The sequence below is a fragment of the Streptosporangium album genome (assembly GCF_014203795.1).
Lineage (GTDB): Bacteria > Actinomycetota > Actinomycetes > Streptosporangiales > Streptosporangiaceae > Streptosporangium > Streptosporangium album.
This window is the reverse complement of record NZ_JACHJU010000002.1, coordinates 228,890-279,103: the sequence shown is the minus strand read 5'-3', so window position 1 is coordinate 279,103 and position 50,214 is coordinate 228,890. Positions and strand designations below refer to the sequence as shown.

78 protein-coding genes (2 of these 78 only partly in view) are annotated in these 50,214 nt (G+C 67.9%); 5 read left to right on the top strand and 73 right to left on the bottom strand.

Annotated elements, in window-relative coordinates; translation table 11 throughout:
• Nucleotides 1-622, bottom strand: partial view of a UDP-N-acetylglucosamine 1-carboxyvinyltransferase gene (locus FHR32_RS24905; protein WP_184756935.1) — the 5' portion only. 689 nt of this gene lie to the left of the window's left edge; the window shows 622 of its 1,311 coding nt (coding positions 1-622); its start codon is at nucleotides 620-622; its stop codon lies beyond the left edge, outside the window.
• Nucleotides 623-627: 5 nt separating this feature from the next.
• Nucleotides 628-1,359 (bottom strand): GlgC family sugar phosphate nucleotidyltransferase, encoded by a 732-nt coding sequence (locus FHR32_RS24900; protein WP_184756934.1) that lies wholly within the window; start codon nucleotides 1,357-1,359, stop codon nucleotides 628-630.
• Between the two features lie 206 nt (nucleotides 1,360-1,565).
• Between FHR32_RS24900 and FHR32_RS24895 the strand changes: the two genes are divergently transcribed.
• Nucleotides 1,566-2,948 carry a helix-turn-helix domain-containing protein gene (locus FHR32_RS24895; protein WP_184756933.1) on the top strand — a complete coding sequence of 461 codons (1,383 nt, stop codon included), beginning with the start codon at nucleotides 1,566-1,568 and terminating at the stop codon, nucleotides 2,946-2,948.
• Between the two features lie 107 nt (nucleotides 2,949-3,055).
• On the opposite strand, the gene FHR32_RS24890 is transcribed toward FHR32_RS24895, so the two are convergent.
• The gene (locus tag FHR32_RS24890; RefSeq protein ID WP_184756932.1) at nucleotides 3,056-3,334 is read right to left on the bottom strand and encodes a DUF8825 domain-containing protein; all 279 of its coding nucleotides are present in this window, start codon (nucleotides 3,332-3,334) and stop codon (nucleotides 3,056-3,058) included.
• A 140-nt stretch (nucleotides 3,335-3,474) separates the two neighbouring features.
• Between FHR32_RS24890 and FHR32_RS24885 the strand changes: the two genes are divergently transcribed.
• Entirely contained in the window at nucleotides 3,475-4,161 is a 687-nt protein-coding gene (locus FHR32_RS24885) for a type II toxin-antitoxin system Phd/YefM family antitoxin (protein ID WP_184756931.1), read from the top strand.
• 104 nt (nucleotides 4,162-4,265) lie between these two features.
• On the opposite strand, the gene FHR32_RS24880 is transcribed toward FHR32_RS24885, so the two are convergent.
• The 6 genes from FHR32_RS24880 to FHR32_RS24860 form a co-directional block, all read right to left on the bottom strand.
• Nucleotides 4,266-4,454 carry a hypothetical protein gene (locus FHR32_RS24880; protein ID WP_184756930.1) on the bottom strand — a complete coding sequence of 63 codons (189 nt, stop codon included), beginning with the start codon at nucleotides 4,452-4,454 and terminating at the stop codon, nucleotides 4,266-4,268.
• 204 nt (nucleotides 4,455-4,658) lie between these two features.
• On the bottom strand, nucleotides 4,659-5,357 hold the full coding sequence (locus FHR32_RS24875) for a CHAP domain-containing protein (protein WP_184756929.1): 699 nt from the start codon (nucleotides 5,355-5,357) through the stop codon (nucleotides 4,659-4,661).
• Nucleotides 5,350-5,478 (bottom strand): hypothetical protein, encoded by a 129-nt coding sequence (locus tag FHR32_RS46105; protein ID WP_281391046.1) that lies wholly within the window; start codon nucleotides 5,476-5,478, stop codon nucleotides 5,350-5,352. Before FHR32_RS46105 ends, FHR32_RS24875 begins: the two co-directional genes overlap by 8 nt.
• Nucleotides 5,475-5,813 (bottom strand): putative phage holin, encoded by a 339-nt coding sequence (locus FHR32_RS24870; RefSeq protein ID WP_184756928.1) that lies wholly within the window; start codon nucleotides 5,811-5,813, stop codon nucleotides 5,475-5,477. The genes FHR32_RS46105 and FHR32_RS24870 overlap by 4 nt, the downstream gene beginning before the upstream one ends.
• The gene (locus FHR32_RS24865) at nucleotides 5,810-6,037 is read right to left on the bottom strand and encodes a DUF7620 family protein (protein WP_184756927.1); all 228 of its coding nucleotides are present in this window, start codon (nucleotides 6,035-6,037) and stop codon (nucleotides 5,810-5,812) included. Before FHR32_RS24865 ends, FHR32_RS24870 begins: the two co-directional genes overlap by 4 nt.
• Nucleotides 6,021-6,341: a hypothetical protein gene (locus FHR32_RS24860; RefSeq protein ID WP_184756926.1), complete on the bottom strand. Its 321-nt coding sequence runs from the start codon at nucleotides 6,339-6,341 to the stop codon at nucleotides 6,021-6,023. The genes FHR32_RS24865 and FHR32_RS24860 overlap by 17 nt, the downstream gene beginning before the upstream one ends.
• Nucleotides 6,342-6,505: 164 nt before the next feature.
• Between FHR32_RS24860 and FHR32_RS24855 the strand changes: the two genes are divergently transcribed.
• Nucleotides 6,506-6,691, top strand: coding sequence for a hypothetical protein (locus FHR32_RS24855; protein WP_184756925.1), 186 nt, complete (start codon nucleotides 6,506-6,508; stop codon nucleotides 6,689-6,691).
• Between the two features lie 122 nt (nucleotides 6,692-6,813).
• On the opposite strand, the gene FHR32_RS24850 is transcribed toward FHR32_RS24855, so the two are convergent.
• The 24 genes from FHR32_RS24850 to FHR32_RS47345 all read right to left on the bottom strand — a co-directional run bounded on the left by FHR32_RS24850 (nucleotide 6,814) and on the right by FHR32_RS47345 (nucleotide 27,810).
• The gene (locus tag FHR32_RS24850) at nucleotides 6,814-7,449 is read right to left on the bottom strand and encodes a hypothetical protein (RefSeq protein WP_184756924.1); all 636 of its coding nucleotides are present in this window, start codon (nucleotides 7,447-7,449) and stop codon (nucleotides 6,814-6,816) included.
• A 9-nt stretch (nucleotides 7,450-7,458) separates the two neighbouring features.
• Nucleotides 7,459-8,652: a hypothetical protein gene (locus FHR32_RS24845; protein ID WP_184756923.1), complete on the bottom strand. Its 1,194-nt coding sequence runs from the start codon at nucleotides 8,650-8,652 to the stop codon at nucleotides 7,459-7,461.
• A complete protein-coding gene (locus tag FHR32_RS24840) occupies nucleotides 8,649-12,713 on the bottom strand; it encodes a phage tail tape measure protein (protein ID WP_246467544.1) in 4,065 nt (1,354 codons plus the stop codon). The genes FHR32_RS24845 and FHR32_RS24840 overlap by 4 nt, the downstream gene beginning before the upstream one ends.
• A 459-nt stretch (nucleotides 12,714-13,172) precedes the next feature.
• Entirely contained in the window at nucleotides 13,173-13,673 is a 501-nt protein-coding gene (locus FHR32_RS24835; RefSeq protein ID WP_184756921.1) for a hypothetical protein, read from the bottom strand.
• Entirely contained in the window at nucleotides 13,670-14,152 is a 483-nt protein-coding gene (locus tag FHR32_RS24830; RefSeq protein ID WP_184756920.1) for a phage tail tube protein, read from the bottom strand. Before FHR32_RS24830 ends, FHR32_RS24835 begins: the two co-directional genes overlap by 4 nt.
• On the bottom strand, nucleotides 14,152-14,406 hold the full coding sequence (locus tag FHR32_RS24825; protein ID WP_184756919.1) for a hypothetical protein: 255 nt from the start codon (nucleotides 14,404-14,406) through the stop codon (nucleotides 14,152-14,154). The genes FHR32_RS24830 and FHR32_RS24825 overlap by 1 nt, the downstream gene beginning before the upstream one ends.
• Nucleotides 14,407-14,415: 9 nt before the next feature.
• Nucleotides 14,416-14,919: a hypothetical protein gene (locus FHR32_RS24820; RefSeq protein WP_184756918.1), complete on the bottom strand. Its 504-nt coding sequence runs from the start codon at nucleotides 14,917-14,919 to the stop codon at nucleotides 14,416-14,418.
• 15 nt (nucleotides 14,920-14,934) lie between these two features.
• Entirely contained in the window at nucleotides 14,935-15,366 is a 432-nt protein-coding gene (locus FHR32_RS24815) for an HK97 gp10 family phage protein (protein ID WP_184756917.1), read from the bottom strand.
• A complete protein-coding gene (locus FHR32_RS24810) occupies nucleotides 15,367-15,828 on the bottom strand; it encodes a hypothetical protein (RefSeq protein ID WP_184756916.1) in 462 nt (153 codons plus the stop codon).
• A 23-nt stretch (nucleotides 15,829-15,851) separates the two neighbouring features.
• Complete coding sequence (locus FHR32_RS24805; protein ID WP_184756915.1) at nucleotides 15,852-16,691, bottom strand: head-tail connector protein; 840 nt, start codon at nucleotides 16,689-16,691, stop codon at nucleotides 15,852-15,854.
• On the bottom strand, nucleotides 16,691-18,298 hold the full coding sequence (locus tag FHR32_RS24800; RefSeq protein ID WP_184756914.1) for a hypothetical protein: 1,608 nt from the start codon (nucleotides 18,296-18,298) through the stop codon (nucleotides 16,691-16,693). Before FHR32_RS24800 ends, FHR32_RS24805 begins: the two co-directional genes overlap by 1 nt.
• A gap of 41 nt (nucleotides 18,299-18,339) precedes the next feature.
• Nucleotides 18,340-18,990 carry a hypothetical protein gene (locus FHR32_RS24795; RefSeq protein ID WP_184756913.1) on the bottom strand — a complete coding sequence of 217 codons (651 nt, stop codon included), beginning with the start codon at nucleotides 18,988-18,990 and terminating at the stop codon, nucleotides 18,340-18,342.
• Nucleotides 18,991-19,048: 58 nt separating this feature from the next.
• On the bottom strand, nucleotides 19,049-19,333 hold the full coding sequence (locus FHR32_RS24790; RefSeq protein WP_184756912.1) for a hypothetical protein: 285 nt from the start codon (nucleotides 19,331-19,333) through the stop codon (nucleotides 19,049-19,051).
• 76 nt (nucleotides 19,334-19,409) lie between these two features.
• Nucleotides 19,410-19,670, bottom strand: coding sequence for a hypothetical protein (locus FHR32_RS24785; RefSeq protein WP_184756911.1), 261 nt, complete (start codon nucleotides 19,668-19,670; stop codon nucleotides 19,410-19,412).
• 10 nt (nucleotides 19,671-19,680) lie between these two features.
• Entirely contained in the window at nucleotides 19,681-20,022 is a 342-nt protein-coding gene (locus FHR32_RS24780; protein WP_184756910.1) for a hypothetical protein, read from the bottom strand.
• A gap of 147 nt (nucleotides 20,023-20,169) precedes the next feature.
• Nucleotides 20,170-20,784: an endonuclease VII domain-containing protein gene (locus FHR32_RS24775; RefSeq protein ID WP_184756909.1), complete on the bottom strand. Its 615-nt coding sequence runs from the start codon at nucleotides 20,782-20,784 to the stop codon at nucleotides 20,170-20,172.
• Between the two features lie 42 nt (nucleotides 20,785-20,826).
• Complete coding sequence (locus FHR32_RS24770; RefSeq protein ID WP_221466191.1) at nucleotides 20,827-22,089, bottom strand: phage major capsid protein; 1,263 nt, start codon at nucleotides 22,087-22,089, stop codon at nucleotides 20,827-20,829.
• Between the two features lie 11 nt (nucleotides 22,090-22,100).
• Nucleotides 22,101-23,195 carry an HK97 family phage prohead protease gene (locus FHR32_RS24765; RefSeq protein ID WP_184756908.1) on the bottom strand — a complete coding sequence of 365 codons (1,095 nt, stop codon included), beginning with the start codon at nucleotides 23,193-23,195 and terminating at the stop codon, nucleotides 22,101-22,103.
• Entirely contained in the window at nucleotides 23,195-24,568 is a 1,374-nt protein-coding gene (locus FHR32_RS24760; protein WP_312882686.1) for a phage portal protein, read from the bottom strand. The genes FHR32_RS24765 and FHR32_RS24760 overlap by 1 nt, the downstream gene beginning before the upstream one ends.
• Before the next feature lie 3 nt (nucleotides 24,569-24,571).
• Nucleotides 24,572-24,808: a hypothetical protein gene (locus FHR32_RS24755; RefSeq protein ID WP_184756907.1), complete on the bottom strand. Its 237-nt coding sequence runs from the start codon at nucleotides 24,806-24,808 to the stop codon at nucleotides 24,572-24,574.
• A complete protein-coding gene (locus tag FHR32_RS24750; RefSeq protein WP_184756906.1) occupies nucleotides 24,801-25,034 on the bottom strand; it encodes a hypothetical protein in 234 nt (77 codons plus the stop codon). The genes FHR32_RS24755 and FHR32_RS24750 overlap by 8 nt, the downstream gene beginning before the upstream one ends.
• Before the next feature lie 11 nt (nucleotides 25,035-25,045).
• Entirely contained in the window at nucleotides 25,046-26,683 is a 1,638-nt protein-coding gene (locus tag FHR32_RS24745; RefSeq protein ID WP_184756905.1) for a terminase TerL endonuclease subunit, read from the bottom strand.
• Nucleotides 26,613-27,128: a hypothetical protein gene (locus FHR32_RS24740; protein ID WP_184756904.1), complete on the bottom strand. Its 516-nt coding sequence runs from the start codon at nucleotides 27,126-27,128 to the stop codon at nucleotides 26,613-26,615. Before FHR32_RS24740 ends, FHR32_RS24745 begins: the two co-directional genes overlap by 71 nt.
• Nucleotides 27,129-27,468: 340 nt before the next feature.
• Nucleotides 27,469-27,810 (bottom strand): HNH endonuclease signature motif containing protein, encoded by a 342-nt coding sequence (locus tag FHR32_RS47345; protein ID WP_376773403.1) that lies wholly within the window; start codon nucleotides 27,808-27,810, stop codon nucleotides 27,469-27,471.
• Between the two features lie 263 nt (nucleotides 27,811-28,073).
• Here FHR32_RS47345 and FHR32_RS24730 point away from each other — a divergent pair, with 263 nt between their 5' ends.
• On the top strand, nucleotides 28,074-28,448 hold the full coding sequence (locus FHR32_RS24730) for a DUF732 domain-containing protein (RefSeq protein WP_184756902.1): 375 nt from the start codon (nucleotides 28,074-28,076) through the stop codon (nucleotides 28,446-28,448).
• A 346-nt stretch (nucleotides 28,449-28,794) separates the two neighbouring features.
• Here the strand turns inward: FHR32_RS24730 and FHR32_RS24725 are convergent, their stop codons facing one another.
• The 22 genes from FHR32_RS24725 to FHR32_RS24620 form a co-directional block, all read right to left on the bottom strand.
• Entirely contained in the window at nucleotides 28,795-29,160 is a 366-nt protein-coding gene (locus tag FHR32_RS24725; RefSeq protein ID WP_184756901.1) for a hypothetical protein, read from the bottom strand.
• Nucleotides 29,157-30,044, bottom strand: a complete 888-nt coding sequence (locus FHR32_RS24720) for a BRO family protein (RefSeq protein ID WP_184756900.1) — start codon at nucleotides 30,042-30,044, stop codon at nucleotides 29,157-29,159. The genes FHR32_RS24725 and FHR32_RS24720 overlap by 4 nt, the downstream gene beginning before the upstream one ends.
• Before the next feature lie 313 nt (nucleotides 30,045-30,357).
• Nucleotides 30,358-30,549: a hypothetical protein gene (locus FHR32_RS24715; protein WP_184756899.1), complete on the bottom strand. Its 192-nt coding sequence runs from the start codon at nucleotides 30,547-30,549 to the stop codon at nucleotides 30,358-30,360.
• 126 nt (nucleotides 30,550-30,675) lie between these two features.
• Nucleotides 30,676-30,981: a helix-turn-helix domain-containing protein gene (locus tag FHR32_RS24710; RefSeq protein ID WP_184756898.1), complete on the bottom strand. Its 306-nt coding sequence runs from the start codon at nucleotides 30,979-30,981 to the stop codon at nucleotides 30,676-30,678.
• 107 nt (nucleotides 30,982-31,088) lie between these two features.
• Nucleotides 31,089-31,865: a hypothetical protein gene (locus tag FHR32_RS24705; RefSeq protein WP_184756897.1), complete on the bottom strand. Its 777-nt coding sequence runs from the start codon at nucleotides 31,863-31,865 to the stop codon at nucleotides 31,089-31,091.
• A gap of 130 nt (nucleotides 31,866-31,995) precedes the next feature.
• A complete protein-coding gene (locus tag FHR32_RS24700) occupies nucleotides 31,996-32,340 on the bottom strand; it encodes a hypothetical protein (protein WP_184756896.1) in 345 nt (114 codons plus the stop codon).
• Nucleotides 32,341-32,433: 93 nt separating this feature from the next.
• Nucleotides 32,434-32,850 carry a hypothetical protein gene (locus FHR32_RS24695; protein ID WP_184756895.1) on the bottom strand — a complete coding sequence of 139 codons (417 nt, stop codon included), beginning with the start codon at nucleotides 32,848-32,850 and terminating at the stop codon, nucleotides 32,434-32,436.
• Nucleotides 32,847-33,041, bottom strand: coding sequence for a BldC family transcriptional regulator (locus tag FHR32_RS24690; protein WP_184756894.1), 195 nt, complete (start codon nucleotides 33,039-33,041; stop codon nucleotides 32,847-32,849). The genes FHR32_RS24695 and FHR32_RS24690 overlap by 4 nt, the downstream gene beginning before the upstream one ends.
• A 26-nt stretch (nucleotides 33,042-33,067) precedes the next feature.
• Entirely contained in the window at nucleotides 33,068-33,304 is a 237-nt protein-coding gene (locus FHR32_RS24685; RefSeq protein ID WP_184756893.1) for a hypothetical protein, read from the bottom strand.
• A complete protein-coding gene (locus FHR32_RS24680; protein ID WP_184756892.1) occupies nucleotides 33,297-34,214 on the bottom strand; it encodes a hypothetical protein in 918 nt (305 codons plus the stop codon). Before FHR32_RS24680 ends, FHR32_RS24685 begins: the two co-directional genes overlap by 8 nt.
• Nucleotides 34,207-34,545: a hypothetical protein gene (locus tag FHR32_RS24675; RefSeq protein ID WP_184756891.1), complete on the bottom strand. Its 339-nt coding sequence runs from the start codon at nucleotides 34,543-34,545 to the stop codon at nucleotides 34,207-34,209. The genes FHR32_RS24680 and FHR32_RS24675 overlap by 8 nt, the downstream gene beginning before the upstream one ends.
• Nucleotides 34,545-34,862 (bottom strand): hypothetical protein, encoded by a 318-nt coding sequence (locus tag FHR32_RS24670; RefSeq protein WP_184756890.1) that lies wholly within the window; start codon nucleotides 34,860-34,862, stop codon nucleotides 34,545-34,547. The genes FHR32_RS24675 and FHR32_RS24670 overlap by 1 nt, the downstream gene beginning before the upstream one ends.
• Before the next feature lie 68 nt (nucleotides 34,863-34,930).
• Entirely contained in the window at nucleotides 34,931-35,197 is a 267-nt protein-coding gene (locus FHR32_RS24665) for a hypothetical protein (RefSeq protein WP_184756889.1), read from the bottom strand.
• A gap of 32 nt (nucleotides 35,198-35,229) precedes the next feature.
• Nucleotides 35,230-35,463, bottom strand: coding sequence for a DUF6354 family protein (locus FHR32_RS24660; RefSeq protein WP_184756888.1), 234 nt, complete (start codon nucleotides 35,461-35,463; stop codon nucleotides 35,230-35,232).
• Nucleotides 35,464-35,537: 74 nt separating this feature from the next.
• Nucleotides 35,538-36,215 (bottom strand): beta clamp domain-containing protein, encoded by a 678-nt coding sequence (locus tag FHR32_RS24655; protein ID WP_184756887.1) that lies wholly within the window; start codon nucleotides 36,213-36,215, stop codon nucleotides 35,538-35,540.
• A gap of 139 nt (nucleotides 36,216-36,354) precedes the next feature.
• On the bottom strand, nucleotides 36,355-36,738 hold the full coding sequence (locus FHR32_RS24650; protein WP_184756886.1) for a hypothetical protein: 384 nt from the start codon (nucleotides 36,736-36,738) through the stop codon (nucleotides 36,355-36,357).
• Nucleotides 36,739-36,787: 49 nt separating this feature from the next.
• Complete coding sequence (locus FHR32_RS24645; protein WP_184756885.1) at nucleotides 36,788-37,135, bottom strand: hypothetical protein; 348 nt, start codon at nucleotides 37,133-37,135, stop codon at nucleotides 36,788-36,790.
• A gap of 36 nt (nucleotides 37,136-37,171) precedes the next feature.
• Nucleotides 37,172-37,810, bottom strand: a complete 639-nt coding sequence (locus FHR32_RS24640; RefSeq protein ID WP_184756884.1) for a hypothetical protein — start codon at nucleotides 37,808-37,810, stop codon at nucleotides 37,172-37,174.
• 58 nt (nucleotides 37,811-37,868) lie between these two features.
• Nucleotides 37,869-38,294, bottom strand: coding sequence for a hypothetical protein (locus tag FHR32_RS24635; protein WP_184756883.1), 426 nt, complete (start codon nucleotides 38,292-38,294; stop codon nucleotides 37,869-37,871).
• Nucleotides 38,291-38,491, bottom strand: coding sequence for a hypothetical protein (locus FHR32_RS24630; protein ID WP_184756882.1), 201 nt, complete (start codon nucleotides 38,489-38,491; stop codon nucleotides 38,291-38,293). Before FHR32_RS24630 ends, FHR32_RS24635 begins: the two co-directional genes overlap by 4 nt.
• On the bottom strand, nucleotides 38,488-39,741 hold the full coding sequence (locus FHR32_RS24625; RefSeq protein WP_184756881.1) for a DnaB-like helicase N-terminal domain-containing protein: 1,254 nt from the start codon (nucleotides 39,739-39,741) through the stop codon (nucleotides 38,488-38,490). The genes FHR32_RS24630 and FHR32_RS24625 overlap by 4 nt, the downstream gene beginning before the upstream one ends.
• Nucleotides 39,741-40,547 carry an LvrA C-terminal domain-related protein gene (locus FHR32_RS24620; RefSeq protein ID WP_184756880.1) on the bottom strand — a complete coding sequence of 269 codons (807 nt, stop codon included), beginning with the start codon at nucleotides 40,545-40,547 and terminating at the stop codon, nucleotides 39,741-39,743. Before FHR32_RS24620 ends, FHR32_RS24625 begins: the two co-directional genes overlap by 1 nt.
• Nucleotides 40,548-40,719: 172 nt before the next feature.
• On the opposite strand from FHR32_RS24620, the gene FHR32_RS24615 reads away from it, so the two are divergent.
• A complete protein-coding gene (locus tag FHR32_RS24615; RefSeq protein WP_184756879.1) occupies nucleotides 40,720-40,986 on the top strand; it encodes a hypothetical protein in 267 nt (88 codons plus the stop codon).
• A gap of 86 nt (nucleotides 40,987-41,072) precedes the next feature.
• On the opposite strand, the gene FHR32_RS24610 is transcribed toward FHR32_RS24615, so the two are convergent.
• The 18 genes from FHR32_RS24610 to FHR32_RS24525 all read right to left on the bottom strand — a co-directional run.
• Nucleotides 41,073-41,498, bottom strand: a complete 426-nt coding sequence (locus tag FHR32_RS24610; RefSeq protein WP_184756878.1) for a helix-turn-helix domain-containing protein — start codon at nucleotides 41,496-41,498, stop codon at nucleotides 41,073-41,075.
• Complete coding sequence (locus FHR32_RS24605; protein ID WP_184756877.1) at nucleotides 41,495-41,917, bottom strand: WhiB family transcriptional regulator; 423 nt, start codon at nucleotides 41,915-41,917, stop codon at nucleotides 41,495-41,497. Before FHR32_RS24605 ends, FHR32_RS24610 begins: the two co-directional genes overlap by 4 nt.
• Nucleotides 41,914-42,165: a hypothetical protein gene (locus FHR32_RS24600; protein ID WP_184756876.1), complete on the bottom strand. Its 252-nt coding sequence runs from the start codon at nucleotides 42,163-42,165 to the stop codon at nucleotides 41,914-41,916. Before FHR32_RS24600 ends, FHR32_RS24605 begins: the two co-directional genes overlap by 4 nt.
• Complete coding sequence (locus tag FHR32_RS24595; RefSeq protein ID WP_184756875.1) at nucleotides 42,162-42,491, bottom strand: hypothetical protein; 330 nt, start codon at nucleotides 42,489-42,491, stop codon at nucleotides 42,162-42,164. The genes FHR32_RS24600 and FHR32_RS24595 overlap by 4 nt, the downstream gene beginning before the upstream one ends.
• The gene (locus tag FHR32_RS24590) at nucleotides 42,488-43,534 is read right to left on the bottom strand and encodes a DNA cytosine methyltransferase (RefSeq protein WP_184756874.1); all 1,047 of its coding nucleotides are present in this window, start codon (nucleotides 43,532-43,534) and stop codon (nucleotides 42,488-42,490) included. The genes FHR32_RS24595 and FHR32_RS24590 overlap by 4 nt, the downstream gene beginning before the upstream one ends.
• Before the next feature lie 100 nt (nucleotides 43,535-43,634).
• On the bottom strand, nucleotides 43,635-43,952 hold the full coding sequence (locus FHR32_RS24585; protein ID WP_184756873.1) for a hypothetical protein: 318 nt from the start codon (nucleotides 43,950-43,952) through the stop codon (nucleotides 43,635-43,637).
• Complete coding sequence (locus FHR32_RS24580; protein ID WP_184756872.1) at nucleotides 43,949-44,485, bottom strand: HAD domain-containing protein; 537 nt, start codon at nucleotides 44,483-44,485, stop codon at nucleotides 43,949-43,951. The genes FHR32_RS24585 and FHR32_RS24580 overlap by 4 nt, the downstream gene beginning before the upstream one ends.
• Entirely contained in the window at nucleotides 44,482-44,760 is a 279-nt protein-coding gene (locus tag FHR32_RS24575) for a hypothetical protein (RefSeq protein WP_184756871.1), read from the bottom strand. The genes FHR32_RS24580 and FHR32_RS24575 overlap by 4 nt, the downstream gene beginning before the upstream one ends.
• A 166-nt stretch (nucleotides 44,761-44,926) precedes the next feature.
• Complete coding sequence (locus tag FHR32_RS24570; RefSeq protein WP_184756870.1) at nucleotides 44,927-45,373, bottom strand: hypothetical protein; 447 nt, start codon at nucleotides 45,371-45,373, stop codon at nucleotides 44,927-44,929.
• Nucleotides 45,374-45,490: 117 nt separating this feature from the next.
• Nucleotides 45,491-46,573 carry an RNA ligase gene (locus FHR32_RS24565; RefSeq protein WP_221466190.1) on the bottom strand — a complete coding sequence of 361 codons (1,083 nt, stop codon included), beginning with the start codon at nucleotides 46,571-46,573 and terminating at the stop codon, nucleotides 45,491-45,493.
• A gap of 69 nt (nucleotides 46,574-46,642) precedes the next feature.
• Nucleotides 46,643-46,882: a hypothetical protein gene (locus tag FHR32_RS24560; protein WP_184756869.1), complete on the bottom strand. Its 240-nt coding sequence runs from the start codon at nucleotides 46,880-46,882 to the stop codon at nucleotides 46,643-46,645.
• Nucleotides 46,879-47,295, bottom strand: coding sequence for an ASCH domain-containing protein (locus FHR32_RS24555; protein WP_184756868.1), 417 nt, complete (start codon nucleotides 47,293-47,295; stop codon nucleotides 46,879-46,881). The genes FHR32_RS24560 and FHR32_RS24555 overlap by 4 nt, the downstream gene beginning before the upstream one ends.
• A complete protein-coding gene (locus FHR32_RS24550) occupies nucleotides 47,292-47,804 on the bottom strand; it encodes an HNH endonuclease (protein ID WP_184756867.1) in 513 nt (170 codons plus the stop codon). The genes FHR32_RS24555 and FHR32_RS24550 overlap by 4 nt, the downstream gene beginning before the upstream one ends.
• Nucleotides 47,801-48,298 (bottom strand): hypothetical protein, encoded by a 498-nt coding sequence (locus FHR32_RS24545; RefSeq protein WP_184756866.1) that lies wholly within the window; start codon nucleotides 48,296-48,298, stop codon nucleotides 47,801-47,803. Before FHR32_RS24545 ends, FHR32_RS24550 begins: the two co-directional genes overlap by 4 nt.
• Nucleotides 48,295-49,317 (bottom strand): AAA family ATPase, encoded by a 1,023-nt coding sequence (locus FHR32_RS24540; protein WP_221466189.1) that lies wholly within the window; start codon nucleotides 49,315-49,317, stop codon nucleotides 48,295-48,297. Before FHR32_RS24540 ends, FHR32_RS24545 begins: the two co-directional genes overlap by 4 nt.
• Entirely contained in the window at nucleotides 49,317-49,679 is a 363-nt protein-coding gene (locus tag FHR32_RS24535; RefSeq protein ID WP_184756865.1) for a hypothetical protein, read from the bottom strand. The genes FHR32_RS24540 and FHR32_RS24535 overlap by 1 nt, the downstream gene beginning before the upstream one ends.
• The gene (locus tag FHR32_RS24530; protein WP_184756864.1) at nucleotides 49,676-49,984 is read right to left on the bottom strand and encodes a hypothetical protein; all 309 of its coding nucleotides are present in this window, start codon (nucleotides 49,982-49,984) and stop codon (nucleotides 49,676-49,678) included. The genes FHR32_RS24535 and FHR32_RS24530 overlap by 4 nt, the downstream gene beginning before the upstream one ends.
• Nucleotides 49,981-50,214 carry the 3' portion of a hypothetical protein gene (locus FHR32_RS24525; protein WP_184756863.1) on the bottom strand. 423 nt of this gene lie beyond the right edge of the window, so only the last 234 of its 657 coding nucleotides appear in the window; the start codon falls outside the window, past its right edge; it ends in the stop codon at nucleotides 49,981-49,983. Before FHR32_RS24525 ends, FHR32_RS24530 begins: the two co-directional genes overlap by 4 nt.

The following is a 50,214-nucleotide window of genomic DNA, read 5'->3' as shown; positions in this document are numbered from 1 at the left end:
TGACCTCCGGCTCGATCGACGGGTGCGTGATCAGGCTGGTGCCCGGGGCGCGGGCGGCCAGCAGCATGGCGGTCACCGTCGCCCCCAGGCTCGGCCCGTACGGGGTGTCCACGTCCACGGTGAATGCCCGCACACCGTGCGGTCCGCACCGCGCGCTGATGGTGGTGGCGTCGGCGAGGACTTCGGCGCCGGCCGCCTGCATCGCCGCGAGGTGCCGGTCGATCAGGCGGGGACAGAAGGCGTCGCCACCGGGGTAAGGGAAGGTGACTTGCCCGGTGCGGGCCAGCACCGCGGCGGCCAGGACGACGGTCGTACGTACTCGACGGCCGAGTTCCGGATGGATGACGGGGCAGGGGGCCGCGGCTGGGGTCACAGCGAACCGGCCGCCGTCGACGGCGACGTGGGCCCCGGTGTAGGTCAGGATCTGCGCGCATACTCCGGTGTCGATGATGTCCGGAGCCGCGGCAAGGACGACCGGGGCATCTGCCAGGAGCGTGGCCGCATACAGGTGCAGGGCGATGTTCTTGCTGCCCTGCACTGGGATGCGGCCGCTCAGAGGCCGCCCACCGGCGACCCTCACGACGGTGGCCTCGAAAGCGGCCCGGGCGGGGGTGATGGTCATGGCCGTCACCGCACCCGGGAGCCGGCGGGCAGGAAGCCGCCGATGTGGTCGCGCGGGTAGACCACCGTGCCGGGGCCGATCAGCGTGCCCGGCGACAGCACGGTCCCGGCCGGCAGAGCCACCTCATCGCCGATGACGGCGCCGAACTTCGTTTGTCCCGTGCCGATCCGCTGCCCGTCGAGGTTGACGGTGATTTCCTCGATCGCCGGTTCGGCAACCGGCCCGCGGTCGCATCGGAGCCCGGTCGTGGAGCAGAAGGAGCCGATGTTGACGCGCCGCCCGATCACCGAGTCGCCGATGAAGCAAGGGTGTTTCACGAAGACATGCCCGGCCAGCAGGCTACGGGTGATCTCCGCGCCGAAGCCGATCCGACAGCCGGGGCCGATCACGCTGTGGTCGCGGACCAGGGCGCCGGCGGCTACGATCGCGCCGGCGCAGATCAGCACCGGCCCGATGACCTGGGCGCCTGCCTCGATGCGGGCACCGGCCTGGACGATGACCTCGCCCCGAAGCAGAGCGCCGTCCTCTACGACGCCGCGGGGCGCGTCGTAAAGGCCTGCGGCGGCAGGGTCGTCGAGGTCTGCGGTCATGGCGGGCTTGATGTCGAAGACCGTCCGGCAGTTCCTCAGCACCTGCGTGATGTAGGAGTCGAGGCCGTCGGGATGGAAGTAGTAGTCGGGAGCGAGGCGGGCGTCTACAGCATGTGCCGTGGACGGGCCGAGGACCGAGGGCTGCATCAGGACCTCCTGAGTGGTGGGACCAGATGGCGGCCTGCCGAGTGCGGGCCGTTCGCCCTTAAGGTCAGCGCATCCGGCCCGGCGGCGGGAGGGGCGCTGTCTTGGGCTGCAAAGGTGTTTGCGCCTGATGCAAAGTCCCTGTCCAGGGCGCCGGGATGCGGCTACGGTGAGGGCGGCGCAGTCTCAGCTACGAGCAGGGACAGGGTATGGATGCGATCGGCAGGGCAGGCACAACTCCCGAGGCAATCCCGGCTCCCGGGAAGCTCATACGTCAGATACGGCAGGCACAACGGCTGACGCTGACCCAGCTCGGCAAGCTGACCGGATACTCCGCGGCCCAGGTCTCCCGCTACGAGCGGGGCATCTCCTCGATGACCGACGTCGCCGTGCTGCGGTGCTTCGCCGAGGCCCTCGGCATTCCGCCTCAGGCTTTCGGCCTTGCCTCGCCCCGGCCGAAGGTCCGACACGGTCAACCGACGGTACCAACTACCGCATATCCCAGCCTGCCCGCTCGTAAAGTGGACAGGACTCAACGGGAGGACGGTGAAGATCCGGTGCGGCGAAGGAATTTGCTGGCGAACCTGGCGGTCACGGCCGCCGCAGCCGCAAGCTCCCGATTTCTTGGAGGCGGCGCCGCACAGGCGGACGAGGCTCTACTCGGTGAGGTGCTCGTCGCCGGCCTCCGGGATGCGATGCTCGGTTTGGGCAGCAACCTCGGTGACCTGCCGCCCGAGCAACTGCCCGCGGAACTCTCCCGCGCGCTCACCGACTTCCACACCTGCCGCTACGGCAGCCTCGCCGTGCGCCTGCCCCGGCTGATCCGCACAGGACATGCGCTCAACGGCGGGAGGGATCACGCGTTTCTCGCGCAAAGCTACGTTCTGGCGACCCGGATGCTCGTCAAGCTCGATGAGCAGCAGCTCGGTTGGATGGCTGCCGACCGGGCACGCCAACTGGCCGAGGCCGGCGACGATGCGCTCACGGTGGCGGAGGCCGCGCGGAACCTCGCTGTGCTGGCCCGAAAGGCCGGCTGGAACGACCAGGCGATGTCGATCGCGCTGGCCGCCGCTGACGACCCCGGTCTGCGCAGCGCTGGACGGGCCGGTGCCGCTGAACGCGGCCTGCTGATCCAGTCCGCGGCCTACACCGCTGCCCGCAGCGGTGACCGTAAAGGAATGCGACAACTCACCGACGAGGCAGCCGCCATCGCCACCGAACTCGGCGGTAGCACCATGCTGCGCGACCACGGCGGCGGTTTCAGCCCGATCACCGTCCAACTGCATCTCATCTCGGCGGAGAACTCCGCCGGAGATCCCGCCGCTGCCTTGAGCGCCGCCCGTGCGATCGCGCCGCAGAGCCTACCCAGCGTGGAGCGCCGATCCCGCTACTACACCGACATCGCCGCGGCCTTCGGGCAGCTGGGCCGCCGTGAGGAATGCGTACGTGCGCTCCTGACGGCCGAGCACCATGCCCCCGAGGAAACTCATGCACGCCCGGCGGTGAAGTCCCTCATCTCCGGTCTGCTGGTGTCCGGACGCACTGCGCCCGAACTGCGCGGTCTCGCCGCTCGCAGCGGCGTCCTTGCCTGACCTCGAACGCACAGAAACGGCCCCGCCCTCCGAAGAGGGCGGGGCCGCTCTGTCATGGGCGACGGACGTTCATGGTGCACCCGCAGGCGATGATCTGGCTACAGCCGTCAGGCCTTGACCGTCTCCTGCAGCGCGGCCCGCGCCTTGGCCGGGTTGTCCACGGTCGCCCACCACGGGTGGTCGGCATACAGGACGGAGACCCAGCGGAGCCGTTCCGCACGGGCCGCGGCGAGCTCCTCCCGCTGCTCCTCGCTCACCTCTGCCTCTCCGGCCAGGGTCGCCATCGATGACGGCAGCGCATCTGTCACCTCCTGGACGCGGGCATGAGCGGCGACGTAGGCGCGCTGGGCGTCCAGCAGGTCAGGCGGAAATTCGTACTCGGCCATGTCTCCCCCGGGTGGTGCGATACCCGGGCGATCCTATGAGGGGCGGGAATCGATCTTGGAGACGCCCCGCCATGGCTGGAGCGCCAACCCTTTTCCAAGAACCCTAGACAGAGAACCTTAAGGACCTTAAGGTTCTATTCATGAGCAGCAAGGAAGTGGGCATCGAAGACGGGCGCAAGAAGTTCGGCGACCTCGTCATTGCCGCCCAGACCCATGGCAAGACCACCATCGTCACCCGCTACGGAAGGCCCGCTGCGATGATCACCCCGGTTCCTCTGCACATCGCCCTCCGCGACATCACCGTCGAAGCCATCGACCAGGGCAACTGGCGCGACCAGGCCGTCGAGGACTGGATCGAGGCCGCTGCCGAGCAGGGATACGGCTTCACCATCCTGGCCGTCTACGACACCGGCGACGTGCTCGCGGTCCTTGCTAAGAACGAGTGGGTTGGGGACCAGATCGTGGCGGGCGAGCGCTTCACCCTCCGGATCGACCGGCCCGGCCTGGTGGAGGAGGGCGACGGCAAGATCCTCGGCATCGAGCCCGGCGCCTACGACCCTGCGCAGCACCCCGTCCAGCCCAGCCCGTACGACCCCCCGAAGTCCGCCACGGTCACTACCTACACCCGCAGCCGCGACGAGGACCCTGACGGCTGGGGCGACGACGTCATCACTATGATCCAGCGCGACAACGAGGTGTCCGAACAGGCCCACGTGGACGGCATCGACAGCACCGATACCAGCGGGTTCAGTGGCGACGACGAGGCCGCCGAGCACATCCGCAGCCGGGGCATCGACCTGGAGGCCGACGGCTACACCCGCGCCTGACCCCGGACATGCAGAAGCGGCCCCGCCCTCCGAAGAGGACGGGGCCGCAACTGTTGCAGGCGATGCCCGAGCATGTGTCCGCACGCCCGGGGCCTGCGTTCAGCCTATCGCTGGGACAGGTCCGACTGCTTGGCGTTCGGGACCACCCAGACGCCCAGGGCGGTCAGCACCGCCAGAACGGTGTCGATCACCTCGGCCGGGTTGTACACGCCATCGGTGACCGCCGACTTGGCGACGACAACCGCAGCGAACAGCGCGGCCACGATGGTCTTGGCGTACTTGCCTACGTTCACGAGCCCCTCCTTGGGGACAGGCCCGCCAGGGGCGGCGGGGGGAATGGGTGAGCAGCGCACGACATGGAGGTGTGCGCCACTTCGGTCAGTTGCTCTCATCGATGAGCCCAGGGAGACGAGACTCGTCCTCGGGCTCGTCGTCCGCCGGCCGCAGGCACGCCAGGCGCGACAGCAGCAGCGGCCAGGAGTCGATGGGCTCCACGGCTACGGCAGGACCAGGGCGGCCCAGGACTTCTCGCCGACCTCGCCGTCCACGAGGAGCTTCTTCGCCTTCTGGAACTCGCGGACCTTCTTGTCCATCGGGTCGCCGAACGTCATGTCGTCCACGTTGGACGGAAGCGGGAAGCCTCGCGCGTCCAGCAGCTTGAACAGGGTCTTGATGTGCGGCTTGTTGGCGGCCTTCTTCTCGGCGCCCTTCTTCAGCAGCGGCAGCTTGTCCACGATCTCCTCCATCCAGTCCTTGGCAGCGGCGTAGTCGGGGTAGCCGTAGCCCGCGATGTTCGAGCGGCGCACCAGGCGCTTGACGGCGTTGCCGACGTTGCCGCCGATCGTGACGATGGAACCGTCCGCGCGGACCGCTTCGACGATCTCGACGTGGTCGACGAAGTCGCCGCCGGGGAAGTTGTAGTAGACCAGCGCGCCCACGCGGGGCTTGGTCCCCCACCGGCCGCGGTCCTTGAACCACTGCACCGCGTACGGCGTGTATGCCAATCGCGGGAACGCCTCCTCCGACAGGCCCGCTTCGTTGGCACACCAGCCCGTGAACATCTGACACCAGGCACCGGTGGCGAACCCCGGGGCAGGCTTCATCCGCTCATACCAGGAGCCGTACTTAGACGACCCGTCCGAGTACTCGCGGGTGCCGAGCTGGGAGCGTGCGACCGACAGGACCCGGTCACGCATCGCCGTCATCATCCACCTCGCTCTCGTATGCCGCCCCGGGGTCCTGGGAGACGTTCTGCTCGCCGTCCTCGGGGGTGACGCCAGCCCGGTTGAACGGGTACGGCGGAAGAGGTTCAGTCATCGGGGGTCCTCCTTGGTCCGCTTGCGGCGCATGTCGCGCCAGGCCTGGGTGATGATGAGAAGCCGCCAGCCGAGGACCCACGTGACCGCCCCGAACGCGACAAGGCGGATCCATGGCCAGCCGCCGGCGCCGGAGTCGGTGAGTTGGCCGGTGACGATCAGCCGCCCGGCCCACAGGCCGAGGACGCTGCCGATGACCGCCATGTAGGCGAACAGGTGACGGCCGTCTGAGTGCTCCCACCAGGGGAAGCGCGTGCCGTACAGCAGTGCCGACGTGACGCCGAACACCGCTGACACGATGACGAGCACGCCACCAATGAGGCCGATCAGGATCACGCCTCTCCTTCCTTCAGCAGGGCACGCTCGAACATGGCGCGGAACCCGTTGCGTTCCCGGTGCGCGCGCAGCGACGACGTGACCTCCCGCACCTCTGGCCAGCGTTCGCATACCTCTTGCAGCCCTTGCTCGGATGTCTCGCGCGCCTCGCGGGCCTCAGCGAGCGCGTCCTGCGCTTCTGGCGACGGGGCGGGTGTCGGGGGTCGTCTACGGCGCCAGCGCATCGCGGCTCCCTCGGCGTCCTAGCGCTCGGATGACCTGGTCGGTGGTGCGGGCGTACTCCAGCAGCTCCGAGAGCTGCCCGTCCTGCTCGCGTCGCGCGGCCTCGGCCGCCTGCCAGGCGACCTTGTAGTTCTCGACCTCGACGGCTTTCTCGGTGATGCGTAGCTCCAGCACCGCCACGAACGAGTCGTGTGTCCGCTGCGGGACGAGAAGGCCCTTGAACACCAGCCAGCAGGCCGAGGCGATTACCGCCAGCGCGAGCGTGACGAGGGAGCCCTGCACCCAGGGGATCGCAGCGAACTCCATCAGCCGCCTTTCAGGGTTGGTACGGCTCGCGCCGTGGTGGTTTGGGGTGCCGTCTGCCACAGGGAGGGAGCAGACGGCACGATCAGGGGTGGCCGGATCCGGCCACAGGTAACCCGGGTGGGCATCACAGGTGCCTCACACACACCCAGAAAAACGGAGGAATCGTGAGCTACCCGCCCAACCCCGGCCAGCCGCAGCAACCAGTGCAGGTTCAGCAGGTCGGCATGTCCGTGACCAAACCGGTGTGGACGTGCGGGGAGATCGCGCTCATGGTGTGCACGTGCGGCATGGCCTACCCGATCACCTGGGTGCGTCGGCGCTCCAAGACCACGGCGACCCGGCACAAGTGACGTCGCGCTGGAGCCCTGTCCTGACGGGCGTTTCTCAGCTTGCAGCCGTCAGATATGTGCCGAATATCTGAAACTCTGGACCCGAGCTGGAAAGAATGGGCGCAATCCCATGGTCACAATGCTTACGCCAGTCTCCGCAAGATCATGTATGACGTTGCTTTGACGAAAAGAGTGGTCGTCGATGATGTTGCCTGCGCCCAACGGAACGTAACGGCTCCCGACGTTCCACCCACAATAAGCAATCCCTGCATAACGATGGATGCTGTTGCCGGGGTTGTATTCATTCCGAGGAGCCTGTCTCCTCCCGGGAATGAATGGTTGTATATCGACGCCTCATTACCCGAAACCACCGTACTCATGCTGGTTACCGCAAGATCTATGCTTGCACCACTGGGCAATGTCCAGTTGTAGCTGAAGTCTCCATTGGAGCCGCCTTCGAGCTTCAGCCGTAGCAGGACGTCGTAAACCCTGTTTGCCCCTACGGTAACCGTCAGGTCGTTATCATCTTGCACGGTGGTGCTATTGACAACGGATTCATCGGCGGTCTTTCGCTTGAATAGAGTCTCAACTCCCTCCTGCACCCACGTGGAACCGTTATACACGAGGAACTGATTAGTGTCCGTCTCGTATATATGCCATCCCTGAGCGGGCAAAGTAGGCCGAGTGGAAGATGTGCAGCGGATAATGACCTGACTCATCAGGTACAGGTCGACGTCGGCTGACGTCAGGATCTCCGTGGTGAAGTCCTTGAACGGCACTTCGCCTCCTTAATACGCGAGCGCGTTCTGGTCGAGCATGCCGAGCACCGGATGATCCAGCACCAGGAACGAGCCGTATTTGGTCGCGGACTGCAACGCCCATGTCGTGATCCAGGTGGCTTGGGTCACCTCGTGGGAGATGCCGCGGATGAACACCTCACGGATGATCGGCGCCCCGCCGCCGGGAGGCCGGCGAACGATCTTGATGCGGTCGCCGATCTCCCGCCCCAGCACGTGCGGGAACATGGTGGCGGGGTCGGCGTGAGCGTGGATCTCAATGGCGTCGAAACGCACCTCGGGGTCCTTGGACACGTACAGGATCCAGCCCGCGTAGTTGCCCACGATGCTGTCGTCTTCCAGCAACAGGTTGGATGCCTGGTAGGTGCGGGTCAGGAACTCGTCCTGGCTGGCCGTATCGCCCACCAGTTGCTCGACGCCGCCGGTGCGCTGCACTCGGATCTCGTTCCACAAGGTGGCGTCGTCGGTGTTGATCCGCGCGGTGAAGGGAGCGACAGCCGTGGGTGGGTCGCCGAACGTGGCCTGCACGGTGTTGCTGCGCGCGTCCAACAGCAGGGCGTGCCGGTTGCGGAACACCACCCGGCCGGCGCCGTCCACGTACAGCTCGCCGATCTCTGATTCGGCGGCGGCCTGCAGTTCGCTGAGCGCATCCCCTTCCAAGGTGGTGGCCTGCAGGGTGCTGTTGCCGGTGGCGATCACCCGGTTGGTGGCCGACCAGCCGGCCGAGTCCAGGATCCGGGTGATCCGTGCCCCGGTGTTCTCCCCGGCGCCGACTGCGGTGACGGCGGGGCGTTTCTTGTTGGCCAGCACCTTGAACCCGTCGGTGAGCTGCACCGTGGTCACCGAGTAGAAGGGGTCATACCAGGCGACGTCCCACATGTCGGCGAACCCACTGAACACGTCGTAGGTGACCGAGTTCCAGGTGGCGCGGATCCTCACCGGCCGCATCGGCATCACCTGCGACCGGCCGGCCGACACGTACGGCCCGGCCAGGTTCGTCGGGTCGAAGCGGCGGTCGCCGTTCTTCAGCCGGACCGTCGCCGTGCCCGCCTGGTAGCGGACGATCGGCGACTGCACCCGGTTGGACCCGCGGGACGTCGACAGCGGGACCGTCAGGTAGGGCGACACATCCGTCCACACCCCGGCGGTGAACTGCACCTCGGCGCTACGGGTCGGCATGGTCATGTGCGCCGCCACCCCGCGCCGGAGCGCCGCTCGAACTCCTGGATCGCATCCACTGTCACCGCCCCCAACTGCGCCATGTTCGCGTTCGGCGGCACCTGCAGCGTGATGTTGTAAGTGTTGCTGCCCTGCCCGACCGCCATCGCGGACCCACCGCCTGTCCCCGGGGTCGCTGCGCCGAGCGGTTTGAGGAACACTCCGCCGAAGTCACCGGCCACCTGTGACAGCAGCGATTCCGCCCGGGGACGGTAGGCCTGGTCGTAGGGGATGAACGCCTCATCGTCGCGGCCCTCCCCGAACAGGACCGTCGGCCGGTTGGCGATCATCGGGCCTACGGGGCGTATCCCGCCGGCGGCGTACCGGTCGATACCGCCGCTCTCCCGGGCGGTACGGGGCGGCGCGTTCTCGGTGTTGTACACCAGCGTCAGCGTCAGGACGCGCGGGCGGTCCACCTCCAGGCCGCTGTCGATTTCCACGCCCAGTCGCCGGGCCGCCTCGAACACACTGGTCCGGCCGCCGTCCATGCCCTCGCGGACCTTGTCGGCCACATCCTGACCGCGGGTGCGGGCGATCTCCCGCAGCACCGGCCCCGCGGCCGCGAGGTTCTCGGCGAACACGTCGCCGGCTTCCTTGCCGGATCGGCCGTGCAAGGCGATGAATTTCTTGAGCTCCGCATCCGACATCTCAGAGGCCAACGCGACGACCTTCGCCCCGCCCGGCCCGAGCTCGGCCAGCTCTTTGAGCATCTCGTCCGGAACCCGCCCGGCCAGGCTGATCAGGTTGTCGGCCCATTTCTCCTGGTCCTTGACCTGCTTTTCCAGCTCTTTGAGGTACTGCTCGGTGGTGACGGCCACCGTGCCGCCCAGCTCCACCCAGGAGTCGCGCACGTCGGCGTTGGCTTTCTTCTGGTCACGCGCCGATTCCTGGCGGGCCTTCCGTACGGCCTCCTCGGCGTCGGCGACGTCCCGGGCCGCGTCCTTCGTCGCCTTGGCCGCGTCCTTCTCAGCATCGGCGACGTCTTTCTTGGCCTTCAGCACATCCTTGGCGCTGTCGATGCGGGTTTGGTCCAGCTCGGCCTCGGCCTGGGCCGCATCCTTCTGCGCGTCCGTGATGTCGCGTTGCGCCTTCGCGACGTCCTTGGCGCTGTCGATGCGCGCCTGGTTGGCGTCCGCCTCGGCCTTGGCGACGGCCGCCGCCGCGTCCTCCTGCTCGCGGGACGCATCCCGGCGGGCATCGGCCAACGCCTGCTCGGCCGCGGCGACAGAACGCGCTGCTTCTTCACGAGCCTTGGCCAGGGCAGCCTCGGCCTCTTGCTCGGCCTGCTGCGCCGCGGCGATGCGCTCCTTGGCCGCGACAACCTCGGTGCTGCCTTCGATCCCGGCCCGGTTCGCGTCGTCGATCTCCTGCTGCAGGTCGGTGTTACGCCGCCGGATCTCCTCCAGCCGCTGCACCGCGCGACGAAACGCCAGGTCCGCTTCCTGCCGATCCAGGGCCGATGACGCCGGGTCGGCGTTGACCTCATCGAGGCGTTGGCGGGCCCGCTCGATCGCGATCTGCGCGCCTTCCTCATCCAGCGCGCCGGACGCCGATGAGCGAGCGAGGTCCTCCAGCCGCTCCGCCGCGCGCTCACGGGCGGCGGTCAGGTCCTCAACCGCCTGGGCGGTGCGGGCGTGGCTGTCCTGCAGTCGCTGCTCGGCGTCGAGCTCACGCTGAGCCGCGTCGACCTGGGCGTCACTCACCCGCTGAACAGCGGACTCGATCTTGCGCCCGGAGTCCTCGGCCACGTCGGCAGCCCGCTGCCGTGCGTCCGCCACCTTCTGCGTGGCGTCCGCCTCACGCTGAGCCGCCCTCTCCACCACGGTGGCGAGCGCGTCCTGGCTATCGGCTACCCGCTGCCGGGCGTCGGCCACCCCTTGGACGGCGTCCGCCTCACGCTGAGCCGCCTCCTCAACCGCTGATGCCAGCGACTCTTGGGCGGCCTTGATCCGCTCTTGCGACTGCACCGCCTGGTCAGCGGCTTGTTCGTGGGCGTCGGCCAGATCACGCTGCGCCCGCTTGATCTTCTCGGCGCTGGTGCGCTGCACCTCGGCCAGCCGCTCAACGGCGGCCGCCTGCCGGTCAGCACCCGAGGTGCTCGACCCGCTCAGAGACGACTCGATCTCCGAGAGCGCCCCTGTCATGTTGCCGAATGAGCTGAACGCCTGACTCCAGGAGTCGATCATCTTCTGGGCGGCCTTGACCGCGTCATCGCCGACCAGCCCGTAGGTGTTGGCCAGGCCCTGCATGATCCCGGTCAGGTCGCCCACCACGTTGCCCTGACCAGTCGCAGTCGCAGACATGCCCTTCATCGCCGACTCCAGGTCGGTGACCTTGACCTCGGCCTTTCCGGTGACGTCGGCCTGGTCTTGGACCTTGGCCTTGGCATCATCCAGTTGGCGGCCGTACTCGCCCAGGGCGTACTGCAGGCGGGCGATCGCGTCCGTCTCATTCTTGATCTTCCTGCCCTCTTCGTCCCAGGGCATCGCGAACGCCGGGGCCTGATCCATCCGCTTTTTGAGCATCTCGTCCAGCTGCTTGTTCAGCAGCGCGGCCTGGTCCTTGTTGCCGGAGAAAGCCGCTGTCACCGTGTCCAGGTTCAACCCGAGGGTTTTGGCCGACTCGATCAGACCGTCATCGACCAGCAGGTGAGCGATTTTCTCCTTCGTCAGTTCTGCGATGGCGCCGTGGTCGGCGATGATCGCGTCGGTGAGGTCTTGCACCCGGCCGGCGGTCTGCGCTTGGGCGTCGGCGAACAGCACCGTCACCGCCGCGGCGGCCGCCAGAGCAACACCCCACGGCCCGGTCAGGAATGCGCCGAGGCTGGACAGCCGAGACGCCATTGCCGCGCCGCGGGGGCCCATGTCCGCCAACGTCTTGGTGAACTCGACCATCTTCGGCACGGCGATCATCGCCGCGCCGCCTGCCAGTGCCACGGTCCCCGCCATGGCGCCCACCACACCACCGGCGGTCTTCACCGGTGCGGGCAGATCCTGCAGCATCGTGATCCAGCCCGAGGTGTGCTCGGCGGCAGCGCCGAGCACAGGCAAGAACGTCTCACCGATCGTGATGCCCAGGTCGGTGATGTTGTTCTCGGCGACCTGCATTTTCGACGCGGTCGTCTCGTAACGTTTAGCCGCTTCCTCGACCAGCGCCGAGTTATCCGCCCAGGCCTGTTCGCCGAGGCGCAGACTGTCGGTCAGCAGCGACCCGGCGTTCGCGGTACGCAGCAGCGCGTCCCGGACCTCGATCTCGCTGAACCCGAGCTGCTGCAGCGTCGAAAACAGGCTCCCGCCGGAGGCCTCGACCCGGCCCAGCCCCTCGATGAACGCGGCCAGAGCGCCGCCCGCGTCGTCCTTGAAAGCGGTGGAGAACTCAGCGGCCGACATGCCCGCGACCTTGGCAAACTTCTCCACCGACGCGCCGCCAGTGTCGACGGCCTGCGCGATAGTGATCATCACACGGGAGATCGACGAACCGCCCGCCTCCGCGTTGATGCCGACACTCGACAGGGCGTTCGCGAAACCGAGGACCTGCCCCTCTGACAGGCCGATCACCTTGCCCGCGCCGGCGATGCGCAGCGCCATTTCCACGATCTCGGCCTCGGTCGACGCGCCGGCGTTGCCGAGCGCCACCAGGGACGCGCCCAGCTTGCCGATCTCCTGCTGCGGGGTGCCCATGATGTTGGACAACCGGGCCATGGCGGTGGCGGCCTGCTCGGCCGACAGGTTCGTCGTCTCACCAAGCGCGACCATGGTCGTCGTGAACGACACGATGGACTCGCGCTTGATACCCAACTGCCCGGCCGCTTCGGCGACCCCGGCGATCTCCTTATGGGTAGCGGGCAGTTCCCTGGCCAGACCGCGCAACGCTCCTTCCAGGGCGGCCATCTGGGCCGGGGTGCCCTCAACGGTCTTGGTCACCCCGGTCCACGCCGACTCCCACTCGACGGCCGCTTTGACGGCCACGCCGATCCCGGCCACCGCGACCGCGCCGAAGGTGGCCAGCGCCTGACCTGAGCTCTCCATCGCATCCCGGGCCTTGGCCGCGGCCCGCTCCATCCGCTCCAGCTCACGCTGGGAGCGCTTGGCGGCCTCCTCGGTCTTCTTCAGCCCCTCCTCGGCGGCCTTGGAGCCCCGCTCGTCGAACCGGCTCTTGATGTCGATGATCAGGTCACGGATGGCCATGGGTCACCTCCTTCAGGGGTCGAGTGAGAACGATGCGGACACCGCGGCCCTCATCGCCGGTCAGGCTGTCCTGGGCTGCTTCTTTCAGCTCACATCCCCGGCACCGCTCGGGCTCGGCAACGTAGGCGTTGCGGTCGCCGCCGCGTGTTTCGTCCCACTCCTGCGGGCGGGTCCCGCACGACCCGCACGCCTGCCTCACCCGGATGTGCTGCCAGATCGCCTTGTCCCGATCCTCATCCGACCAGGCCAGGAACTCGGAGTGGCGGATACGGTAGTGGTGGCAGACCGCCAGCTCGACCGTCAGGCCGGAGTCTGCGTCCAGCCTTTTGGGAGCGTCGAGTCCGGCACCCGCACATTCACCCGGATCGCCGCATTGCACAGCTCGACCCGCTCACCGTTGGACAAGACCTCCCGCCAGACCTGGTCCCACTCGGCCTCCGTCAGGTCGGACTCGATGCACTCCCACAAGACCGCCCGCGGGAAGGTGTCCAGGTTCCACACCTTGTCCTCGCTGTCGGGGCGCGGCTTGTGCTCACCGATCAGCGCCTCGAACGCGTCCGGCGGCATCGCCCGCAAGACGACCGGTTCGTAGCAGGCCGCCATCGCGGTCTCGGCCGCCGCGAGGTCCGCCTTGGCCGCGCGCACCGCCGACTCATCGGCTGCCTCGCCCTGAAGCTGCAGCAGCCGACCCAGCATCCGGACCCGCTCCAGCTCTTTACGGATCTCGGTGTCGTCATCGATCCGCAGCGGGTAGGTGTCCGCCGGTCGCGGCCGGTGGAGCAGGCGGTCGCGCAGGCTCACGGAATCGTCACATCCTCGGCCGGCTCGGACGTCACGGCGTACTGGACCGCCAGTCGCGCCGCCTCCGCGCCCATGCTGCGCTGCTTGCCGACGCTGAGCACGCGCACCGGGAACACATCCATCTTCCGGCCGGCGACGTCGCCACCGTCCATCCAGACGATGAAACCGGCGGTGTCGCGCGGCATCAGGCTGCGCACGTCCAGGCCGTTGTCAGACGCGTAGAACGTGATGCCCGACTCGCCCGCGTTGGTGAGACCGGGGATGTTGCTCACGAATCTGCTGTTCAAGTCCGGGGTGTCGATCTTCTGCCCGGAGACCATCCAACCGGCGATGTCGGCGATGTCCTTGGACAGGTCCGCGCCGGCGTTCAGCTCCAGCCGGGTCGGGGCGGTCTTGTTGCTGATGGACACGACCCAGTACGCCTTGGTCGTACCGGGCCTAAAGAACCTGCTTGCCGGAGTGATCGGCGTGGCGGCCATTACTCATCCCCTCTGGTGGTGGTGCGCCGACGGCTCGGCGAGGCGTCCTGCAAAGCAGAAGCCCCGGCGTCTGCCGGGGCTTCTGAGGTCTGATCAGTCGTGTTGTCGTCCGGGCCGGGGTCCGGCTCCGGGAGCGGCGGCGGGGGCGGCGCTTCGGTCTGCTCCCAGCCGGCGCGCTGGTGCTGCGCCAGCGCGGAGGCGGGCACCTCGACCTTGCCGTCGAGATGGGGGTGTGAGATCCACACGGTCTCCATGCGTGCCTCCTACGAGCTCGCGCCGACGATGTGGATGTCGTAGGTGACCGACGTGCCGGCACCCGAGTTGACGATGTTGAGCAGGTCGCCGGTGGCGGCCGTGACGGCCACCCCAGCCGCGGACGGATCGAACCAGACGAACGCACCACCGGGCTTGACCGCGATGCCGTCGCCGGCCGCCAGGAACAACGGCACGCCGTTGCTGCCCGGCATCGTCACGTTGACGTTGTTGGTGTTGCCCGGGGCCGCGAGCACGACGACCATCTTGATTCGGGCGAACGTCAGCGTGCCGCCGAACGGTCCGCTCAGTGAACCGGCCAGGTCCAGCGCGTCGGTGGCCGACGCGGCGACCGTCCGCTGGTCCGACCACACCATGTCGGCCTGGCCGGCGCCGGAGCCCTGCGCCAGGTTCAATTGCCGGGCGATGCTGATCAGGTTCGTCGGCGTGCTCAGGTCCAGAGGCGAGGTCACCTCCGCCTCAAGCTCGAAAAACGACTGCAGCCTGAAAGCCATTACTCATCCCTTCGATCATCGGAAGCCTGCTTCTCGTGCCACCTGGTCCACGGTCTGTGCCGCCGCATCGAGCACGTCATCGGTGCCGGCCGCCGCAGCTGGCGCGAGATACGGCTGGGTCGCCTGGGTCACCCACCGGTCGCGGTGGCCGAATACCGGGTGCTTGAAGGAGGTCGCGCCGGTGATGCCCTCCCACGGCCGCCCGTGCGGCGCCTTTGTTTGCCGCACCCGGATGGACACGCCCGGATTGCGTTTACTCAGCCGCACCGACAGGGTGATCGCGCCGGGGATGCGCCCCGACCACGACGCCCGTCCCCGGGCGTCGGCGACGATCGGCTCGGCCGCCCCCTTCAGCGCCGGCCGCAGTGCCTTGCGAAGCTCGGGCGGGATCTTCCCCAGGTCGTTGATCAGCTTGCGGATCTCCTCGGCCGGATCCCCCGTCGCCATCTACGCCTCCGTGAACGCGTCGACGTGCACCACGAACCGGATGGTGCACACCGGGCCGGCGTTGGTCTGGTCGGCGACCATGTCAAGGGTGGACAGGCGGGCCATCATCACGACCCCGCCCAGCCGTGAATCCTCCGCCAGCTCGCGACGAATCCCGGCCAGCAGCTCAAACGCCCGCAGCCGGGTCGTGCGCGCGTCCGGCTTACCGTCACGGCGCGCATCACCCCGCCACGCCGAGGCCATACACAGGACGTCGTAGCGCTCCAGGTCCGGCTGCAAGTCCAGTTGCTCAGACGTCAGCGTGTTACGGACGTCCGACTCGGCCGCGTTCCCGCTGTAGCCGATCGCGATCACATCGTCGCTGACCTCTGTCGTTGGCCCGCCGTCGAGGACCTGCACATCCGGCCAGGCCCGCTCGGCAGCCGCCACCAGCGCATCGAGCGCTGCGGGGATCGTGGACATTCAAGCCTCCAGGGGAACGGGGGTCATCCGACCAGCGGCTCGTCGCGTTCCTGGTCCTTTTTCAACCCGAGCAACTCCATCACCCGGTACGGCATCGAAAACGCGTGGACGCTCGCAGACACCGCGTCCGTCTCTCCCAGCGCCGGGCGGCCGCCCGCCTGGTTGTGCTGCGAGCCCCGCCACAGATGCGCGACCAACTCCAGCGCGGCCAACCGGAAGTTGGACGGCAGCGGGTTGCGGCCAGCCCGGTAAGTGACGCGGACCCGGCCGGCGAAACGGGAGGTGAATCTCAGCACGCCCTCAGAGCCGTCCAGGTACCAACCCGCCACCCCAGCACTCCCATCGGCCGGGGGGATCAGGTCGGCGCTTGGGAGCCGCTGCACGGAGGTGACAGCGATGACCGGCCGTCTCGGCAACACGATCGTGTCACCGCGCTGGGTGACGTCGTGGGTGGCGGCGGCCGGTGACACCTGCCCCATTCGGTCGGCGATCATCTGGCAGGCGGCGGAGATGAAGAACCGCAGCTGCCCATCGTCGCCTGTGCCGCTCTTTTGCAGGTGGTCCTTGGCGTCGGCCAGGGAGATGAAGTCCCCGTCGTCCGCGGACTGCACGTCGAACGCATCGGTGAACGCGGACGCGTTGGCCCCGGTAGCGACCCAGCGAACATGGTGCCGCCCGGCCTGCACAGTCAGATAGTCGTGGTCGTAAACGCCAGTCGTAGTCGGCGTGATCGGCCCCACGGCCGAGGTCGTGCCGTCTGGCAGGGTGATGGTGAGGTTCACCTGTCCGGCGTTGGCTGGATTGCCGTCGCTGTCGGCTACCGTCACCGACAACGGCACCAGGTCGCCCAAGTCGTGTGACATCAGCCGCCTCCCATCGTGGCGCCAGCGCGCCGTCGCGGACTCATCTCTGATCCAGCGCGGTTGCCGGTCGTCATCTCAGGCCCTACACGGCCGCCGGTAGACATCTGCCCTCGGGTAGGTATCACGGCGCCCATCGTCAGGGTTCCGGCGCGAGCCAGGACTCGGATCGTGCCAGCCACCCCGATGAGGATGGGCCGCTGCGTAGCGGCGATCAGCCCTGAGGCGGCACGGAGGCGTACAGCGGCTGCGCGGCCAACCAGGAGAACGCCATCGCCGAGATCGACCGCAGTGACGGTGTCCGCGGCCACGCGGACCCGTACGGTTCCAGGTCTGCCGGGGAGCGTTGCATGCTGGGCGACAACGACCTGGCCGGTGCTTGGGCGGACGCGGATCGTTGCGGCAGCACCGGTCAGGGTCTGCTGCTGGACCGTGGTCACGACCGGCTGGGCGGCCCGGACGCGGATGCTGCCCGCAGTCCCGGTGAGCGTGACGGACACGCCCCCGGAGACGGTGGACACCTGGCCGGAGCCCGCCCGGATGACGACCCGACCCGGGCCGCCTGGCAGGGGCGCGTGCTGAACAGTGGTGGTCTGTGCTGCGCTCCCGCGGACCCGCACGACGCCAGCCGCTCCGGAGACGGTGACGCTGGCACCGGAGGTAAGAGCCCCTGCCCCGGCACGGACACGGACACGGCCTGCGGCCCCGGTGACGGTCGCAGTCTGGACGGCGGTGACCGCTCCGACCCCAGCGCGGATGCGCAGTGCGCCTGGCCTACCGGCTACGGTCACGACTTGAGTCGCCGTGGTGATTCCTGATCCGGCGCGGAGCCGTACAGCCCCCGCGGTCCCGGTGAGTGGAGCGTGGCGGACCGCGGTGACCGTTCCAGCGGCCGCCCGGATCCTGATGCTGCCGGCGGCACCGGACTGCGGGGCTGCGGCGACGGCTTGGACCCGACCGGATCCCGCCCTCGCGCGGATCGCCCCAGCGGTCCCGGCCTGAGGTGCGGCGCGGACGGCGGCGAGGAGACCGGAGGCGGCGCGGACACGGACAGCCCCCGCGGCTCCGGAGACGGTGACGGTGGCCGAGTCGGTCAGCGTTGAGGCACTGTTGCCAGCCGTACCGTCCCAGGTCGCGCCGGAGGTGTCGCCGTCGAAGTACGTGTCGAGGACCGCGGTCTGCTCAATGAGCACCGCGGTCGCATCAACAACGTTGACGGACGCATTGATGCCGTCGAACACCACGCGGGCGCTCGCGGTGTTGGTCGGTGCGACGGCGGTGGCACTGACCCTGGTGACCACACCAGCGGTCAGGGTGAAAGCCGCCTGGTTGAAGCCGATGCTGCCGCCGCCGGAGTTGAGCCACTCCAGGTACACCAGGCCCGAGCCGACGTTGAACGAGGTGGTCCGCAGGTAGATGGAGCCGGTGTACTGCTGGCCGGCGGTTGCTGCGCCCTTCTCAGTGAGGAAGAACGTTCCGGTTGTCCATCGGGCGCCCCACGATCGGATGAAGCCCGTAACCGAGGTTCTGGTGGGTGTCGAGGCACCGCCCCAGCCGGTGACGTTGTTGCCGCAGGCGGGGTTGGCGCAGACGTTACGACGCGTCGCCACGACACCCCCTCAGCGCAGCCGTACCGGACCCTGAGAGGTTCTTAGCTGGTGAACATGGTCAGGAGGCCCTCGGTGCTGTCCAGGGTGGCGGTGAATGCACCGCCGTTGGATGCGGTCTGGGTTCCGCCCAGGTCCCAGTAGAGGATCACGGGACTGGTCGAGGCCGTGCCGGTGTCCTTGTAGAACACAATGTACGCCCCGGCGAGGGTGCCCGGGTTGCTGGTGGTCCACGACGGGTCAGCGGCGTCCACAACGAGGACGCCGGATCCTTCGGCCACCCAGGTCACGCCGCCATCGGTGAAGTCGTCACCCACAACCGTGGTGTACGTGGGGACGCTGCCACCGGTCGTGCCGGCGACGACGCACCGGTACACCAGGCCGTTTCCAGTAGCAGGACGAACAACGTCGCCCACCGTGTAGGCCGTGCTGTTGGCGCGCTGTACCGACCAGGAGTTCGCTGCGGTGTACGTGACGGTCTTGCTCGCGAGGGTGGCGCCGCCGGCGGTGTAGCCGGAGCCGGTCGCCTCGGTGCCGGCGGCGGTCACCGTGTTGAGGAACTGGGCGCCGTCCAGCGTGGTGCCGACGGTGTAGGTCGACAGCAGCATGGCCTTGATCGTGTCCGTGGTGAAGTTGATCAACCCGGACATCAGTGACTTGTTGAGCTGTCCGTAAACGAAGGCAGTTACGGCCATGACGGGGCCCTCCCTGGGCGTGAAAGTGGTGGACGCCCAGGTGGGCGAAGGTCAGGAGTTAGCTGCCGTTCTGGATCGGCGGCAATGTGGATGCGGTGTAGGTGACAGGCGTCGTGATGTAGTCGCCGTTCTCATCGACGGTCCTCCCGCCGAGCTCGTCCAGCACATACACGTCGAGGACTGCGCGGATCGGATCCTCGTTCCACACGGTGACGAGCTTGCCGGTCTCCTCGGGAATGTCATTGTCCGCACACCAGGCCATGAACGCCTGGTAGGGCGGGCTCTGCTGCAGGTCGACGTCGTCGCGGACGCCGTAGGTGAGGTACGGCTTGGGGTCGGGCATGCGGGCTCCAGGGCTAGGTGACACAGATGCGGGTTTTGCCGAGGGGCTGCCCCGCGCCGGGACAGCCCGCTGGCGATCACTTGTTGGCGGTTCGGCCGCGCGCCTTGTTCGCTGGCTGCTGCGCCTGCTTCGCCTCGGCCTCAGATTCGGCCTCGGCGAGCAGGCCGTACCGCTCGGCATTCGCACGCGAGATCGGCGCACCCGGCGTGCAGAACAGCCACCGGGCATCCGGGTCCGTATCCGGCACGAGCCTGCTGCGGTCCTCCGTGAGACACAGTCGAGCCGTGGCGATCACGTGGCCGCTCTGATCCGGCTCGGTCACAAACTGCAAACCCATCTCAGCTCACCTACCTGTAGGTGACGACGACGCGGAACTTGCCCGCGGTCACCGCAGCAACCGCCACGGTGATCGCCAGATTTCTCCGAACGGTCGTCTTGACCGACGTGGCGACCGTGCCCACCGGGGTGATCGCCTTACGGCCAGTCGCCGACCACGGAGCGCCCGAAGTGACCGCAGCGGTCAGCAGGTCCCCAGCGCCCTCGCTGTTGACCGCAATCGTCCCGGTATTGCCGGACGCCGACGTGACCAGCGTGTCGACCTCGATGTAGCCGCCCGTGATGATGCTCCCGGCCGGAATGTCGTTGCCGTTGGAATCGCCGGGTGCGGACCGAAGCACGATCGTGCCCACAGCGCCGCCGTCCACAGCGAAGTCGTACTCCCCGCGAGCCTCCTTGAGGCCCCGAGTTCCTTCAATGACTGGCATGACTCTCCCTCTCCCGCGCACGCGAAAGGGGAAGGCGATGCGCCTTCCCCTTTGGTCGTTCAGTCCGGTCGGCTATCTCTCTTTGCGGAGGTAGCGAACCGCCGCGAGAAGGCGCTCCGGATCATCCTTCGCCAGGCCAACCATGGTGTTACATCTGCCGCAAAGCAGCCCCCGGATGCACCGACCGCACGACCCGACTCCCGGGCAACACGTGTGATCGTGATCGATGTGGAACCGTCGGCCGGGGCCATTTCTTGATCCGCCACAGATGGCGCACACGCCACCTTGAGCTGCGAGAAGTCGCTCGTACTCCTCGAAGGTGATGTTGTACGTCTCCTTGATGCGGTACTTCCACCGGTCCTTGGCCCGACGATTGGCGGCATCCTGCCGAATTTCCTGCCATCGATCCGGGTGGCTTGTGCGCCATTCATACTGATGCTTCTGCTCGCAGGGATGGCAACGGCCTTTCCTGCCGTCCCTGTTGCGCTTGTCGGGCCCGAACTGCTCGATCGGTTTGGTCTCGCCGCACGCGTTGCACTGCTTCGCGTCTAACTGCAGCGCCGGAGCAAGAGGGCCCCGCTTGACGACACTGGGATCTCCGTACCTGCGCCACCGCGTGTAGTGCCGCACGCAGAAGCCTTTCGCTTTAGCTTTGCCTTCGCACTCATCGACCGAACACTGCGCCATGTGGGGGGCTCCTTTCACCACCCACATGGTAGCAGATTTACATTACAGACCTGTGAGCTGGCCAAATGCTCGGGGGCGATAGTGAATCAGCGCGCACCGTAGGTCGGCTCGGACGGCCAGCTTGCCCTCGACGAAGTACGTGCCGTGGGAGTTGGACACCTGCACATCGATGCCGCGGCGGATCGCGAGTTCGCTGAAGTTGACGTAGTCGCCCGCGATGGCCGCCGTAGCCGGGGCCGCCGTGGTCTCCACGACCGGGACACCCCACAGAGTGGGAACGCCTGGCACCGACGGGTGACCCCAGATGTACTGACCGTCAGCCGTCTTGAGCAGGCGGACCTGCTCCCAGTTCGCCGGACGCATGAAGATCGCGCTGGGCTCGGCGAACCCATCGTCGCGGATCTTACGGAACAGCTTGTACGCCGCGTCCGGGATCGGGTCGGCGCCCTTCGCCTGCGTCTGGATCCCGACCACACTCGCGGTACCCAGCAGATTCACGCCTGTACCGTCACCCACGAGGGCCTGGCTGTCCAACCTCTGGCGCAGCATGAACGGCAGACGGTTGTTGACGTACGCCTGCGAACGGGGCTCGTCCTCAAGCTGCTCGTCGGTCAGCGGAAGGAACACCGCGACCTTGCGGACCTGCTGAGCCCGCTCGGTCAGGGCCAGGGTCGCCTCCGCGTAGGCAGCACCCTCAGCGGTCTCGATCGCGGCGTTCGTGTAAGTGGTCTCCTCCATGTAGACCACCGACGCCTGCGACGTCGTGGTCTGCGGCAGGAACTCCACCACATGCGGAGCCGGGCGCGTCGGGAACATCTCCACACGGCCGGTCCGAGTCGACTCCGGAGCCCAGCCAGCGCCAGTCTGGAACAGGGTCTTCAGCTCCAGGTCCAGGCTCGCCGCAGGTCCGACGCCGAGGCCGGTCCGGTAGCCCTTGAACGCCGGGCTGGCGACGAACAGCTCACCAAGGCTCTTGCGCTGGCCGCTCTTCGTGTACGGCTCGTCAGGCACGTCCTTGGAGCCAGACTCGACCTGCTCGGCAGCCTTCGCAGCACCAGCAGCGCGGGCCACGACGAGCAGCTCGTCAACCCGGCCCTTGCACTCGTCGATCTCGGCGTTGAGCTGGCCGATGAACGCGACCTTGGCCGTGGTGTCGCCCTGAACGGACTTGACCTTGCTCATGTCGTAGTCGGGGCCGGCCTCGGCGAAGATGCCAGCCAGGCTCTTTCGCTTGGCGTCGAGCTTGCCCTGCGCATCCTTCAGCGCCGGGAACTCGACGATCCTGTCATTGTCCATGTTCGTCATGGCTCTCCCTCTCAGATTCCGTTGAGCTGGGCGACGGACCGCGCGATGAGCGATGCGATCTGCTCATCCGTCGGTTCGTCGTCGCCCAAAGGTGCAGACAGCAGGGACTTCAAGCGGCCCAGGTCGTCGCTGATCCATCCGAGGAGGTCAGCAGACCGGGGCGCCATGCCCTTGCCCTTGAGTGCGCGGAGAGCCATGACTTCCGCTGTGCGATCGACGAAGGCGGACACGGCGGCTAGGACCGCGTGCCCCTCTTCGCTGTACTTCAGTGAGCCACCAGGCGCGTCCTTCAGGCCCGGCACCTCGACGTCGGCGTCCCGCAGATGCGCTGCGAGATGCTCGTACACGCCCTTACGGTCAGCATCGGGGATGCCGCCCTTGGCGTCGTTCAAGCGGGCGATGCCCATCAGGCACGCCCGCACGTTCGCCGGGCCACCCACGCCGTGGTGGTGAGCGAAACGGTAGGAGGACTTGACCTCCGGGTCACCGTCGGCGTCCACCCAGGCGTACGCGGTGCGCAGCTCGCTCGGCCGGGCATCGTCAGCGATGCCCGCAGCCGTCTTCGACCCGTCCCACGACCGGGAGGTCACCTCAGTGTCGTGTGGTGCGAGCACTCGCCCACGCCGCACTGCGATCCCCGGGCCAGCCGACTTCGCCGACAGGGTCCGCGTGTTCACCCCTGCACCCAAGAGCACCGGGGAGACCTCATGGACCTTCAGCTTGTTCAAGAACCGGACCTTCTGACCGTCGAACTCGCCGAAGGAGTAATCCACCGGGTCGTAGCCGAAGGACCATTCCTGCAGGCCCGCGTCGCTCAGTTCCTTGACCGTGAGGAAGGCGTTCTTGCCGTGGTCGGTGTTCATGAAGAACTGACCCTCGAAGATCGCTTCCTTGCTGGTCTGTCGGATCGTGCCCTTGCCGACTGGAAGTTCGCCCTGCCACGAGGTGTGGCCGTAGGCGGAGATCAGCACCGGGGCGCCGTCTTCGAACGCACCCGGCGGGGTCACGTCCTTGTCGGAGTCGATCACATTGAAGGTACTGAAGACGGCCTTGACCTGCCCCTTCACCTCGTCCTTAATCTCGACATGGAGACCTTTAGCGTCCATCACTGCTCCTTTGCCGGATCGGGTCCGGAAGGGTCGGTGGCCGGCGGCGCCGACCCTGTCGGTTGGGCCGTTGTGCCCGGCGGCTGGAGCTGCACGGAGTACAGGCCTGAGTGCCGCAACAGCCGCAGGTCCTCCGCCTCAATGGCGGAGACAACCGTCTCCGGCTCGTATCCGGCGTCTACGAGCTGCCGGATCGATGCGGATTTGATCTGCTGAATCTCCGCGGCGTCCTTGCGGTCTTCCCGCAGGAAGGAAATGTCGCGGTCGTCGTACCAAAGCTCCGCGTCGGAGGGCACGGTGATGATCGAGGCGAGCGACCCGGCCGCGTTGCGCCACAGTGGGCGCAGTGTGCCGTCAGCGAATCGCCTCCTGGCCTGGCCGAAGTTGCCCGCGTTCAGGGAGGATCCAGACAGCCCCTCGGAGAACCCCACGATGACTGCGGGGACGCCAGCTGCTGCGGCGATCCGCGTTTCTCCTGCGCCTTGCGTGGCTTTGAAGTCCAGTTGCTGCAGGTCCTTACCTGCGACGGTGACGTCCGCCCCGCCACCCAGGTACAGGGTTTTGTACGCGTTGTCGACGCCCTGGTGTGACTCGTTCATCGTGGCCTTGAAGCGCTGGAACATCTCCGGTGTCACCGACGCGTCCAGGGAGACGATGACCTGCGGAGTTGCACCGTTCTCGAAGAACTTGCCCTTATGCCTGGTCGCGGCCTGGTCGGAGGAGATCTCCCGCAGAACGGGGGTCAGCCACGACATGCCGCGCCAGTTGCACTCCGGGTCGGGGATCGGCGCGAAGTGCGCCACCTCATTCGGCAGGAGGAACCACGACTTGCCAGCGCCCGGCGGTTCGAAGTAGTAACCGATGACCTTGGAGTCCAGCGCGTTTCCGTACAATTCCCGTTCGGTCTTGGACCCCGAGACGATCGTTACCCAGTCCGGCCGGAGCCGTCGCAACCGGTCGCCGACCCTAGCGACGAACGCGTTACCGGCCAGGTCGACGTCTTGAATCATCCGAGCCAGCAGGTCGCCCGTGGTGCCACCCGGCCAGGGGTGTTCCAGCAGGGCCAGGTCCGGCGTCCCGAACAGGTCGCCGGGGCGCCCGTTGGTCATGCCCCGGAACTGGAACCGCGCTTCGGAGAACACCATCATCCGGGTTGCCATCAGCGCGAAAACTGGGCCGTTGGCTTTCGCGATGCCCTGGACGTACCCGGCGAAGTCGGTGCCGATCTTCTCGTGTTCGGAGTTCAGCGACGAGGAGCCGAAGGAAGGCCAGTTCAGCCTGTCCAGGTCCCAGAAGGGCGACTCCGACCACCCTTTACGTCCAGGCGTGTTCGCGGTTGTTCTCGCGGCCGTGATCCTGTCCAGTAGACCCACGGCTCAGTCACCCTCTATCCGCTGATCCGGGTGGTAGACGGCCATCTGCTCTATGCCGCCGAGCCAGACGACCTCAACGCCGGGCAGCCGCTCCTTCAGGCCTGGCCCAACCATCTCTCGGCTGCGTGCGAACTGTTCAGGGGTCGTATTCGAGGCCAGGCGCAGGATTAGCGTGTCCCCCGGGCGCACTATCAGCGCCTCAGTCACCTCGACGGGCAGGGCGCCCTCAGGCTCACTCATCAGGCACCGCCTGCCGTGAACGCCCGGCCTCCTGCCACCCGACCACCGCAGCAGTCCACAGCAGGGCTACCCCCATCCACGCCTTGCGCAGCGTCCACCCCAGGGCGTACGGGATGGCCAGCAGGACGGTGCCCACCAGTCTGGCCAGCAGCACCAAGGTCTTGGCGGGGTCGAGCGTGCGCGCCTCAGCGTTGATGCGCTCCAGCGGGATCATCAAGTTCGCCATTCGTCTCCCTCTCAGACCCAGGCGGCCCACGGCTCCGCGGATTGTTCTTCTTCTGGGTCAGGCGCGAGGATGCGCCACAGAGCGATGACCAGAGCGATACAGGCGTCGATCTTGCGTTTGGACTTGCCCTTGCTGAGCGTGAACCCGCGTTCGTTTGGTCGCATGACCGCACTGGTCACATGTGCCGCGAGGTCCGGGTCGCCGTCGTGGACCACCAGACCTTCGAGGATCGCCTCCAGTGCCTGACCGCAGGCCGGCGTCATTCGCTCGATGCTCTGCGGGAACTCCACGAGGTTGAAACCCTCGTCCTCCAGCAGTCGGGCGGGAACCTCGAAGAATCGTGGGTCGTAGGTGATCTCGCTGATCGTGTACTGGTTGGCCAGGTCACGGCGGATGTAGTCGACGACCTGGAGGTGGTCGATCCGGCCGCCGTGGGGTTGCCAGATCTTCACCTTTACGGCGATGCGCCCTTCGGGGTTCTTCCATGCGGTCAGCACGGCCACCGAGTCGCGCTTGAGCGCCATGTCGACCGCCACGACGACCTCAGCCTTGTCCGGGATTGTCGCGTCGCCTTGGCAGACGTTCCACGCCTGCGGGTGGTCCTTCAACCAGGAGTCTTCGGCGACCTCGACCCATCGGTTGGCGTAGTAGCGGATCCACTCGTGCTTGAGCACGCCCGGCTCGTTGTACCGCCGCACCCGATCAGCGACGTCCCACAGCGCTCCAGCGGCCTGCGAGGCGGCCCGCACGGCGATCTCCCGGTCTGCGGGCAGGTCGTAGTTCAACCCGTCCGGGGCTTCCTGCCAGTCGAACAGGAACTCCGGGTCGATCGACGCATCCAGCAAGACGCGGCGCCCGTGCTTGTACATCTCGCCCAGCAGCGAGGCGTCCACGTCGAACCCCGCCGTACTGAGGTTGATCTCCCTACCGTGCTGCCGTTTACGCAGACCGTTGGAGATGACCAGATGTGCTCGCGCTTTCCGGGAGCCGACCTCGCCGAGCTCGTGCAGTTCGTCGGCAATCAGCGTCGTCGGCAACGAGCCGTCGTTGGTACCGCCCACCGCAGCTACCCGGTACAACCGTCCAGGCCGCCCGTCCCCGAACTTGATCTCAGTGTCGTACACCTCGAACAACCCGACGAGTGGGGCCTCGGTGACCTGGTTGTCCTTGCCGCCCAGCATCGTTGCCGCAGCCGAGAACAACAGGTCGGCCTGCTCGAACGACGCAGCCATGATGGGCACGTTCGGGCTGATCGTCGCGATGCACGGGGGGCCGGCGAACTCCAGGCAGCCGATCGCCGCGATGAACGCCGTTTTGCCGTCGCCCTTGGCTGCACCGCGCAGTGCCCGCCGGTAGCGCCACCGCGGCGGCCTGGCCCGGTCCGTCCAGCAGGAGGGACAAAACTCATACCACCGATAGAGAAACATCCTCTGGTCGGTACGCAGCCGGAATGGCCGGCCGAAGTAGTCCCCTTCAGCGAAGATCAGATTGTCTTCGATCCAGCGGACCCCGATCGCCCCGTGCGAGGGCCACAGCTCGCCGGCCGCCGGCCGCCAACCGCAGCCCTGACAGGGCGGCTCAGCCTTCGGCCGTCCCTTGGATGACGCGGAGGCGCGGGTCTTCCTCTTCGGCGCGGTCGTTGCTGCCATCCACGCCACCCCCATACCGAGCGTTCATGTCCGCGAGCGACCTACGTTCAGCGACCACCGCGATGCCCAGCGCCGCCCGGTTCTTCGGGCCGATCCCGATCTGCGCCTCATCCGCCTTCACTGACGTCTCGATCTTCAGCGCGATGGCGTACAGCGGGTTGGCCACCCGGCCCTGCGAGTTCGTCGTCATCGGCTCCAGGTCGGCCTCACGGATCAGCCGCCAGTAGCGGTCCACGTTGGCGATCCACCGGCACAGCAGGTCATGGTCAGCGGGCGTCTGCACCTGGGAGACCGGGTCATCCCAGTACCGATCCCACTGTCCGAGCGCCTGATCGCACAAGTCGCCGGGCGGGTCGAACCGGGCGCCGGGAAGGTTGGCCAACTCCGCCTTGCGTCCGTTGCGCTTGTCCACCGTTGAACCCGCTGGCTTCTTCGTACGAGGCATCAGGGGGCCTCCTGCCAAGGGGGGTCATCGTGAGGTACCACGGAAAAAAGACGCGGGGGCACGGGTCAGGCGGCAACGCTCTGACCTGCGGAAACGTCCCACCCCCCTGGGGTAGGGACAGAGTGAGGCGACTCAGTGTTTGTGCAGGTCGGAGCGTTTTCCGTAGTTACATGATCGATTCTCGGTTCGATGACTCATGATGTCGTTCGGTTCACCATGAGGACGAGCGAGGGTGTGTGCTGCCATGAGGGGGTGGTCGGCCGGGCAGGTGGGTGGCCACACGGGGTGCACAGGGCGCCACCGGAAACGTCCCGCCCCGTTCTGTACGGAGGCGTGGAGGTCAGCGCTTGCGCAGGGTGGCACCTTGACCACGGTTGCATGAGCGGTGCTCAGCTCGGTAGTTGGTGATGTCGTTCGTTCCGCCGTGAACGCGAGGTCTGATGTGTCCTGCTTCCAGCGGGTCATCAGCGGTAGGAGGCAGGCCACACACAGCGCACAGTTCGGCATTGGCCAGGATCTGTCGTGCTGCTGCCTGGTGGTCGGCACCTAGTCCACGCTGAGTGGTCGTTCCTCGTGCAGCATCACGCGCTTGTTCTTGCTGGGTGGTGCACGTCGGGCAGCGGGGGCCAGGCCCCGAGTGGAGTACCCGGCACCGGCGGTTGAGGCATTCACGTCGTGGCATCAGGAAGTCCAAACGTGATGATGTCGTCGGTCTGCTCGGAGGTAGGGGGCAGGTTGCGGGTGGGGATGGTGGGGCGCCCTGTTCGGCACCCCGGCTTAGAACTCCCCCGGCATATGACGAGGCCCGCCCTCAATGTGAACTGCCCCGTCTACGACTGAGGCCCCGAGGCATCGGCGGTTCCGAATCGTGATGACGGCAGGGTGGCGGTGATCGGCTTACCGGTGGACGATGCCCGCATCACTCTGCTCTCAGCGGGAGGTCCGATGCGTGGCATCAAGCTTCTGGCGGTGCTCGCGTTGGCGGGCTGCGCCCTGGTGGCCATTGCCACCCTGGCGATGGTTCTCGCGCCAGGCGCACAGCCGGATCCGGGACCTGCCCAGAGTGGCGCTGCCCTCACGGCCGAGCAGTATCACGAGCTGGTTCGCAAGAACGTTCCCTCGCTCGCGAGTCGGGATGATGGGAATCTCGACCGGCTCGCCGTGAGCGTGTGTGAGGTGTTCCGCGCAGGCGGGACGTGGGCGCACGTCATTAAGGGGATGCTCGACGCAGGGATCTCGGGCGGTGACGCCGGCAGGTATGCCCGGATCGCGGTGACCTGGTCGTGCCCAGAGTACGAAGTCGATCTACCCGCTGGCTGACGTGCTGTGGCATCCGATGTGTGCTGAGAACCCGCAGGTCGCATCACGGCGACCTGGGCATCCCTTGATCACTAGCTGGCGGGGTCCAGCCGAGAGCGATCAGCGCGTCACGTGCCCCAGATGGCAGCGAGGTGACGCGAGTCTTGGTCTTTCCACAGATGCGGCAGCGTGAGGTGACGACGCGGCCGATGGTCTCTACCGGGGTCCAGCGGTGTCGTACGTGCACGCTGGCCTCCCAGGAGTGGATCCGGGCGGACGGCCTATCCGTGGACCGCTCAGCCGTCCGCCCGAGCATGGCAACGGCCTGACCACCTCGCGCGGGGCAGTCAGGCCGAAGAAGGTGGGGTCAGGACCCTTTGAGGAGCTTCCGGAGGCCTACGTCGAACTCATCGTCGGCGACGAGTTTGAGGTGCGGGCCTCTATCGGGGTCGTCAGCGGCCTGGTCATCGAGACCCTCGTTGGCCATGGCCTGGAGGCGGAGGCCTGCGTCTACGAAGTCCACGCCGAGCTCGTGGTCGAGACGACGGGCGGGCGGGGCGAAGAACTGTGCGACGACGACCCGCAAGCTGACCTTGAGGTAGGTGGTGTGGAGGTACGGGTCGATGTTGGCGAGGTGCTGCTCGATGACCTGCCGCACTTCGTCTTCGTCGTCGCGGGCGGCGCAGAGTGCGACGCAGAAACGCAGGATGTCGGTCTCGGTGGGAGTGGTCACGGGTTGATCACCTTGGGGTCCAGGGTGCCGAACTCGCCGATCGCCTGGTGGATGCGCTTCCACGCGTGGTTGACGCCCTTCGGTGTGAGCCGGGCGTACGTGGTGAGCAGCGTGCCGCGCGTGTGCGTCGTGTAGTCGGTGGTGCTGTTCTCGCACCAGCCCGCCTTGAGAGCGGTCGCGGTCGCCTGCCCCTTCTCCGACGTGTTCGACCGGATCACCATGCCGATCATGCCGAGGAAGTCGAACACGTGCTCCTGCAGCACCTTGATGTCGCGAGGCTGTGCCCACTGCTGGACCGTCCGCGCGAACGTGCGGATTGTCATCGTCCCGCCAGCCCCGGCGTACGTCTCCGCAAGTTCATAGCCGGGCGTGAGTTCGGCGATCTTCTCGCCCTGCGCCTCGATCTGGCGCTTCTGGTCGGCGGCGATCTGCGCGAGCTGCACGACGTGGTCGAGGTCGGTGGGGTCGAACTGCTTGGGCACGAGCCCGTAGCTGCCCGTCTTGCGGAGGGTGGGCAGAACGTTGTGGGTGATCCACCGCTTGAATGCCTTGGCGCCGGGGGCCTTGCTGGCGAGGGCGAGGTCGTAGAAGCCGGACTCTGTCAGGAACCACATCATCGGATTGATGATTTTGTCCCTGTTTAGGTTAGGAATGTCCGTTTCGCGGGCGTCCACCTGGACGCGGTCGTCGTCATCCACGAGCGCGAGCGCGACAGACGGGTTCGAGTGGTCGAGCCCCCGGCACACGTCGGCGTGGCAGAAGAGGGGATTCTCGGCGGTGCCGATGATCCGGATCTGCTGGCCGGTCGCCGGGAAGGTGAAGACCTCCACGTCAGCGGAGCCCCGCTGTGAGTCGTCCGGACCAAACAAGCTACCGTTGTCCATGTCGATCTCCTGTACAGAGGATTGATCGGCTCGCCTCGGTGGTCGGTCCTAACGACTGCCGGGGCATTCTCATTTGAGAATCCGAATACCTGGATTTTACCAGGTCATTGCCCATTTTCTCGGGCTTAGCGGGCGTGCCATCGCAAAACGTTCATGGTGATGTCAACCACATTCGTTTGGTGGGCGTCCGCGCGTGCGAAGGGGTGCGACCCGACCCCGCACCCCCAGAGGGGCCGGGTCGCATGCTCCGGAGGGCCGGGGGGCCAACCTCCGAAGCGGGCGCACCTCCGCCAGGAGTGCGCGTCTATGGGGCTCAAGCGGCGCGGTGGTCGCGTTCCAGCTCGGCCAAGCGGCGGTAGTCGTACACGTTGTAGCGGCCGATACGCCCGAGGGGCTCGACCCCGGCGCGGGAGATCCAAGAGCGGACCGTGCCCGGCGGGACACCCCATTCGCGGGCTGCCTGCGTCGGTGTGACGACGTCATGCGGTTGAGGGTCGGAGGACATGGCCACCCCCGGAAATACGAAATGCCCTCAGACGGGGAGGTCTGAGGGCATAACTGTGGTGGGATCTAGCGTTGCAGAGCTGATCAAATTACGCAAGTCAAGGGTTGACTTCGGCGCACTGGGTGTCTACGAGACCGTGTAAACCTTCGTGACGATCGACATTGGTTCATCGCTGATCACCATTCGCAGATCAACCTTGAGAGCGTCACATAGGGCCCTGGCCTCATCGAGGTTGAACGTTTTGCGCTTGCCGCGCTCCAACTTGCCGATGATCGAACGGTGGATTCCCGTCTGATCGGCGAGGTACTGGATTGTCAGCCCGCGGGCGAGCCGGAGTTCCCTGATCCGGGCGATGATGGCCGCCTGGTCGAGCATCCCGACCATCATGGCTCTCTCGTCGAGTCGGAGCCAGTCGCGGACGGTCATGTTCATCGACTCCTCAGGCACATGCAGAGGGAGGACGAACGGGATGACCCGTGCGCTGCGATCAGCGCACAGGGTCACATCCGCGGAGATGGTGGGGCAGGGCGGGGGTGAGATCACAATGTGATCATTGTTTCAGATCGGGCAGGGCGGCGAACCGGCTTGACGGCCTCTTCCACCAGCGCGTCGTACTCGGTGACGAGGAGGATTCGGCCGCAGTCCCGCATGCGGCAGGTGACCTTGTCTTCGCCTTCCCGCCATTCCAGGGTGAGGCCGGCACACGACGGGCACCTCAGTGGTTTGCGGTGGACGACGACGTCAGCGGCGTCGAACCGGGCCAGCCGCGCGTGCCAGGCGTTGACCTCCTGGCCGAAGTCAGCGGCGATGCTGGGGCGGGCCATGATGCGTTCGAGGCGGGCGACCAACCACGCGCAGCCGAGGGTGAGGGAGTCGGTAAGGCCACCCTGCCGGGAGATGGAGTCAGCGCCGAGGTAGACGGCCCGCCAGTCGCGGAGCCACCCGTCGAGCTCGTCGAGGTCTTCCACGGTGGGTGAGAGGCTGGCTCGTTCGGAGGAGCCGGACACGCGGGCCTCGGAGGACGCGCCGCGCATGCCGTCGGCCTCCCGGGCGTAGATGCACGCCATGCCGTCCAAACGGCTCAGCTTGGCTTTCACGCCGTACGTGCAGGCCTGGCAGTACACCGGGTCGCCGAGGACGGCGATGCCGAGGCGAGGCGCTTCCGGCATGGTCGGGATCTCGTCGAGGGCGCCGGCCAGCCACTGGTCGTAGGCGGCCCGGTAGGCGGTGATGGCGGCGTCGTAGTCGCGAGCCCTGCGGCGGGCGCCCTGCATGCACGGACCCTGGCACCAGCGGTCGATGTCGTCGTAGGTCATGTGGTCTCCCCGATCTCGTACGCTTACGGGCAGACCGCCGGGACGGGTGCGTCTGATGTGGCGTTAATGGGCGGCTCCTCGGTGGTGCGAGGGGCCGCCTTTCGCGTGTTCAGCGATCAAGCGGTGGCGATCATTCCGGGGGCAGTGTCGTCCCTTCGAGAGCCGACTCGGGCTGGTAAAGGTAGGCGCCCCACGGCTGGCCGTTGCGTCGCACCTCTACGACTGCGGGATCCGTCCCGACGGTCGTGTACTGCCACTCGGCTGGATGCGGGGTAGCCAGGGGCCAGGAGAGGATCTCGCCGGTCCCGTCCCAGGAGACGCGGGTGCCGTCCCAGAGGATGCCCGTGCCGTTGCTCGGCCGTGGGCGAGTGGGCTCCGCATCTACGTCCGGTGCGCAACGCATGGCGTCCGGGCTGACCGAGTAGTCCGAGAGGCAGGCGTCGATCGCGGCCAGGACCCCGTCAGGGTTGGTCATCGGGTCTCCTCGGGTACGGCAGGAACGGGTGGGAGGGAGGACAGGATCACGTCGTACGGCTCGGTCTCGATGGGGCCGGTGGGGATGCTGATCTCAGCCATGTGACGCCGCCGGGGCCTGCTTGGGCTGGTCGGCCAGCAGCGCCAGCAGCGGCGCGATCGCCACCTCGGGCCGCACCTCGTCGCCGTCGACCACGCCCCACAGCTTCGTGATGGGCTGGTCACCGTCGTCGGTCACCGGATACCAGTTCCACTCGGCGGCGCAAATGCCACCGATCGCGGCTTCGCCCAGCCGCTCGGCGGTCGCGAGGGCCTCCCCCTGGTCGGCCACCGGCATGACCGGGGACCAGGAAGTGACGTCGCCGTACACCGGCCGTCCGTCCAGCGTCGTCTGGATCTGCTCGCGGTGGCCCACCAGGACGACCCACGCCAGCGGCAGGGTTGAGCCGGACGGCACGAGTAGGTCGAGCATGGCCAGCGGCAGGCGCAGGGTGATCGGGGAGTCGCTCATGCCTGGCCCCCCGTCCTGCTGCCCTCCAGGAGGGCGCGGCACTCGGTCTCGCTGTAGCGCCGGTGGCCGCCGGGGGTGCGGATGGAGCCGATGCGGCCGGCGGCGGCCCAGCGGGTGACGGTCTTGGGGTCGACGCGGAACATGCGCGCGACCTCTCCGGCGGTGAGCAGGGGATCGGGCTGGTGGTTCATCGGTGCGTCCTTTCGGGGTCGGCAGGTCAGGCGTTGGTGGCGTGCTCGTACTCGGCGATGCGGGCGCGGAGCTGCTCCAGTTCGGCGGTGGAGACCACGGTGTGGCCTTCCTCGGCGAGGAACTCCAGGAACTCGACCGGGTACGACCAGGAGCTGAGCATTCCGTGCATGCTGCTGTTGAGCTCGTCGAGGGCGTCGGAGACGGCGCGTTCCAGCGGGGGCAGGTCTTCCCGGCGGCGGATCGGGCGGAGGTCGTCAGCCACGGCCGTCTCCGGTCTGCTCCTCGGCTGAGAGCAAGGCGGTCCATGTGCGGCAAGGCCAGTGCGTTGTGCAGGTGCCGCACCAAGGGCCGTGCGGGTTGCTGTCGTCACGGGAGTGCAGCGCCTTCGCGTGGACAAGCGCGGCTTCGGCCTTATGCAGCCGTTCGGCCCACTGTGTGGCCTCGCGGTCCTTCTCGATGACCATCTCGGCCATGCGCTCGGCGTAGCCGCTCGCGCGCTCCAGTTCGGTGTCCCGCACAGCCAGGACGGCGTGAGCAGCCGTAGCCGCGAGTCGCTGCGTTGTTGACCCGGACGCCGGGCCGTACAGCACGTAGTGGATGGCGTTGGCGTACCGGTGACGGAGGTCGTCGGCGAGCCGGATGGCGCGGGAACCCTTGACCCGCTCGTACCGCGCCTTGGCCTCCCCCGCCGCAAACAGGAACTCCTCCCGATCGGCCGCGAAGAATTCCAGGACGAGGGTCTTCTCCTCGGGGCTCATCGCGTCGATGAGTTTCGACAGGTCGTCCCGCGAGGCCGTACGCGCCTCTGTGGCCCCTTGCGCCTCCCCTGTCGCCTCTTCCCCGCCCGCGAGGTCTACGACGCTCTGAGTGGGCACTGGGGGCCGTGCGGGGGCATTGGGGAGGGCAGCGCGGAGGCGGTCCATGCGGGCGTCGGACTCCGCGTCGCTGCCGCGGTCGTGGTGGCATGTCTCAGCGTCGCGGATCGTCTCGGCGAGGTCCTCGGCGGAGACGACAACCAGGCCGGCGGCGGCGAGCGCCTCGACGGCCCGCTCTGCCGTACGGCGGTGGGCGGAGATGTTGCTCGACCCGGGCCCCCACGCCTGCTCATGGTCGGCGTGCAGCGCCGCGGCGATCGCCTGCACGGGGATGGCGTACTCGACAGGTTCAGACATGCGGGCCTCCGAACAGGCGTTGCGCGGCCTGGAGCGGGGAAGCGCCAAGGGCGTCAACCTCCACGGCAAGGAGGTCGAGCACCCAGGCCTCCGCTTCGACGGCGGCTTGAGCGTCATCCTCGAACGCCGTGGGCTCGGTGACGTCGAGCTCGCGCATCTGCTCGGCGGCCAGGTCCGTGTCCAGGATCGGCCAGCTCGCGGCGAGGTACGTGCCAGCCGGGGCCCATGGCGCCGGGGGTGGCGCTTCGGCCGGCGGGGAGGCTGGCGGGCAGGGGGCGGCGCTCCGCATGATCCGCTCCCAGGTGGCGGTGAACACTCCTCCGGTGAACATCACGCCTCCTCAGGGAGGTCGGTGGGGCGGGACGACATGCGGTCCATCGGCCAGCCGGGCGCTGCCTTCATGCGCTCCTCGTCGACGTCGACGAAGCCGAGCTCCAGCAGATGCAGCAGCGCCTCGCGGATCTGGCCGCGGGCGATGTCAGCCATGGTCTGGCCAGGCTGCCGGTAGGGGCCGTCGGGGCCGAACGTCCAGCGGTTGGCGGCGGCGATGGCGAGGCTCAGCACTTCGGCGAAGGCGCCGGCCTCGTCGATGTCAATGCGGGGAAACGGGTCGTGCATGCGAGTGGGCAGCGTCGGCTTGTGGCTCATCGGTGATCTTGCCTTTCGTTGGGGTGTCCCGTCCGGAGACAGACCGGACGGGACGGGGTGGGCTGGCGTCAGTTCGTCGGCCAGAGGAACACCGCTCTGACCGCGTCGTCCGGGGCGGGGTCGTAGTCGTCCGGGTTGGGCTCGGCCTGGCGCTCTTCCTCGGTCGGGTACCTCTCGCCGCTGTAGTCGTTCTCGGCGGCGTACATGGCGATCTCGGCCTCTTCGAGCGGCCCGAAGCCGTTGCCTTCGGCGTCCTTGGAGACGATCACGAGGGTGTCTCCGCCGAGCCCGTCGCGGAGGACTTCGAGCTGCTCGATCAGCTGGTCAAGAGTCATTCGGGGTCTCCTGTCGTTGAGGTTGTCGGGGGTCAGGTGGGAACGTCAGTGACGAGCCGGTAGCCGGTGCTCGTCGGCTTGAACCGGTCGAGGCGGATCCGGGTCCGGCGCTCGCGCATGCGGCTGTCGACGACGCCGCGGGCATCGACCTGCACGACGACGGCGTGCGTGCCGTCGATCTCGACGACGCGGACCTTCCGGCCAGCGGCGCGCTTGTCGTTGTCGGCCCACACCTGGCCGGGGCGGACGTCGGGGATCTCGGCCATTCGGGGTCTCCTGTCGTTGCGCTTGTCGGGGTTGCGGGGTCCCGTCCGGTCTCCCGGACGGGACAGGGGGAAGGTCAGGCGGGGGCGTCGGTCTCGTCGAGGAGGTCGAACCAGCCGTCGAGCGGACGGGAGGGCAGCAGGTCCTCGCGCATGCTGCGGCTGGTCATCGGCATGACGAGCGCGAGGAAGCTGGCTCCGAGGGTGGCGACGACCGCGCCGTGCTCGCCCTGCATCTGGATCACGAGCGGCGCGTCCTCGTTGAGGCGCTTGGCAGGCTCCAGGCGGGCCAGGAACGTCGGGTCGATCAAGATGCGGCCGACCGGAGTACCTGAGGGCTTCAACACCCTGTTGAGGAGGTCCCGCCACCCGAGGACTGAGGCGCTGCCGGGGATGTTGTGGGCGCTGTCTTCGGTGGTGACGAACAGCCGGTTCTCCTCGAAGGCGAGCGACGCGATGGCGACGTCGTCCAGGTGCTCGATGAGGTCTCGGATGTCGCGAACCGGGAGCGCGAACCGGCAGCTGAAGGCCTCCGTGGTGGAGGTCATGGGGCGGCGGACGACCGCCATGGTGAACCGGTCGGTGCAGACGAGCCGCAGGTCTCCGTCGTGGATCTCGACGTGGACCTCCTGGAGGGCGGGGAGGCCATCGGGGTCGTCGGAGGTGTGCGGGAGGACGGAGCCGAACAGCGCCTTGAGGTCTCGGCCGGTGATGTGGAGCAGTGCGGACGGCTTCGTGATGGTGATGGTGCTCATGGAGTGTCCTTTCCGGACTGGAGTTCGGTTGATGATCGATTTATCGTTCTGGAGTTCGCCTCAGAAGGCCGTGAAGGCCCGGATGATCTTTCCCCTACCTCACGGACGATCCGGCGCTCTCAGGCCGACTGCGTGGACGCTAGAGGCCCGCAGAGGGCACAGGAGCGGACGGGGCGGGGGCGGTGCCGTTGACGACGCGGGCGACATCGAGGGCCCGACCCGAGTTCGCCATGCCGCGCGGGTAGTCGGCCGTCAGCTCCAGCCAGGCGGCCAGCGGCTCGGCCAGGGCCGGGGAGGCGAACGCCATCCACTGCCAGTCGGCGTCGGACACGTCCAGGCCGTCGTCGTCGCTGTAGCTCTTGGCCACGTAGGCGGCGTAGCCCGACTCACCCTCGGTGGCAGTGGCGGACAGGACCCAGCGCGGGTACAGCTCGCAGTCGGCGGTGAACCACGGGCCAGGGGTGGCGGGCTTGGCCATCTCGCGGAGCTTGGCGGCAGCGGTGCGGAGTTCGGTGGCGTTCATCGGGTTTCTCCTTCGTTGGTCTTGCGGGGGTCTCGGGGGGCGGGGGCGGTCACGGGGTCACGGCCAGGTCAGCGAACGTGGGAGTGGCCAGGACAGGAGCGTCAGACCTGAACGCCGCGCAGATGGCCGCCGCCCACTCCTGCGGGACCTGTGCGCGAACAGCGACCAAGAAAGCCTTCGGGTCGGGATGGCCGGAATTGAGGGCCACGTCGCAAATCGCGGACGCTTCCCTCACCAGGAAGAGGCGGTCACGGGCGGAGTCCCACCGCCCGGCCTCCAACGCCACCAGCGCGCGGCCAAGGTGCTCGACCATCCGCGCGAAGTGCAGCGCAGCCTCGCGGTCGCGGCGGGCGTCGGTGGCGGTGCGCATCAGCTCAACGGGGACGAGGTCAGTCATGGTCGGTCTCCTCGGATGGTCTTGCGGGGGGGTGGGCTAAGCCGCCTTGCGGAACAGGGCTCGCGCGCTCGCGGGGTCGGTGACACCGAGCCGGTTGCACACGATCCACGCGGTGCGCAGAGAGCAGCCGACTCGTTCAGCGATGACGCGGTAGGCGAGGTTGTAGGAGCGGAGGTGGGTGATCGCGGCTTCCCGCTCGGCGATGGTCAGCCTGGACGGGGGGTCGCCGCGCTCGGCTCGCACGATGGCGATCTCGTCGATGTCGGCGTCACCGCGAACGCAGGTCCGGCAGAGGCGGCGGTTGTCGCGCTTGACGATGACGTCGTGGCCGGCGTGGATCTCGTCCCACTGCTCACGACGAGCGGCAGATTGCCGCTCGGTGGCGGTGGCCAGGCCCGCTTCGTGGCAGGCCCGGCAGCGCCAACCGCCCTCAGCAGTGCGGACGAGGTTGTCACCGACCAGTTCGTGACGCTTCATGCGGCACACGGCCGGGATGGGCCGCGGCTTGTAAGGCGGCGGCACCGGCTCGGTGGCCGGGGGTGGACCTCCCTCGGGGCGGCCGTGGTAGACCCAGCGGCCGTAGCAGGGGATGCACCAGCCGTGCCCGCGGTTCTCGCCAAGCTGCCGGCATGCCTTGCAGGTGATCTTTCGGCGCTTGGCGCGGTCGGCGCTCATGCGGCTGCCTTTCGGATGCGGGCGTCGTAGCGGCGGGCAGTGATCAGGGAGGGGCGAGTCACCACAGCGCGTCCTGGCGGGGTTCGATCGGCTCCGGCTCGGCGGTGCGGCCAGGCCAGGCGATGACCTCCGCGAGCGGCTCGGGCTCCGGCGGCGGGCCGAACCACATCGGCTCGCAGCCGTCGTCGGTGCACATAAATCCCGGTCCGCCCTGCTCAGTGACCGGCCAGTAGAAGTAGCTGATCGGGTAGTCCGTCAGCTTGGCGAGCAACTTGACCTGCTCAGGGGCGGGGACCAGCTCCCCCGTCTCCCACTGATCGACGGCCGGCTCCTCGACACCGCACGCCCAATCGACCTCGGGACCTTCGAGGCCACGAGAGTCGAGCGCCTGGGTGATCCGGTAGGGCACGGGCGTGCCGGTGGCGAGGTCGCGTTCGTGCTGCTGCCGGATGACCGCCTTGTGGTACTTCTCCCGGTCGTTCATGCGGCGTCCTTCTCGGCGGACAGCACGGCGGCCCTGACGTCGAAGTCGGTGCCCATCCAGCCGGCGAGGTTGTCGAGCAGTGCGTCCAAGTCGCGCTCCTCGACGGCCTGCAGGCAGCCGCTCCTCAGCGCGCGGGCGGCGCGCACAGCGCCGATGTTCGGGGTCATGTCGGTCCTCTCGGAAGATGGGGTGGTCATGCGGTGGCTTCTTCGATGGGGTAGCCGCCGTCCCAGCGGGCGGCCCACGGCCACGGGCTGGACCGCTCAAGGTGGTGTGGCCAGGCTCGTTCGTCGCGGTCACCGCGGAACCGCTCCAGGTGGACCCGGTGCGGGTTGTCCTTCGACTTGCGCATCGCCAGGCCGAACTCCGGCCAGCGCGACCACACGCCCGAACCCATCGGGCGCAGGGACCGCTGCCCCTGCTGCTCCATCGGGGCGTGGGTTTCCAGCCACAGGGCGATGCCGTGCCGCTCCCGGTAGCCGTCCAGTACGCGGGCGACCTGCCCGTTGATGGTTTCGGCCTTCTCGCCGGACTCGTTGAACGCCTTGTACAGCGGGCCCATGCACACCAGTTCGGCGCGGGACTCGGTGATGACCCGGTCGATCAGGTGCTGGTCGTTCGGCTTACGCAGGTCGATGCCGCCGGGCCGGGTCAGCCGCCACGCCCGGTCCTCGTCCCAGCCGGAGTACTCACGACCCAGGTCGACGAGGTGGCGGATCTTGCGACGCACCAGCGGCGGCGGGTTCTCCAAGTCGATGTACAGCGTCCGAACCGGCGGGATGCGCGTGTGGATGCTGAACGGGTGGACGCCCGCAGCGAGCATGACCGCCATCTGCCGGGCCAGCGTGGTCTTACCGGCGCCCTCGGACGCAACGACGATGACGCGGTCCATGCGCTCCAGCACGCCCGGCAGCAGCCAGTCGTGGTCCTCGTCGGACTCGTCGATGAACGAGCCCATCGTGGAGAATCCCTCGATCGCTTCCTCGTTGGACGCCATCGCCCGGAACTGGGTGATGGCGTCCTCAGTGGCTGTGACCAGGTCATCAGCGGTGGTGATCTCGTTGTAGCCCTGCTCTGCGATGCGCGTCAGCACCTCGATGGCGATGCGCTTGGTTCCCAGCTCACGGACCCGGTTGACGTAGTAGCCGACGTTGGCCGCAGTCGGCACGAACGACGACAGGTCATTGATGTAGATCAGGCCGCCGGCCTCGTCGAGCTTCCCAGTCCGGTCCAGCTCGGCGCGGACGCTGACGACGTCGGGGATCTCGCCGTTCCGGTACAGGTCGACGATCGCGCGGAACGTCGGCCGGTGCTTGGTCCGGTAGAAGTGATCTGCCGAGAGCTGTGTGAACAGGACATTCGCAGCGTGGGGCGTGAGCATCGCGGCACCGAGGGCGGACTTCTCCGCATCGATGTCGTGGGGCAGCATCCGGAATTCGTCGCTCATCAGTTGAACTCCCCCGGGGTGCGCTCTTCGTAGCTGTCCCAGGTGCGGATGTGCGTCTCACGGTCCGCGGGCTGGTCGGCCCAGCGCTCGCCGTTGAGCCACGTCGTCGGGTGCGGGATGAACTTCGGGTCGCGAGATCGCGTCGGGTCGTCCCGGTATTGCTCAACACCCTTGATGATCAGGGCGGAGTCAACACCGGCAGCGATGGCCTTGGCCCAGGCGTTGCGGGCGTGGCCCTTGTCGACCTTGCGGGGGTAGGCGTCCCAGAAAGCAGCGAAGGCAGGGTCATCATCTGCGGGGCGCAAGCCCCGCTTCCCCCTCGGGGGGGTAGGGGGGTTACTCATGTTCCCTGTTCCCTGTTCCTTTCCTTTCCCACGGTGAGCACTCAGTGAGTCCTCAGTGAGTCGGACGCGAACGCCCTCTGAACGCTCATCAGTGCAGGCCAGGGCTAGTTTCACCGGGGCAGAGTCAGCCTCTTCGGGGGCAGGAAGCTTGCTCTTGGTCGGACGGTTGATTCGCTGGTGCTCATCCCATCCGCACACGGCCAGATATCGACGTCCGCCGACCTCGTAACGAGCTATCAGTGAGGACTCACTGAGGGCTCCCAGATCTTTCTCAATGTCGGCGGCGGTCCGGTCGTCCAGCGGCCACAACGCGGCCTTGATGAGCCGCGCCTCGTCGACGCACCGGCCCTCGTCGTCGCAATGCGTCCACAGTCCGATGAAGGTCAGCCGCGTGGGCAGATCCAGACTGGCGATGGACAGCGACGTGAAGAACTCCGGCTTGATACTGCGAATCCGCGCCACCGGTGGCGCCTCCCTCGATGCTGGTGGTGCTCTTACTTGGACGACGAGAGCGGGGCCTGTCTTCGACGGGCCGCCTCGCCAATCCCCTGGATAGCTCGGGTGCTCGACTCCACTATATGCCATTACCCATGGCATATGGCCATGGCCAATCGTCATGGCTTACGATGGGCACATGACGCACAGCCACGCCCTGATGCCTCGCCCCGTGTGCGAATATGAATCTGTGGACACGGACCGCCAGCAGCGCCTTCGTCGCCTCGCAGCCGCCTACAAAAAGCGCACCGAGGCCGCCGAAGCAGCTCACGATGAGCTGGTTGCCGAAGTCTTGGCCGCGCTCGACAACGGGGAGCAGCAGGTTGAGATCGTGAGAGAGATCGGCTTCACCCGTGAATGGGTGCGCCGCAAGGTCGTCGACGCGCGCAAGAAGGCCGCGTCCTGATCCGTCCCCTCCGCCGACCACCGACCCCACGAGACGCGCCACGACCCCCAACAGGGAGTCGTGGCGCTTTTGCGTGCCCGGCGTCATCAAGGCGCCACCGCGAGCTCAACCGCAGGCAGCATGCCGAGGGACAACCCCAGGCCAGCCGCGTACATCTCAACCGTCGACAGGTACCGCGGCCCCGTCCGGGCCTCGAACGTCTCCAGCGTCTTGTAGTGCAGGCCGACCCGGGCGGCCATGCGCCGGTAAGGAGCACCGACGAACCGGCGCAGGTCCGGCAGTGCGTCCACGATGTCCAGTCCTTCAGCGAGGACCCGGCCCTGATGTGGGAGCACGATGCGGGCGTTGACCGCGCTGGCGTAAGCGACCGCCCGGTGGAACAGCGGGCTGTCCGACCCTGATGACCACTTGCTCAACGTCGACTTGTACGTGCCGAGCTGGCCGGCGACGACGACCAACGTGATCCCCTGAGAGCGGCGGTGCTCATCGAGTCGCTTCATCAGGTGCGTCATGACGCCTCCGCCAGGTGCTTACGGGCGCGGGTCCGAGCCGACGTCAGGCCGTGGCGGCTGCAGCCGAGCCGTTGCGCCACCGCTTCGAACCCCACCCCTCGGCCGAGCAGCTCCTCGGAGTCGTGCAGCAGTTCCAGGTCGCGGGCGAGGCGCGCGTCTTTCGGCTGGTTTTGTGGCCGGGGGTGAAGCGGCAGCGTCAGTCCCTTGTTGGCGCGGGCGCGCTCACGGGCCCGCTCCGTGAGGCCTCCCCATACGCCGTACCGTTCGCGGGCGATGCCGTACTCGGCGCACGCCCCCAGGACGGGGCAGCCGCTGCACATGGCTCGCGCGCGTTCCCGAGTGACGTTGGGCGCGTACCAGCTCTCCGGGTCCTGCTCGCACGGCTTGGGCAGGGTCGTCGTCGGGTAAGGGGCGTTCATTGGCTGGCCTCCTTGAGGTCTGCGGGCAGGCCGGCCAGCCTCAGCGCGACCCGAGCCGACGCCTCGAATGTGGCCGCGGCCACCCATGTCTCTCCGTCGTGGACGGTGGGTCGCATCGCCATGAGAGTCCGTTCCACGTCCTGGGCGAACCGCTGCAGGAGCTGCTCTTTGTGGGCGGCGAACTCGACCGCGACGAGGCGGCGAACCTCGGCGCAGTCGGCGTGAGGGGCGATGGTCTCGGCGCTCACTGGGTCACCTCCCAGTGGGCGGGCACGTCCTCCAGCAGCACGTACGCGGCGAGGAACTCGGGCAGGCGGTGCGTTTTGGTGTACGTGGCGCTGTCGTTCTCCAGGTACGACATGCCGCGGACCTTGCCGTCAGCGACGGTCGTGACGAGGAACCGGCGGTATGACTCGGCTCGGCCGGCCCACACCTGGGCGCGGCGAACGGCGGGCTCAGTCACGGATGCCCTCTCGGCGGTGATCTCAGCCGCACGCCGCTCGGGGCAGGTCGCGGAGTGCTCGGCTCCCTCGCCCTCGACGTCGGCGGAGGGGCAGCAGTACAGGAGGGTCACGCGGCCACCTCCAAGTCGAGGCGGGCCAGCAGCAGACGCAGCGCGTAGACCGCCTGCTTGGGGACCACGCCGTTGCCGAGAGCCTTCAGCTGGGCGTTGCGCGGCAGGCCAGGCACTTCGGTGACGTGGCCAGCGGGCAGGCCCATCAGCCACTCGACGAAGACAGGCGCAAGGCGTCCTCGATCGTCAACTGGCCCAGGGGCAGGTCGTCCGAGGACGTGCTCCCAACGGGCGATGGCGGGACCGTAGGCGCCCCATTCGCGATCGGCAGGATCACCTGCGAGAGCGGCGGCCGGAACCCCTCGCTCGCTCGTCGGCCCGGGGTTCCCGTGTCGCTCGCCCGCGGGGTCGACAGGAGCGCTGCCACCACTCCGGGCAACAACAACTCGCCTCGGTTGTTGCGCTGATTCCCGTGCGCGTTCGTCGAGGTCGGCGTCGGCAGGAGCGAGACGACGGTCCGCAGGTCCGGACCGCCCGTCCCGTGCGCGCCGGCCCCGTTCGTGTCCGAGGTCCGCGGCGTAGGCAGCAGTGCCGGCAGGCCAGGCGAGGAGGAACCACCGGTTCCGCTGGTGGGTGGCACCGACGTCGGATGCTCGAACACCCGTCCATTCCGCATCGAACCCGAGGTCGGCAAGACCGGCGAGAACGACGTCAAGTCCAGGTCGTCGAGCAACGATGGCGGCCACGTTCTCCAGGACGACGAGTCCAGGTCGTAGAGCGCGCACTGCGCTCTCGATGGCATACCAAAGTCCACTGCGATTCCCTTCCTGGATCCCGGCGCCGCGGCCGGCATAGCTGAGGTCCTGGCACGGGAACCCGGCGGTCAGAATGTCCACCGGCTCAACTGCGGACCAGTCGACGGCGGTGATGTCTCCGCGATTCGGCACGTCCGGCCAGTGGTGGGCGAGGATCCGTGCCGCGTACTGGTGCTTGTCGTCGGGGTCGTACTGGCAGTGCCAGGCCATGGCCCCTCCGAGGACGTCCATCACGGCCAGGTCGAGTCCGCCGTAGCCGGTGCAGAGACTGCCGATGCGGGGGCTCATTCGGTCTCCTCGAACACGTCGTGTAGGTCAGGAGTGTCGCCGGCCAGGCACATCCCGGCGAAGATCAGCCCGGCACCGGTGAGGCCGGCCAGGGCGAGCATCAGCGCTCCCATGGCGTCTCCCGGGCGTCGAAGACGTCAGCGACAAGGCGCTGGTCGCGGTCGGCGTCGAAGTAGCCTTCCGCGGCCATCTCGGCGCCTACGTCGCGCAGGCGGCCGATGAAGCGGCGGGCGCGGCGGACCTGGGCGACATGGACGGCGCCGGCCGCAGCCGCGAGCACAAGGCTCGCGACTGCGACGTAGACGAACGGCGACCAGCCCAGATCCGCGGGCTCCATGAGCAGCAGCACCACGACGCCGGCGGTGGCCGTCACGGTCACCGCCGACGCCAGAGCCACCACGAAGACGGGGAGTCTCATGACTGCTCCCCTGCGGGTGAGCCGTGCTCGATCAGCCACACGGTGGCCTCGACGAGGTCGCCATCGGTGAGGCCGAACTGCCCATCGACGTGGATGACCAGGAAGTCGCCGACGCCTTCGTGCTCGCGGAGGTAGGCCTCGTCGAGGTCGGTGAGGTCGTCGTCCAACCACACGAAGGGGCGGCCCTTCACCCAGTCGGCGACGTGCGGCGTCTTGAACATGACGTCGACGCCACGGTCACGCCACCGGTTGTCGCGGTCCACCTCGATCACTGGCAGCTCGGGCAGGCCGATCTTCGGGCTGATCTCGGTGTTGGCGTCGTGCTCCCACGTGGTCGCCCACACCAGGTCACAGCCGACCGTCGCGGCGAGGTCGAGGAGTTTCGGCCCATGGGCAGGGTTGAGCAGCATGTTGTAGCTGCGCCCGTCCGCTGAGCACTTCGTCCTGAACCACTCCGGGCCAGGGCGGCGGAACGGGTTCAGGACGCCGTCCACGTCGATCAGCAGCAGAGGTCGGGTGGTCTCGGCGCTCACGAGGCACCCCCGGCGGTCTTCGCCTCTCCCTGGGCAGCGGAAGCGGGGGCGGGCATCGGGAACCCGGCAGCGGGGCTGTACGGGACCGCGCCGACAACCGGCCAGTCCGCGACCGCCTCGTCCGTTTCGTAGCCGCACGACCCCCAGCAGTCGGTGACCATCCACCGGTGCTTGGACGGAGGGGACGGCCATAGGACCGCGAGGACTCGCCCGTTCGGCTTCCGGCGGACCGTGCCGAGCAGATCAGGGGCGGGGACGGGGGTCTCGGTGCTCATCGGGTCTCCTGCCAGGGGTACGGGTTGGTGAGGGAGATGGGGGCAACGCCAGCCGGGATGGTGGCGGTCGTCGCTACCGGAGTCGTGGCGGCCACACGGCGAGGCCGGCGGCGACCACGGCGGCCCTTCTGCGGCATCAGCAGGCGGCACAGCCGCTCCAGGGCTCTCATAACCCGCGCACCCCTTCGGCGGCGTTCTGCTCGTCCACAGCCGCGCTCCACCGGGCCGTCTTGCCGTCGGCGTCGTGCGAAAGTTCCCCGTCCGGAGGAGGGACCGGCGCCCCCAGCGACGCGCACGCCACCGCGTACCCCTGCGCCGTGTCGTACTCGACCTGCTCGTAGTGGGCTTCGACGCGCTGCGCGTGGACCTTCTCGTCGTACCGGTGCTGGGCGTCGTCGAGGACCCGCTTCGCGTCGGCGACCTCACGGGAAAGCTGATCGCAGTCGGCGGTCAGTTTCCGGGCTGCCGCCCCGCGCTGCTTGTACTGCTCGAAGTGCCGGTAGTAGGCGGCCTGGTTGTTCTGGGTGACGGTCTGCCGGACCTCGTCGTTCGGCCATGCCGGGGTGGTCGGGACGGGGGCGACGAGCTGATCGGATGCCTTGTTGGTGCGCATTTCGGTGGTTCTCCTTGAAGTTGATGGGAGTCCGCCGCCTCCGCGCCCACCCCCGATGGAGGGCGCGGAGACGACAGAGGGAAGGGGAAGGTCAGGCGCCGGGGACGATGAGCGCGCTCACGCGGCGTCCTCCGAGAACTGGACGGGACGCATGTCGCCGGCCGGGCGGAGTGCCTTCCAGATGTGCGGGCGCGGGTCCCGCTCGTCCAGCAGCATGAACAGCCAGCCGCGGAGCGTAGACGTGGAGGCTTCGAGCGCGTAGTCCTTGCGCGTCCACCCCTCTGGCATGCGGGTGAGGATCTTCTCGTGGTAGCGCTCGGTGTCGTAGAGCAACTCGTGGGCTTCCCGCTGCAGGTCTCCGGCGAGGTTCTTCACCCATGCGTGGAACTCGTCCGGGAGGGGCTCGCAGATGTCAGCGACGGTCTTGCCTTCACCGAGGAGTTCCCAGACGCCGCGGGCATTCAACCCAGTGATGATCTTGTGGAGGGCGACATAATCCGTCTGCTTCAGCTTCACCATCTGCCCGGACTCGACCAGCCGGACGACCAGCCCCTCAGCGCCCGAACGGGGCGGCATCGCCAACGCATCCGCCAGCGTCGGCACGTTGAACACCTTCGCCGCCGGCCCAGCCCATCCCCGGATCTCATCCGGCCCGAGAACCTGTCCGGTCGCGATGTCCACCCCGCCGAGGAGAAACAGGTCGTCCGCGCCTCCGTAGTCACACACGATCCGGTTAGCGGGGTAGACGATCTCGAACAGGACCGTGACCCCCTCGGGCGGCAGGAAGTCGTTGTAGCGCCGCTGGAGAACGTCGGTGGCGTGTTGGGCCTGGTCGCTCGTGAACGAGCCGCGGGTGGCGATAACGAACCCGCCAGCGGCCGGGTACAGGATGCCGAGCGAGCCGTCCATCTTGTCGACCACGACGGCCTTCGCCGACGCGTCCAGCTCGCCCACCATCGGGTCGCCGTAGTTGAAGAACTTGCGGAACGGTCGGGCCTTGACCCACCCGCCCGCGTCCGTGATCAGGCCGCGGCAGGCGAGGGTGGCTCCATTCCACTCGTCCTCGTACTGGGTCTTCTCCGTGTAGTTGTAGATGAACAGCGGCTCGGTGGGGTGCTGCTGCACCCGCACGAACCCGCCCTCGACCGCGGCTTCCAGGTATTCGAGATCTAGCAGTTCAGAGATATGCAGCTCGGCCACGGTGGGCCTCCTGTCTGGGGGCGGGGTGCCTGTCTCCCCGCATTGCGAGGGAGACAGGCAGGGGGCAGGTCAGGGGTGATCGAGGTCGGACGGCGACCCGTCCGTGGCGAGCGGAAGGCCGTCGCCCTGGGCGGCGATGGACGCCTCCTGTAGGTCGAGGCAGGGCTTACACCGGCCGCACGGCTCCCCCGCTGCTGCGGGGTCCGTGGTGGGGCAGGTAGGCGCCACGTACGGGCAGGCGTGCGGCGCGGGGACCATGACGTCGCACCAGGAGCACAGCTCCCACGCGACGACCGGGCCAGCCGTCATGACGTCACCTCGATCTGCCGCAGCACGGCAGCCTCGACGTCCTCAGGCAGGTTCCACAGGCCGAGCCGCCCCTTGCACGACACCGGCTCGACCAGCGGGCGGGGATTGGCGAGCCTCCAGTGACGTTGGAAGCCGAAGGCCCACTTCCCGCACTTGCAGCAGTCGGTGAAGCCGTCCACGGCGCAGACGTCGACGAGCTCGACCACCGCGACGATCGCCGACACAGTGGTCTTCAGCACGTAAGCGCCAGCCAACTCGAAGACTCGGGCCGCCGCGTCATCGCCGTCCCACCGGGCGCCCGCGTGGATGGCGAGCAGGCCCCGGTGCGTCGTGTCCCACGTCCGGTTCTCGATGTCCTTGCCTGCGTAGCCGATGGCCCAGGCCCACGGCTGGCGAACGGTCAGCGCCTTCATGACGTCACCGCCGCGATGTCCTCGATGACCTGCCACGTGCCGTCAGCCAGCGGGTAGGCCCAGCCCAACCACGCCACCAGCACCGGCACCAAGGCCGGGTCAGCAATTGAGTTGCGGCCGATGATCCACCCGTGCTTCTCGGCGTCCAGCTCCCACGGCCGGTCGGTCAACATGCCGTGGCAGCCGCTCGTCCCGTCCCCGCACACGACCAGCAGGTTCGTGACGTCGTTGATGCGCGGGTCCGACGACCCGCCCATGCCCCGGTTGCGGCGGTGGTGAATCGACGCGGGCCGGCCGGAGACGACGACACCGCACACGATGCACGTGTCCAGGTCGCGGTCCCGGACGGCCTGCCGTACGGCGGGCGTGGGGCCGGTGTTGCGAGGCGCCTTCTTCGCCGGGGCCTTACGGGTCGGGGTCGCGGCACCCGCCTTGAGCCCCTTGCCGCGCGCCATGGGCTTCTTCGCCATCAGGGGCGTGGTCCGCTGGAGACCGTTGCCGCGCTTCACTCCGCACCTGCCTCAAGGGCCGGGCGGGCGAACCGCTCCAAGACGTCGGCGAGCTCCCCGGACTGGTAGGCCGCAGCGATCGCATCCTCAGCACCCCCGGTGACCTTCGTCATCGAGTAGGGGTTGCCCTGGCCGACCTCCACCCCGGGGACCTCGTGGCCGTTGGCGTCCACGTTGACGCCGTTGGCCTTGCACCCATCCAGGACCCGCCGCTCGAACGCCGGCCGGACCGTGGGGACCAACTCGACCTCGGTCGGGTGCTCGGCCTGCGCCCACTTGGTGAACGCGACCCGGTCAGTGACCGCCGCGGACGTGCGCCCCTTGGCCTGGCTGACCGATCCGATGACCGTCCCGTCCGGGAGGACCGCGTTGGTGCGGTCCCCGGGCAGGGCGGTGGCACGGATCTCAGCGTCTGCGTTGGTCTTGGCGGCCTTCAGCCGCTCGGTCATCGCCTTGAGGACGACCTCGACCAGCGCCAACTCGTTGGAGATCACGCTGCGGCCTCCGTTCCGGCGGCGAGCTGCGCGCCCAACGCCTTGATGCGGGCCGCGACCCGGTCCGCCTCACCGGCGCTGATCTCCTGGCCGTCCAGGGCGGGCCGGATCTGGTCCCACACCCGGCGGAGCTCCACCTCGGAGGAGGCGTCCTCGGCCAGGGCCAGCAGTTCCCCCGCCTTCGCTGACAGGTCCTCACCGTCGGGCGACTCAGCGCCCGCCTTGGTGGTGGTCAGGGCCCGCACCTGCGCCTCGACCGGGTTGCACTTCAACGCGTCGAAGACGAGCCACTCCAGGGTGAACTGAGGGGCGGGGACGGGCTTGTCGACGCCCGGCCGGATCCCGGCGTGAACGGAGCGGGCACCAACGACGATCGGGGCGTGCTCGCGGGACAGGCGCACCCACACGGACGCGTCGAACGCGAGGTTCTTGTGGCCTTCGACCTTGTAGTCCTTCGACCCCTCGACGGGGCGGCCGGACTGGTCAAGGGACGCGACTTCCTTGCCGCGGGCGGTGACGACGACGATGCCGGGGAACGTCATCAACATCGTCATCAGGCGCCGGTGGCGGGCGGTGGCGTCGTTCCACAGGTTCATCGACACCTGAACCTCGGCGCTCGGGTCCGCCCGAAGCCGCTTCTGGTTGGACGTCGACCCCTTGGCCCGGTTACCCGCCCAGTCCTTCAGCAGGTCCCACTCGGCGGTCATGGAGTCGATGACCAGCACCACAGGGGGTTCGCCGGCGTCGGCCGCGCGGCGGGCTTCCTCGCGGACTTCGGAGACCTGGTTGAGGATCGCCGCCCAGGTGCCGTCGTGCTCGATGACGAGGTAGCGGGCGCCGGGGATGGCGCCGTACTCGTCGGCGGCGCCCTCGTTCAGGTCCAGCCAGTACGTCTGGCCGACCTTCTCGGAGGCGGACAGCTCGGCGCACGCCCAGCTCTTGCCGCTCTTCTCCCCGCCTTCGAGGAGGATCAGCGGCCACGGGACGATGCCGGTGGGGCGCCGTGTCTTGATTGCCATCAGCGGTGTGCGTCCTCTCGGGGTTCGTAGTCGGCCTGCTCGTTCCGGTATTCGCGGTCCTCCGGGGAGTCGTCGGGACTCCATGGGGTCCAGGTCACGGCGGGGAACGGCTCGTCGGCGTGGGCGAGGTGGGCGGACATGGCGTCCTCGTCGTCCGCGGCGGCCAGGACGTCACCCGTGGGGGTAGCCAGCTCCGGCGCGGGCTTGAGGGCGGTGACCGACTCCTCAGAGATCGCCCAGTGGTCGTGGTGCAGCCACTCGGCGTGCAGAACCTTGGTGTCCGCGAGGCGCTGCACTTCCTCCACCGGGAGGTTGAGACGGGCAGCGGCGGCGGTGAACGTCAACCAGCGGGCACAGGTCACCGGCTCTCACCGCCTGGCTCCTCGAAGGTGAACCGCTGCCCGGCGAACTCCTCGCCGACCGTCACCAACCGCAGGGCCGCGATGTCCGTCTCGCGGGCCGACAGGACCAGCAGCCACCGGCCGTTGATCTGCCCGTGCAGGTGGACGCGCCGCTCGTTTTTGGTCTTGACGCCGATCAGGCCGAGGGCGTCGAGGCCGCCGCTGTCGCCGCTGTAGGACACCTGGTGGCAGTGGACCCTCTCGACGTGACCGGAGGTCCAGGTGACCTCGTACGTCTGGAGGGGGCCGTAGTCGTAGTCGCTCATGCCGTGCCTCCCTGAGAGGGAGAGGACTCAGCGGGAGCGAGGGTCTTCGCCTTGTCGTACTGGGCGATGCCCCACACGATCGCGTGGCAGCACCACAGGAACGACCAGTTGTAGTCCTTGAGCTGCCACTCCCACGCGTCGTAGAAGCGGAACGGCTCCCCGCTGGCCCCTTCGGGCAGGTACTCAAAGTCGTTCAGCGCCGCCCGCGCGTCGTGTTCGTGCTCGGTGTT

What these genes read in the sequence shown, in the direction of transcription:
- FHR32_RS24900 (WP_184756934.1), bottom strand. Translation starts at nt 1,359, where the DNA reads ATGCAGCCCTCGGTCCTCGGCCCGTCCACGGCACATGCTGTAGACGCC.
- FHR32_RS24895 (WP_184756933.1), top strand. Translation starts at nt 1,566, where the DNA reads ATGGATGCGATCGGCAGGGCAGGCACAACTCCCGAGGCAATCCCGGCT.
- FHR32_RS24890 (WP_184756932.1), bottom strand. Translation starts at nt 3,334, where the DNA reads ATGGCCGAGTACGAATTTCCGCCTGACCTGCTGGACGCCCAGCGCGCC.
- FHR32_RS24885 (WP_184756931.1), top strand. Translation starts at nt 3,475, where the DNA reads ATGAGCAGCAAGGAAGTGGGCATCGAAGACGGGCGCAAGAAGTTCGGC.
- FHR32_RS24875 (WP_184756929.1), bottom strand. Translation starts at nt 5,357, where the DNA reads ATGCGTGACCGGGTCCTGTCGGTCGCACGCTCCCAGCTCGGCACCCGC.
- FHR32_RS46105 (WP_281391046.1), bottom strand. Translation starts at nt 5,478, where the DNA reads ATGACTGAACCTCTTCCGCCGTACCCGTTCAACCGGGCTGGCGTCACC.
- FHR32_RS24865 (WP_184756927.1), bottom strand. Translation starts at nt 6,037, where the DNA reads ATGCGCTGGCGCCGTAGACGACCCCCGACACCCGCCCCGTCGCCAGAA.
- FHR32_RS24860 (WP_184756926.1), bottom strand. Translation starts at nt 6,341, where the DNA reads ATGGAGTTCGCTGCGATCCCCTGGGTGCAGGGCTCCCTCGTCACGCTC.
- FHR32_RS24845 (WP_184756923.1), bottom strand. Translation starts at nt 8,652, where the DNA reads ATGACCATGCCGACCCGTAGCGCCGAGGTGCAGTTCACCGCCGGGGTG.
- FHR32_RS24840 (WP_246467544.1), bottom strand. Translation starts at nt 12,713, where the DNA reads ATGGAGAGCTCAGGTCAGGCGCTGGCCACCTTCGGCGCGGTCGCGGTG.
- FHR32_RS24830 (WP_184756920.1), bottom strand. Translation starts at nt 14,152, where the DNA reads ATGGCCGCCACGCCGATCACTCCGGCAAGCAGGTTCTTTAGGCCCGGT.
- FHR32_RS24825 (WP_184756919.1), bottom strand. Translation starts at nt 14,406, where the DNA reads ATGGAGACCGTGTGGATCTCACACCCCCATCTCGACGGCAAGGTCGAG.
- FHR32_RS24820 (WP_184756918.1), bottom strand. Translation starts at nt 14,919, where the DNA reads ATGGCTTTCAGGCTGCAGTCGTTTTTCGAGCTTGAGGCGGAGGTGACC.
- FHR32_RS24815 (WP_184756917.1), bottom strand. Translation starts at nt 15,366, where the DNA reads ATGGCGACGGGGGATCCGGCCGAGGAGATCCGCAAGCTGATCAACGAC.
- FHR32_RS24810 (WP_184756916.1), bottom strand. Translation starts at nt 15,828, where the DNA reads ATGTCCACGATCCCCGCAGCGCTCGATGCGCTGGTGGCGGCTGCCGAG.
- FHR32_RS24805 (WP_184756915.1), bottom strand. Translation starts at nt 16,691, where the DNA reads ATGTCACACGACTTGGGCGACCTGGTGCCGTTGTCGGTGACGGTAGCC.
- FHR32_RS24795 (WP_184756913.1), bottom strand. Translation starts at nt 18,990, where the DNA reads ATGGCCGTAACTGCCTTCGTTTACGGACAGCTCAACAAGTCACTGATG.
- FHR32_RS24790 (WP_184756912.1), bottom strand. Translation starts at nt 19,333, where the DNA reads ATGCCCGACCCCAAGCCGTACCTCACCTACGGCGTCCGCGACGACGTC.
- FHR32_RS24785 (WP_184756911.1), bottom strand. Translation starts at nt 19,670, where the DNA reads ATGGGTTTGCAGTTTGTGACCGAGCCGGATCAGAGCGGCCACGTGATC.
- FHR32_RS24775 (WP_184756909.1), bottom strand. Translation starts at nt 20,784, where the DNA reads ATGGCGCAGTGTTCGGTCGATGAGTGCGAAGGCAAAGCTAAAGCGAAA.
- FHR32_RS24770 (WP_221466191.1), bottom strand. Translation starts at nt 22,089, where the DNA reads ATGACGAACATGGACAATGACAGGATCGTCGAGTTCCCGGCGCTGAAG.
- FHR32_RS24765 (WP_184756908.1), bottom strand. Translation starts at nt 23,195, where the DNA reads ATGGACGCTAAAGGTCTCCATGTCGAGATTAAGGACGAGGTGAAGGGG.
- FHR32_RS24755 (WP_184756907.1), bottom strand. Translation starts at nt 24,808, where the DNA reads ATGAGTGAGCCTGAGGGCGCCCTGCCCGTCGAGGTGACTGAGGCGCTG.
- FHR32_RS24750 (WP_184756906.1), bottom strand. Translation starts at nt 25,034, where the DNA reads ATGGCGAACTTGATGATCCCGCTGGAGCGCATCAACGCTGAGGCGCGC.
- FHR32_RS24745 (WP_184756905.1), bottom strand. Translation starts at nt 26,683, where the DNA reads ATGGCAGCAACGACCGCGCCGAAGAGGAAGACCCGCGCCTCCGCGTCA.
- FHR32_RS24740 (WP_184756904.1), bottom strand. Translation starts at nt 27,128, where the DNA reads ATGCCTCGTACGAAGAAGCCAGCGGGTTCAACGGTGGACAAGCGCAAC.
- FHR32_RS47345 (WP_376773403.1), bottom strand. Translation starts at nt 27,810, where the DNA reads ATGCCACGACGTGAATGCCTCAACCGCCGGTGCCGGGTACTCCACTCG.
- FHR32_RS24730 (WP_184756902.1), top strand. Translation starts at nt 28,074, where the DNA reads ATGCGTGGCATCAAGCTTCTGGCGGTGCTCGCGTTGGCGGGCTGCGCC.
- FHR32_RS24720 (WP_184756900.1), bottom strand. Translation starts at nt 30,044, where the DNA reads ATGGACAACGGTAGCTTGTTTGGTCCGGACGACTCACAGCGGGGCTCC.
- FHR32_RS24715 (WP_184756899.1), bottom strand. Translation starts at nt 30,549, where the DNA reads ATGTCCTCCGACCCTCAACCGCATGACGTCGTCACACCGACGCAGGCA.
- FHR32_RS24710 (WP_184756898.1), bottom strand. Translation starts at nt 30,981, where the DNA reads ATGAACATGACCGTCCGCGACTGGCTCCGACTCGACGAGAGAGCCATG.
- FHR32_RS24705 (WP_184756897.1), bottom strand. Translation starts at nt 31,865, where the DNA reads ATGACCTACGACGACATCGACCGCTGGTGCCAGGGTCCGTGCATGCAG.
- FHR32_RS24700 (WP_184756896.1), bottom strand. Translation starts at nt 32,340, where the DNA reads ATGACCAACCCTGACGGGGTCCTGGCCGCGATCGACGCCTGCCTCTCG.
- FHR32_RS24695 (WP_184756895.1), bottom strand. Translation starts at nt 32,850, where the DNA reads ATGAGCGACTCCCCGATCACCCTGCGCCTGCCGCTGGCCATGCTCGAC.
- FHR32_RS24690 (WP_184756894.1), bottom strand. Translation starts at nt 33,041, where the DNA reads ATGAACCACCAGCCCGATCCCCTGCTCACCGCCGGAGAGGTCGCGCGC.
- FHR32_RS24680 (WP_184756892.1), bottom strand. Translation starts at nt 34,214, where the DNA reads ATGTCTGAACCTGTCGAGTACGCCATCCCCGTGCAGGCGATCGCCGCG.
- FHR32_RS24675 (WP_184756891.1), bottom strand. Translation starts at nt 34,545, where the DNA reads ATGTTCACCGGAGGAGTGTTCACCGCCACCTGGGAGCGGATCATGCGG.
- FHR32_RS24670 (WP_184756890.1), bottom strand. Translation starts at nt 34,862, where the DNA reads ATGAGCCACAAGCCGACGCTGCCCACTCGCATGCACGACCCGTTTCCC.
- FHR32_RS24665 (WP_184756889.1), bottom strand. Translation starts at nt 35,197, where the DNA reads ATGACTCTTGACCAGCTGATCGAGCAGCTCGAAGTCCTCCGCGACGGG.
- FHR32_RS24660 (WP_184756888.1), bottom strand. Translation starts at nt 35,463, where the DNA reads ATGGCCGAGATCCCCGACGTCCGCCCCGGCCAGGTGTGGGCCGACAAC.
- FHR32_RS24655 (WP_184756887.1), bottom strand. Translation starts at nt 36,215, where the DNA reads ATGAGCACCATCACCATCACGAAGCCGTCCGCACTGCTCCACATCACC.
- FHR32_RS24650 (WP_184756886.1), bottom strand. Translation starts at nt 36,738, where the DNA reads ATGAACGCCACCGAACTCCGCACCGCTGCCGCCAAGCTCCGCGAGATG.
- FHR32_RS24645 (WP_184756885.1), bottom strand. Translation starts at nt 37,135, where the DNA reads ATGACTGACCTCGTCCCCGTTGAGCTGATGCGCACCGCCACCGACGCC.
- FHR32_RS24640 (WP_184756884.1), bottom strand. Translation starts at nt 37,810, where the DNA reads ATGAGCGCCGACCGCGCCAAGCGCCGAAAGATCACCTGCAAGGCATGC.
- FHR32_RS24635 (WP_184756883.1), bottom strand. Translation starts at nt 38,294, where the DNA reads ATGAACGACCGGGAGAAGTACCACAAGGCGGTCATCCGGCAGCAGCAC.
- FHR32_RS24630 (WP_184756882.1), bottom strand. Translation starts at nt 38,491, where the DNA reads ATGACCACCCCATCTTCCGAGAGGACCGACATGACCCCGAACATCGGC.
- FHR32_RS24625 (WP_184756881.1), bottom strand. Translation starts at nt 39,741, where the DNA reads ATGAGCGACGAATTCCGGATGCTGCCCCACGACATCGATGCGGAGAAG.
- FHR32_RS24615 (WP_184756879.1), top strand. Translation starts at nt 40,720, where the DNA reads ATGACGCACAGCCACGCCCTGATGCCTCGCCCCGTGTGCGAATATGAA.
- FHR32_RS24610 (WP_184756878.1), bottom strand. Translation starts at nt 41,498, where the DNA reads ATGACGCACCTGATGAAGCGACTCGATGAGCACCGCCGCTCTCAGGGG.
- FHR32_RS24605 (WP_184756877.1), bottom strand. Translation starts at nt 41,917, where the DNA reads ATGAACGCCCCTTACCCGACGACGACCCTGCCCAAGCCGTGCGAGCAG.
- FHR32_RS24590 (WP_184756874.1), bottom strand. Translation starts at nt 43,534, where the DNA reads ATGAGCCCCCGCATCGGCAGTCTCTGCACCGGCTACGGCGGACTCGAC.
- FHR32_RS24585 (WP_184756873.1), bottom strand. Translation starts at nt 43,952, where the DNA reads ATGAGACTCCCCGTCTTCGTGGTGGCTCTGGCGTCGGCGGTGACCGTG.
- FHR32_RS24575 (WP_184756871.1), bottom strand. Translation starts at nt 44,760, where the DNA reads ATGAGCACCGAGACCCCCGTCCCCGCCCCTGATCTGCTCGGCACGGTC.
- FHR32_RS24570 (WP_184756870.1), bottom strand. Translation starts at nt 45,373, where the DNA reads ATGCGCACCAACAAGGCATCCGATCAGCTCGTCGCCCCCGTCCCGACC.
- FHR32_RS24560 (WP_184756869.1), bottom strand. Translation starts at nt 46,882, where the DNA reads ATGACGGCTGGCCCGGTCGTCGCGTGGGAGCTGTGCTCCTGGTGCGAC.
- FHR32_RS24555 (WP_184756868.1), bottom strand. Translation starts at nt 47,295, where the DNA reads ATGAAGGCGCTGACCGTTCGCCAGCCGTGGGCCTGGGCCATCGGCTAC.
- FHR32_RS24540 (WP_221466189.1), bottom strand. Translation starts at nt 49,317, where the DNA reads ATGGCAATCAAGACACGGCGCCCCACCGGCATCGTCCCGTGGCCGCTG.
- FHR32_RS24530 (WP_184756864.1), bottom strand. Translation starts at nt 49,984, where the DNA reads ATGAGCGACTACGACTACGGCCCCCTCCAGACGTACGAGGTCACCTGG.